The sequence below is a fragment of the Pseudanabaena sp. BC1403 genome, from assembly GCF_002914585.1.
In the GTDB taxonomy this organism is placed as follows: domain Bacteria; phylum Cyanobacteriota; class Cyanobacteriia; order Pseudanabaenales; family Pseudanabaenaceae; genus Pseudanabaena.
In genome coordinates, this window is the sequence record NZ_PDDM01000004.1 from 173,015 (window position 1) to 230,685 (window position 57,671).

Genomic DNA, 57,671 nt, shown 5'->3' on the forward strand with positions numbered 1-57,671 from the left:
ACTTGAGCAGGCTTGGCATCTTTACCCAGTTCAGCTCTTGCTTCGAGGAGGGTCTCATCGACAATTTCTTGATATTGAGGCATTTGGGCAGCCGCCGTAATCAAAGATGGGTTTGTGGTTGCATCTTGAGGCTTCACCATCTCAATGGCATGGATATCACCTGTATCGGCGACCACAACTGTCATTTCGCGTAACTGATCGAGAAAACTTTTGGGCAAATCACTAGGCATAACATCCTCCATAGCACCAGTCATTACTGGCTACCTTTGCAAGCCTATCTTAGCCTTAACTGCTTTGAGACTTTTGTAACCTTTAGAGTAATTACAAGATCAATAAAGTAAATGGGTTGCTTGGCAACCTTTTTACTCTTAAACCAAAGCACATAAGATTATTTGGAAGCTCCAATAATCTTATGTGCTTTGATTTACCTCAAGCCTCATGACCATAGCTGTAAACAAAATTTGAATATTTGATAAAGTTTTGTTAAGAAAATTGCAAGGACTATTTACCTTGCAAAACAAAACTGCATATCTCAATTTATTGCAGCGCAAAGGATTGAGCAAAATAGAGACATTCTAAACAATTGTTACAAAGACTCTAGAGCGACACAAACGTAAATCTATAATTACGTCATCGTGGCTTAGGTTCTCTTGTTAAAGCAGTACTTATCTCATTCATAGATTCAGCACTATGAGAGAACTAGCCTAATCGTTTAATCTACTTTGTCTTAACAGTCTGAGAGAGGAAAATTTACATGACAATGACTCCTCAAAAGCCAGACACAGAGGTAAAGGTATCGGTTGATCGTGACGTAGTACCTACTTCTTTCGAGAAGTGGGGACAGCCTGGTCACTTTGATCGCACCTTAAAGAAGGGACCAAAGACAACCACATGGATTTGGGATCTTCATGCCAATGTGCATGACTTTGACAGTTTCACAACCGAAGAAGATACTGCCCGTAAGATCTTCTCCGCTCACTTTGGGCACTTAGGTATCATCTTTATCTGGCTCAGTGGTATGTATTACCACGGAGCAAAATTCTCTAACTACACTGGTTGGTTGGCTGATCCAGTCAACATCAAGCCCAGCGCCCAAGTGGTCTGGAATGTTGTCGGTCAAGACATCTTGAACGGCGATGTTGGTGGCGGTTTCCAAGGTATTCAAATTACTTCTGGTTTGTTCCACCTTTGGAGAGCATCTGGTATCACCACGGAGTATCAACTCCTCTGCACCGCAATTGGCGGTTTGGTGATGGCTGGTTTAATGTTCTTCGCTGGTTGGTTTCACTACCACAAGGCAGCTCCTAAACTTGAGTGGTTTAAGAATGCTGAATCGATGATGAACCACCACTTGGCTGGTTTGCTCGGTTTGGGTTCGCTCTCTTGGGCTGGACATCAGATCCATGTATCGATTCCTATCAACTACTACCTTGATAAGGGCGTACCTGCGGATCAGATTCCTTTGCCTCATGAGTTTATATTTCATCCTGAGTTGATGGCAAAAATCTTCCCTAGCTTTGCTCAGGGTTTAACACCTTTCTTCACTTTGAACTGGGGTGCTTATTCAGATTTCTTGACCTTCAAGGGTGGCTTGAATCCTCAAACTGGATCTCTTTGGTTAACTGACCAAGCTCACCATCACCTTGCGATCGCAACACTTTTCATCATTGCTGGACATATGTACCGCACCAACTTTGGTATCGGTCACAGCATGAAGCAAATTCTTGAAGCTCACAAGGGTCCTCTAACTGGTGAAGGTCACAAGGGTCTATATGAAATTTTGACCTCTTCTTGGCACGCACAACTAGCTGTTAACTTGGCTATGTTGGGTTCACTAAGCATCATCGTCGCTCAGCATATGTACGCGATGCCTGCTTATCCTTATATTGCTACCAGCTACGCTACTCAAGTTTCGCTATTTACACATCACATGTGGATCGGCGGCTTCTGTATCTGTGGTGCTGCGGCTCACGCTGGCATTTTCATGGTTCGTGACTACGATCCTGCTAAGAATGTAAACAACTTGCTTGATCGCATGTTGCGCCACCGCGATGCAATCATTTCTCACCTCAACTGGGTATGTATCTTCCTTGGCTTCCACAGCTTTGGTCTTTACATCCACAACGACACTATGCGTGCATTGGGTCGTCCTCAAGATATGTTCTCTGACACCGCAATTCAGTTGAAGCCTGTCTTCGCTAACTGGATTCAAGGTATTCATGCTGCTGCTGCTGGTACAACTGCTCCTTACGCAACTTCTAGCGTTAGCCCCATCTTCGGTGGCGAAACTCTTGTTGTCGGTGGCAAAGTTGCTGTAGCTCACATGGCTCTTGGTACGGCTGACTTCTTGGTACACCACATCCATGCGTTTACCATTCACGTTACTGTCTTAATCTTGCTGAAAGGCGTGCTTTATGCCCGTAGTTCTCGCTTGGTTCCAGACAAAGCTGAACTTGGTTTCCGCTTCCCTTGCGACGGTCCTGGTCGTGGTGGCACATGTCAAGTTTCGGCATGGGATCACGTTTTCTTGGGTCTTTTCTGGATGTACAACTGTATCTCGGTTGTAATCTTCCACTTCTCTTGGAAAATGCAGTCTGATATTTTCGGTACTGTTGATGCAAGCGGCACAATCACTAACATGGCTGGCGGTAACTTTGCACAGAGTGCATTGACCATCAACGGTTGGTTGCGTGACTTCTTGTGGGCACAAGCTTCCAACGTTATTCAATCCTACGGTTCGGCTTTGTCGGCTTATGGCTTGATCTTCTTAGGCGCTCACTTCATCTGGGCTTTCAGCCTTATGTTCCTGTTCAGTGGCCGTGGTTACTGGCAAGAACTCATTGAGTCAATCGTTTGGGCACACAACAAGCTCAACGTTGCTCCAGCTATTTCTCCTCGCGCTTTGAGCATCACTCAAGGTCGTGCAGTGGGTCTAGCTCACTACCTATTAGGTGGAATTGCCACAACTTGGGCATTCTTCCTAGCCCGTTACGGTGCACTTGGCTAATATTAACGGAGAAATTGAAGTAATTATGGCAACGAAATTTCCTAAGTTTAGCCAGGCTCTCGCACAGGATCCAACAACCCGTCGGATCTGGTATGCGATCGCCACAGCGAACGATTTTGAAAGTCACGATGGTGTTACTGAAGAAAGTCTTTACCAAAAGATTTTTGCTTCTCACTTCGGACATTTGGCAATCATCTTCCTGTGGACATCTGGCAACCTGTTTCACGTAGCGTGGCAGGGTAACTTCGAGCAATGGATTCAAAATCCTCTCACCACACGTCCGATCGCCCATGCGATTTGGGACCCTCACTTCGGTAAGGCGGCTGTTGAAGCATTCACTCAAACTGATGCTGCTGGCCCCGTAAACATCGCTTATTCGGGTGTTTACCACTGGTGGTACACCATCGGTATGCGTACCAACTCCGAACTATTTACTGGCGCTATCTGGATGCTAGTATTTGCCGCCGTACTGCTTTTTGCAGGTTGGTTGCACTTACAGCCTAGCTTCCGTCCTAGCCTTTCTTGGTTCAAGAATGCTGAATCTCGTCTAAACCACCACTTGGCTGGTTTGTTCGGAGCTAGCTCTTTGGCTTGGACTGGTCACATGGTTCACGTTGCGATTCCTGAATCTCGCGGTATTCATGTCGGTTGGGACAACTTCTTGAGCGTTCCTCCTCATCCAGCAGGGCTTGCACCTTTCTTCACAGGCAACTGGGGCGTATATGCTCAGAATCCTGATACCGCAGGTCATGTGTTTGGTACATCTCAAGGCGCTGGTACAGCAATCCTGACTTTCCTTGGTGGTTTCCATCCTCAAACTGAGTCTCTTTGGTTGACCGATATTGCTCATCACCACTTGGCGATCGCAGTATTGTTCATCATCGCTGGTCATATGTACCGTACCAACTTTGGTATCGGTCACAGCATCAAAGACATTTTGAATGCACATAACCCACCTAAAGGCACTCCATTTGGTGGTGCATTGGGTGCTGGTCACAAGGGTTTGTATGATACCGTCAACAATTCCTTGCACTTCCAACTCGGTTTGGCTCTTGCTTCTTTGGGGGTAATCACCTCGTTGGTTGCTCAGCACATGTACTCGATGCCTTCCTATGCGTTTATCGCTAAGGACTTCACCACTCAAGCTGCTCTATATACTCATCACCAATATATTGCTGGTTTCTTGATGGTCGGTGCATTTGCTCACGGTGCGATCTTCTTCGTTCGTGACTACGATCCTGAAGCTAACAAAGACAATGTGCTTGCACGTATGCTTGAGCACAAAGAAGCGATCATCTCTCACCTTAGCTGGGTATCTCTTTTCTTGGGATTCCATACCCTTGGTATCTACGTTCATAACGACGTAATGCAGGCGTTTGGTACTCCTGAAAAGCAAATCTTGATCGAGCCTGTATTCGCTCAGTGGATCCAAGCCGCTCATGGTAAAGCGCTTTATGGCTTTGATGTTCTGCTTTCTAATCCTGACAGCATTGCTTCAACCGCTTACCCCAACAGTGGTAACGTTTGGCTACCTGGTTGGTTGGCTGGAATTAATTCTGGAGACAACTCGTTGTTCCTTCAGATTGGGCCTGGCGACTTCTTGGTTCACCATGCGATCGCTCTAGGTCTACACACCACTACCTTGATCTTGGTTAAGGGTGCGTTGGATGCTCGTGGATCTAAGCTCATGCCAGACAAGAAAGACTTTGGCTACAGCTTCCCTTGCGACGGTCCTGGTCGTGGCGGTACTTGCGATATCTCTGCATGGGATTCCTTCTACCTAGCTATGTTCTGGATGTTGAACACCATTGGTTGGACAACCTTCTACTGGCACTGGAAACACCTCGGTGTATGGCAAGGTAACGTTGCTCAGTTCAACGAATCCTCTGTCACCATCATGGGCTGGCTCCGTGACTACCTATGGCTCAACTCTGCACAGTTGATCAATGGCTATAACCCCTATGGCATGAACAATATCTCTGTTTGGGCTTGGATGTTCCTATTCGGACACCTAGTTTGGGCAACTGGATTCATGTTCTTGATCTCTTGGCGTGGTTATTGGCAAGAATTGATCGAAACCCTTGTATGGGCGCACCAACGCACACCTCTTGCAAGTTTGGTTCAGTGGAAAGACAAGCCTGTGGCTCTCTCCATCGTTCAAGCTCGTTTGGTTGGCTTGGCTCACTTCACGATTGGATACATACTCACGTATGCTGCCTTCCTGATAGCCTCAACAGCAACGGCTTTCGGTTAATCTAGCTTGCTAGTTAATTAAAAAAATCCCTCACAGCAATGTGAGGGATTTTTTTGTAAAAGCTATAATATCTAATATTTATAAGAGTGGCGAATATGACAGCTATTCAAGACAAGTCAGATATTGTCCGTACAGAAAGAGGGCTTACTATTAATGGTACTCGGATTACTCTGTATGACTTAATGGATTATATTCATGCTGGTTATCCTGTAAAGCTAATTCGCAATTATTTTTTTTATATTACTGATCAACAATTTAATGCAGCGATCGCCTATATTGAAAATCATCGCGAACAGGTGGACTTAGAGTATCAACAGGTTTTGCAAGAAGCTGCTATCAATCGCTATTATTGGGAAGGAGTCAATAAAGAAAGATTTGCTCAAGCAACTAATCGCACTCCTAGACCTGAAAATAAAAAAGCATGGGAAAAACTGCAAAGTTGGAAAGCTAGACTAGCCACTGAGGCATGAAGTTTTTAATTGATTACAATCTCAAAGGTAAATCTTTAATCATTTGGGGTGTTGTAGCGGCTGAAGGTTGGCTGGAGCTAATAGAAATTAAATTTCTACAATTTGAGGAGGTGGGTTTGCCTCGTGATAGTAGTGATTTGTTAGTCTGGAATTTTGCTCAACAAAATCAAATGATTTTGATTACTGCTAATAGAAATATGAAGGGGAAAACTTCTTTAGAGCAGACAATTCGTGAAAGAAATACAGATATCAGTCTTCCAGTTGTGACCATTAGTAATGTGGATCGACTTGATGAGAAAGTGTATCGAGAGAAATGTGTGGCTAGTTTGATAGAAATTGGTCTTGATATAGATAACTATTTAGGGGCGGGTCGTATTTTTATTCCTTAGTTATTGTTTGTGAGGCTTAAAGCTGAATAAAGCCATACCTCAATCAATTTTTACTAAGCCTAAACCTGATGTCAAATCTGAAACACAAGCAATTAACTTAATCGAAAAGAAGAATATGACTAGCCTCCCTGAGTCCGTTGACAATTCTCAACCACAAGACGAAGTTCCGACAACGGATTCTGCAATTACGGTAACTACTGAGAAGCCACAGAAAGGTAATTGGTGGGATGGGGCATTTGGTGCAGTTTCAGGAGCCGCAGGGGCAGTTGGTAATGCAGCTAGTGCGGTTGGTGGCACAGTTGCAGGGGCAGCTGGCTCTGTTGGGAATGCTGTTGGTGGGGCGGCTGGTGTCGTTGGTGGCACGGTTGCGGGTGCTGCGGGAAATGTTGGCGGGGCGATCGTGAGTGCGGGAAGTGCAGTTGGTGGGGTAGCTGGATCTGTCGGTAGTGCAGTCGGTGGAGCGGCAGTGGCAACCGCAGGAGCAGTCGGTGGTGCTGTTGGTGCATTTACTCAAACAGTTGGGGGTGCTGTCGTTGGTGGAATTTCATCAGCAACTAGTAGCGCAGGATCTGTGATCGAAACTGTTGGTAATAGCCCTCTAATTCGGAAAGCGGCTAAGGTATTTAATGCTGATTGGTTTCTGAAAATAATAGATCAGGTAGATGCTGTCGCATCAGAAGCCGAGGTACAGCGCTTAAAACAGCAATATCCCAATGAGTCAGCCTATCAAATCGCGCAAAGAATCATTGGACAAAAAGCCGTGTTTGCGGGTGCGTCTGGATTTGCTACCACGATTGTCCCTGGTTCTGCCGCAGCATTGTTTGCAGTTGATCTGGCTGCGACAACTTCGCTCCAAGCTGAGATGGTTTATCAAATTGCTTGTGCCTATGGAATGGATCTTAAAGATCCAGCTAGAAAAGGAGAGGTTGTCGCAGTATTCGGGTTAGCTTTTGGTGGCAAAATGGCAATCAAAGCAGGATTAGGACTGTTACGAAATATTCCCGTTGCAGGAGCCGTGATTGCTGCAAGCTCTGATGCAGTGATGCTTTACACACTTGGTCAAGCGAGTTGTTCTTTTTATGAGGCAAAACTAAACCCTGTCAACTTTGAAGAAAAATTGGTGGATATTCAAGTAGATAGTGAAGAGCGCTTAAAAAGTGCGATTCCACAAGAACAGATTATTGATCAAATTCTCGTTCATGTGATCTTGGCAGGTAATCAAGGTAGAAGTAAGGAAAATGTTTTGGCTGATTTAAAAGCGGCAAATCTTAGACCAGAATCAATTGATGCGATCGCTGAGTATATGGATGCACCACTTCCACTTGAGATGTTACTAAAGGATATCAAGCCAGAGTATGCGTTATCTTTGTTTGCCCAATGCCAGAAATTTGCGATGTTAGATGGCATTATGACTCCTGAAGAAGCACGAGTAATTGAGATGATTCATCAGAAATTTGCTTAAAGCGTCAATTTAAGGTGGTAGGCTTTTTGATGAAATATGTTAGACTGCATAGCTACTTTGGATAATTAAGTCAACCTTAAACGCAATAACAATTGAAATTTATGAGAATGCGATCGCAAAGTCTTTTATCTTCTTTTGTGAATGTTGCGATCGCCGCAAATGTTTTTACTTTTATTTCGCTAAGTGGGAGTACTCAAAACCATATCTTTGAGGCAAGTGCTCAGGAAGTAAAGGCAAATTCTGCCAATAAATCAAATCCCAATCGCTTTTTATTCATAGATTTACAAAACCATTGGTCTCGTTTGTTTGTCGAAGGTTTATTGTCACAGCCAGCTTTGAATGCTGTTTTAGTTAATCCTGATTCAATTAGCCAATTTCAGCCTGATCGCCCCATTACCCGCGCTGAACTTGCTAACTTGCTAGAGATCGCTTTTGCTAACCGCAATGCACCAAGAATTACCACAAGACTCAATGATCTTGCCACCAAAGCTGAAGTATTAGTGGCAATCTCCAGTCAGCTTAGTCTGAATAGCAAAGCCCATAAAACTCCTCAAACATATTTGCTTTCAATGTATCGCGATGCCCTGAAAGTCCCTGACTATGCTATTCCTGCGATCGCGACACTTACACAGCAAGGATTAGTCACTAATTATCCAGATCCTCGTGTTCTCGCACCTACTACGGCGATTACTAAAAGTGAACTTGTAGTACTTCTTTATCAAGCTCTGGCTTATCAAAAGAAATTGCCAGCTCTTGGCTCACTCTATACAATTAATCCCAATCGGCAACTGTGGGATCGTGAACTGATGCAAATAACTCGTCTCGAAGTTAGCATCAGCAAGCGAAAGGTTACAGCCTTTCATGGTGAAATTCCTTTAAAAACCTATCCTGTAGCTGTAGGAAAGGAAGGCTGGAGCACCCCAATCGGCAATCATCGTGTTTTAGAGACTATTGAGTATCCTGCTTGGCAAAATCCTTTTACGGGTGACGTAATTCCTAGCAAAGATCCTGAAAATCCTTTAGGCGATCGCTGGATTGGCTTTTGGACAAATGGGAAGGATTGGTCTGGCTTTCATGGCACACCTAACCGCGCTTCTGTCGGTACAGCTGCGTCTCATGGATGTATCCGTATGTACAACGAAGATGTTCGCGAATTATTTAGCCAAGTAACCGTGGGAACTATAGTGAGAGTATCACCATAAAAAAGGGGGCGCTTTGCGTCCCCTTTTTTATTTTTTAAGCTTTTAAAACCCGCACTACAGTGGTTTGAGGCAAGCTACCCGCATTCAGCTCTATAGTTGAGCCTTCAAGTTTACGCACACTATCGGGGGGCATGAGTGCAAGAAACTCATCTACGGATGCTAATTGGCAAGAATTGCTAGATTTATCGGTACGGTAATAGGTAGGGATGACAATTCGTGGATTAAGCTCTTGCACGATCGCTCTAGCTTCGGCAGGAGAATAAGCTTTTAGTTGCATCGGATCTGTACCTTGAGTATTACCGCCAATCGGCAAAATCAAAACATCGGGACGACCCATTAAAATTCTTTGAGAGGCAGTGATAGGAGCTGCTGCTCCGCCTAAATGCACGATAAAAATACCCGATTGCTTCCAGCGCCATGCCACATTGCGCCCAAATCTGCGACCACCAATGCGATCGTGATCCATTGTAATGCCTTGCAGATTAATCCCCTTCAGGTTATAAGAACCTGGCTCAGACAAAACTCGCGTATCTTTGGGGAGGTTCTCCAAATATCCTTCGTCAAGCAGCCGAGAACTAATCAAAATATAGTCAGATTTTGCTGTAGGAGAAGTCAATTTGGCAGTACAACCAGCAGGACGAAAAGGATGTGTTAAAAAACTGACATTATCTCCTGATATCAAAAATGACAGATGCCCCATCCACTGAAGTCTTAGGGTTGAATTCGTTTGTGAATTAGCTGCATCAGCGATGATTCCTGCGGTAAATGCTGATATTAGTCCACCTTGAGCGAGTCGAAGAATTTGTCTGCGGCGCATGTTGTTTAGTTAATTGATTGTTTTGGGTTATGTGGAGAATGTTTTACAACGGTACTTAAAGTATTAGACTATGACGCTTAATCCTTTTAGGAAGTTTCGCAGCAAGTCTTTGCCTGCCTCAGTTAAGATGCTTTCAGGATGGAATTGTACGCCTTGAACGTGAGGATATTGTTTGTGTCGGACTCCCATGATTATGTCATCTTCAGTCCATGCTGTAACTTCAAGTACATCTGGACAGTTGTGACGATCAATAACCAAACTGTGGTAACGAGTTGCAGTGAATGGATTGGCTAGACCTGCCAAAATACCGACTCCAGTATGATAAATTTGTGATGTCTTGCCATGCATTAAGTAAGGTGCGGAGACAACTTTTCCACCATACATCAAACCCATACTCTGATGGCCGAGACATACGCCCAATATCGGAGTATTTGCGTCCATTTCCCGAATAATATCTAAGGATACCCCTGCCTCTTCAGGGCGACCAGGTCCTGGTGAAATTACGACTCCTGCGGGTTGAAGCTGTTTAACTTCTTCGATGCTTATTTCGTCATTTCGTTTAACTATAATTTCGCCTAATGTAGGGAATTCGGGTAATAATTCCCCAAGGTACTGTACAAGGTTATAGGTAAAGCTGTCGTAATTGTCGATAACAAGAATCATGTTTACAGTGCTTGTATTTGTGAAGCTTATTTATGAAGCTTTGGGCTTAATAGCGATCGCTAATTTCTTACTCAAATTTAGCTTTCTCAATTTAACATTCTTTATCAAGAATTCAGACCAGAAAAGATTATGAAACCAGTTTTGGGAGTTTTTGCGTCGGTCTTAGTAGTTGGTGTGAGTTATGCAGATGTTGCGATCGCGCAGCTGCGTGAAAAACCACCTCAAAAAGTTCAGATTCAGCAGCAGATTGTTGTTCCACCTAATGAAACTGCTGATCAGCTTTTGGAACGTGGTAATGCCTATGTGCGTTTGGGGAACTTGGAAGGGGCTGAGGTTATATTTCGGGCAGCGATCAAGAAAAACCCTGAACTCACAGCTGCTCATTACAATCTTGGTCTGGCTTATGCGCAGGGAGGCAAGCTCAAAGAGGCTATTCATTCTTTTCAACGGGCTACCAGACTTGAGCCAAAGTTTGCGATCGCCTACAGTAATTTAGGTGCAGCCCAGTTGCAGTCGGGCGATCCTAACCAAGCAATACCAAATTTACAGAAAGCCGTTAGTCTTGACCCTAAACTTTCAGTTGCCTATTACAATCTTGGTTTAGCATTTAAAGAAAAAAAGGATATCAACAAGGCGATCGCCAATCTCAATCAAGCCCTAAAGCTAAATCCCCAAGCGCCTGAAACAATTTATAACTTAGGTCTATTAATTCAAACTCAGGGTGATATTCAAAAGGCGATCTCTCACTATGCCAAAGCTCTGCAACTGAATCCCGAATATGCAGAGGCTTATTACAATTTGGGGGCGGCTTTATTAATTCAAGGTCAAACAGAAAATGCGATCGGGCAATTGCGTAATGCTTTGCAATTCCGTAAAGACTATGCTGAAGCTTATTATACGCTTGGTGTCGCTCAGGTAAGGGCTGGGAAAAAGCAAGACGCAATTCAATCTTTTATTCAAGCACAAGCTTATTTTAATCAGCAAAAAAATACTCAATGGGCGCAACAGAGCGATCGCCAAATTCAACGATTACGCAGTAGCTAATCGAGAAAATTTTTTTGTGAAGCAAAAAAATTTTCTCGATTATGGAACACTCCATATATGAATATTGCAATCTTCGCCGCCACTGACTAGAGTCTGTCCATCTTGACTGAGGGCGATCGCATTGATCAGATTGATATGTCCATTGAGAACTTGAATTGGTTCGCCTGTTTCTAAGTTCCAAACTCGAATTTCTTTATAACTGGCACTAATCAAAGTTTTGCCATCTCGACTAATCGTCAGCGACTTCACCCAACCCCAATGTCCTTCTAAGGTACGAATCGCTCTACCCGTTTGCAAATCCCACACCTTAATGCGAGTATCGAGACCACCACTGACAAGGGTGCGTCCATCAGGACTAATTGCAAAGGAGAGAACTCGCGCTGAATGTCCGATAAATTCCCAGCGTTGTTTGCCAGAAATTAAGTCCCATACGCGAATAGTTGTGTCCCAACTGCAACTCGCGATCGCCTTACCATCAGGACTTAGAGCAACGGAATCGACTAGGCTTGTATGACCTCGCAGAGTGCGAATTTCTGTACCTGTTTTAATATCCCAAAGCTTAATCGTGGTGTCTTGACTACCTGTCACTAAAGTTCTGCCGTTGGGCGTAATTGCTACAGAGTTGACATAGCCGATATGCCCCGTAAGCGTTAGTAGTTCTTTACCTGATCGCGCATCCCAGAGTTTAATAGTTTTATCGCGACTGCCACTGACTAATATCCTGCCATTAGCACTAAGGGCAATGGAAGTAACAATATGGTTGTGTCCGCGAATAGTGCCAATCTGCTTATGTTGAGTTCTGTCTTTCCCTAAGTCCCAAACCTTGATGGTGCAGTCTGCACCAGCACTATATAAAATCCTGCCATTGGCTGACAAAGCAAGAGAAGCGATCGCCTCGGCATGACCTTGCAAAGTATCGACGATATCAAATAGGTGATATTGACTATATTCGGCTAATACTTGACGGATATGAGATTCAGGTCTTCGCCAAAGTAATAAAAGAGCCGTGCGCTGTACTTTGAGCGATTCATCCTCTAAACCTCGTAAAACCAAGTTCAAACCTGTTTCGCCATAGTTGAGGGCTTCTTTAAGAGCGGCAATTCTGGGTGCGATCGCGGGACTGCTCAATCTTCTTTTTACACCGTCCAAACCGCCTAGCACCACAGCACCAAAAGGCGGTGGTACTTGACCTCCGAGAACTGCATCCTGTGCGGTTGGCTTTAGCTTGGCAATCATCTGTTCTTGATTCTCGGATAGGCGGCGCAAAGCCGCCTATCTTGATTTTGGCACTAGCCAACCTTGGCTAAAGCTTCTTCTAGTGAATGCTCTATGCCAGAAAGTTGATATTCGCCGTAAACTTCACAGGAGTTATTCGGGCTTTCAATCAACTTAATACTGTGCAACTTTGCGCCGATGTCGCGAATTGGCTGAGTCAAAACTTTTTGAACATAGACTGCAATATTTTCCGCAGTTGGGACAACTTCTGCGAAGTAAGGAATATCTTTATTCAAGAAAGTATGATCCATTGGATCAAGGATATGTAGGTCTAAAGCTTTTTGAAAATCACTTAGATCCGCAATCATGCCTGTGCGTGGGTCAATTTCGCCTGCAATAGAGACTTCTAAATGGTAATTATGTCCATGCCCATGTACACGAGCGCATTTGCCATAGATTGCAGTGTTTTCTTCGAGAGAGAGATTATCCAGTGCGAGGCGATGAGCGGCGGAAAAGTGAGTGCTAATCGTTAAATATGCTTGCATGTCGTTACCTTTGTAATCAGCCCAGAGTTCAGGTTGTTCGTATAAGCGAATATTGACCAATGGCAGATACGATTCTAGTCGCTGCCAAATGACGCGGGCAATATTTTCGGTAGTTGGTAAAGTCTGCTGAAACTCTTCCCATGCTTGGTTTAGATAGGAAAAATTTAGTTGAGTCGTGACTTCACGGGCGATCGTTTGCTTGACATCTGAGAGGTTAAGTACCATGCCAGTGTTATCAATCTCTCCTTGCATCCCAACGTACAGAACATAGTTATGACCGTGTGGTGGGAAGTTGGTACATGCTCCGAATTTCGCCAGATTTTCTTCGTCTGGGATTTCGGGCAGCCAGTAACGATGACTAGCAGAAAACTCGGCACGGCGATTAATTACACATTTAGCCATCAGGAATTAGCCATTAAAAACAAGGCTTAGTGAATTGTAAATTTCTCTTAATACGTTAACATTTTCAGCGATCGCATCGAAACTAAGTATATTTGCTACTTTAAAATTGCTTGCGATCAAAATTGCCGATTTGTTGCGATCGCTATAATTAAAAAATATCTTTAAAAGTCCCCTGCTGTCAGTGCGATCGCATTGTTTGAGCTATGACACCAATTATTGCCCCCGATCTTGAGTCTGTTCCAAAAATTCAAGAAATACAAAAAGAAATATTTTATCCTTCTGAGGATGGTGAACCCTTGGCAGAGACTTCTGTTCATGCTGATGCGATTATTGCGACGGTGGCGGTGTTACGCAATTACTTAGCCGAAAAATTTGCAGAGCGATCGCCTGTTGTCCTTGCCGATCAGTTTTTGTATTACGCGCAGGGTTTTCCTAGATTGCGGGTTGCGCCTGATGTGATGGTAATTTTTGATGTTCCGCAACAACCCTATGACAATTACAAAATTTGGGAAACGGGACAAGTTCCCAGTGTCATTTTTGAAATGACTTCTGCGAGTACACAAGCTCATGACCAAACGAAAAAGCGGGAGCTTTATGAAAGCATTGGAGTTCTAGAATATTGGCTTTTCGATCCTAAAGGTGAATGGATTCCTGAAAAATTACGCGGTTATCGTCGTCAAGCGAATCTGCCAGAAAAGGAAGAAGATTCGCTGGTTTATGAGGCGATCGCTGATGGCTTGAGTCAAGTTTTAGGATTGCGTCTTGAAGTCGAAGGCTCTCTGATTAATTTCTATCGACAAGATAACGGTGAAAAGTTGTTAATCCCCAGTGAGTTATTTACTGCTTTGCAAGTACAAACTCAGAGAGCAGAAATTGCTGAGCAGGAGGTGCAAAAATTGCGCGATCGCTTAGCTACATTAGGTATCGAACCATAAATGATTTCATCACCATGTACCACCTGTAGGGGTTTAGCATTTGCGCCACTATTTTCAAACTCACCACGAAAATCTCGATCCGCAAATGCTAAATCCTCTTCGCTTACACCGATAAATTGTCCCTGCGCTGTGAGGTTTAGGGCATAGCATTCCCATAGATTTGGAATCTGAGAATTTATAAATCTCTGCGGCAATGCAATGCCCCTACAGCTATTTATCGTAAGATTAATCCAAATTTCTGGAAGTTAAGGCTATGACCTCTACGGCGAAAAACTTTGCTGGGCAAAACTTGCGGGGCAGGTCTTTTAGAGGGCAAGACCTCTCAGGCTCAGACTTTAGCGACACCGATCTGCGGGGCGCAAATTTTACAGGTGCGACTTTAATCGGCGCAAATTTCTCTAAGGCTGAGACTGGCGTACAAAAGCGATGGGTGGCATTTCAGTTAGTTATTTCCTTCTTTCTGTCGGAATTAGCAGGAATTTTTGTTGCTTATACTGGTGCATGGGTAACCATTTTTTTCGCCCCTCGCTATATTCTAAGCTCTAGGATCGCCACTGGCATAGCAATGATCATCACTCTTATGATCATCATCTTTGCAATTGTTCAACAGGGATTTACGGTGAAGGCTTTCGGTACAATGACATGGGCATTTGCCTTAGTAGCATTTGCCTTAGCATTGTCAGGTGCAGATCCCTTGGTAGTATTATTTGCAGGGGCAGTAGTAGCATTTGCAGTAGTGGTATTTTCAGTGGCTTTGGCATTGTCCGATGCAGGATCATTTGTAGCGTGGTTAGGGTCATTTTTAGGAATATTGCAAGGAGCATTGGTCGGCGCAGTGGCAGTGTCATGGTCAGGGGCTGGGTCATTTGATTTTGCATTGGTAGGGGCTGGGGTAGGGGCAGTGGTGATGGTGTTACTCAGTGTTTATACTTCTGGGAGAGCTTTAAAAGGCGATCCTAAGTTCGACGAATTACTGAAGTTTATTGTTGGCTTTGCTAGCATCGGCGGTACAAGTTTTCGTGGTGCAGATTTAACTAAAGCTAACTTTACGAAGGCGTATCTCAAAAGTAGCGATTTTCGCAATTCTCGCAAGCAGAGGACAAACTTGACTCGCACCATTTGGAAGCAAGCAAAAGAGCTAGACCGATCGCGTTTAGGAACATCAATTCTTGCTAACCCCGAAGTACGTGAACTATTAGTCACAGGCAAACCCAACCAAACCCAATCCTACGAAGGCTTAAACCTACGTGGCGCAAACCTTGATGGAGCTTATTTAAAAGAAGTCAACTTTAAACGTGCCATTCTCAGCGAAGCCAGTGTTCGTAATGCAAATCTCGAATCGGTAAACTTCACCGAAGCCCAAGTGATTGGCACAGATTTTACTGGCGCACAAATGACAGGGGTTTGTCTAGAAGGTTGGAGCTACGACCACACCACCAAACTCGATGATGTCGATTCTCTAGAGCTTCTCAACACCAAAGGCGAGCGCTGTCGCCGCGATCCAGACAACAATTTTGAGCATAGTGATTTTACTTAAAGACACATTGTCGAAACCATTAGCAAGTTTTTTGGTGTTTAGTCAAATCTAAAGATCCACGACTTTTTCTATATCAGCACAGATAGCTGTTTCTCTTCACAAAAAAGCTGGGGATCTGGACATTCACAGATTTCTTTCTTTTGCCTTTACTTAACCTACATCTCATAGCTATCGCGCTATTATTAACGTGAGTTAAAGCAACGATGAAAAAAAATGATTGACTTATTTTTTAGCTTTGCGATCGGTGCGGGCGTATTCTTTGGCATCGGTAGTTCCTCATTTAAAATAGTTAACCAAGGCGAAGAAGCATTAGTTGCCTCCTTTGGTAAATACAAACGTAAACTGCCTGCTGGCCCCCACTTTATCTTGCCCTTTATTGATACCGTCAGCTACAAAGGGTCGATTAAAGAGCAGGTTTTAGATATTCCACCACAACAATGTATTACTCGCGATAACGTGTCGATTACCGCCGATGCAGTAGTCTACTGGCGTGTAGTTGACATGGAAAAAGCCTTTTATCGTGTAGAAAATTTGCGTCAAGCGATGGCAAATATCGTCTTGACTCAGATTCGTGCCGAACTAGGTAGTTTAGAGCTTGATGAAACTTTTACTGCCAGAAACAAAATCAATGAAGTTCTGTTACGGGATTTAGATGATGCCACCGATCCTTGGGGCGTGAAGGTAACAAGGGTCGAGTTGCGGGACATCTTACCTGCAAAAGCTGTGCAGGAAGCTATGGAAATGCAAATGACAGCGGAGCGCAGAAAAAGGGCAGCAATTCTTAATTCTGAAGGTGAGCGCGAAGCTGCTGTTAACCAAGCGAAGGGCTTGGCAGAGTCGCAGTTACTTAATGCTGAGGCTTCACAAAAATCCGCCATTTTAGAAGCAGAGGGGCAGAAACAATCCCGCATTTTACGTGCTGAAGCAGAACGCCAAGAGCAGGTGTTAAAAGCTCAAGGTACATCTCAGGCTATGCAAGTGTTATTGCAGTCTATGAAAGGTAATCCTCAAGCAAACGAGGCTCTACAATTTTTGTTAGCTCAGAACTATATTTCGATGGGTACGACGATTGGCTCCAGTGGCAGTAGCAAAGTGATGTTTATGGATCCGCGATCGCTGCCTTCAACTCTAGAAGGGCTTAAATCAATTGTTGATAGTCCAGAGACTGGAGATTGGACTAAATAAAAAAAGGCTCGCTTTGCGAGCCTTTTTTTTTATACCGATGGACTAATGGGAATGCGCTTGAGCATGTGATATTTACAGCCTGCGGCAAGAATATGTACTCGCAAGTTATGGATTGTTAAAGGTGCAGCACCACTAACCCATAGTTGATTGCTGTAGGAAACCTCACCAGGATCGACTACGGTGACAGTCCCACGTCCCAAAACGCGCATAGTATTATTTGGCTCAAAGATTGCCACCGTATCTTCATCGATACCGATGCCAATTTTGTCTGGATGTGCCGCGATCGCAGTCATTAGACGAGCCATGCGATTACGGTTATGAAAATGCTGATCAACAATAATTTCAGGCAGTATGTTTAAGCCAGTACTCATGTTTACGAGTTCTTTGTGAGGTGACTCGCCACTACTGCCTCCTGAAATCATGTGATAGCCCATAGCCGCAGCACCAGCACTTGTACCAGCTAAAACCATCCGATGCTGATCAATGCGCTTAGCGATCGTGATTGCAAAGGGAGTATCAGCAATCAAGCCACATAAACGCAACTGGTCACCGCCAGTCATGAAAATGCCTGTAAACCGATCTACTAGAGCCTCGGCTTCGGGATAGTCATCATGAGGACGTTCACGAATATCTAATACTTCAACTACACTTGCACCGAGTTCAGTAAAAATATCATGATAAATTCTCCCGATAATATCAGGTTCTCTTGAGGCGCACGGAATTATAGCAATGCGAGCTTGGGAGCCACCAGAACTTTCTACAAAGGCTTTGAGAATTTTGCGGTCTTGGACTTTATCCTCTCCACCACCAATTACCATTACCGCCGACTTAATAATTTGAGTCATGCCCCTATCTATTGCCACATCTTCATCTAAATTCAGCATATTAGCAGATTGGTCAACAAATTTTTTGAGGCGGTTGATTAGGCTAATGCCTTGACTCAGTTTTTGCGCTTGCTGACTCGCCAATGGTTTGAATTACCTCCATTGATGCTTACATGGTTAGCAATCAGGCTAAACCTTGTCAGATTGTATAACTTTTGTGCAGCTAAAGACCAGTATTTCATCAAGTCACTACAAAATAAGTGGAGGCTTAGTCCCTTATTTTGTAATTACTTAATCACTTTGCCAACATTCATGACTAACTAAATCGCAAATACGATCGCGCAATAGGTATTGATTGTTTTCTAGTTCTCGTTCGATTTGACACCATTCGCGATCGCGAAAGAAACGACAAAGAGTGTGAATGGGTTGACTTCGCGTGAGTCGTCCGCTTTCGAGTAAATGTCTTGCTTCGTCTTGAATAGCGCTGATGGAATAATAAAGTGAGTGCAACATAACCAAATCCTCTGTATAGGCTTTTGCTTAATAATTTGCTTGAAGCTTTGAAATTATCTAAAAACAATCTATGTCTGTGACGTAGAATACAGACTCTAATTATCTTCTCACGGAGTTTTAGTTAATACATAAAAGTAAATGAAACTCAAAAGAAAAAAACATTTCTTGTTAAGCTCAAAAAGCGGTGCTTAGAGCCGTTTTTTTCTCTAGACTTTTTCTCTAGACTTTCTGGACGAAGATTTTGCCGAGAAGTCCTTGGGGGCGGACAAGTAGGACGATAAATAGTAAAGCAAAGGCTACGGCATCTTTGTATGCTGACTGTTCGGACGGCACAAAGGACTCTGCTAGTCCTAAGATAATCCCTCCAACGACGGCTCCAGGAATATTGCCTAGTCCGCCCAAGACGATTACAGCTAGACCTTTTAAGCCAAATCCGATGCCAAAATAGGGACCAGCAATACTGACGCTGGAGCCAACTAGAGTTCCTGCTAGTCCAGCCAAGAATCCTGACACGAAAAAGGTGAGCAGAATGAAAAAATCGGTATTAATGCCCAAAAGGCTAGCGGTGGTAGAATCTTCAGCTACGGCTTTCATCGCTTTGCCTAGCTTGGTGAAGTTAATCCCATAGGTGAGAATTGCTAAAATAATCCCTGATACACCAAAAATAACAATTTGGACGGTGCGAATGTTGATTGGTTTGTCGATTGTGCCGAAATTTATCGCTGGTGGTAGGCTGCCGTAAATATTGGCGGGGAAGTTATAACTCTCAGCTCCCACAAAATATTGGATCGTGTTGACGATGACTACAGCTACGCCCAAACTGGAAACTAAGGTGAGTAAAGGGTCGGCTTGGCGATCGCGTAAAGGTCGAAAAGCGATCCGCTCAATTAGTATGCTTACGAATCCTGCAAGAATACTGCTGATGAAAATGGCAACAAAAAAGGGTAAATGTAGTTCTTTAGGTAAGGATAGGTTAGCAAGTATGCCATTGAATCCAAATGCGCCGCCACAGAGTACATAGGTAAAATATGCTCCAAGCGTAAACACAGCACCGTGAGCAAAGTTAATAATTCCTAAAATCGAGAATACTAATGTGTATCCAAGAGCAAAGATGGCGTAGACACTGCCAATCGATAAGCCATTCAAAAATTGCTGTAAAAATACCGAAAAGTCCATGCGAGGTTTTATGGGTTTTTTAAAAAATTCTACACTTGCGATCGCGATAGTTGCGATCGCTGTAACAGTCACGCCAGCAATATCAGCGATTACCACGCTCAATCGTCCTCATGGAGTATCAAAAAAATCTCAGGATAAATCTCAGGATTTAGTTGCTACTAATGACTCATCTGAACCAATTCAGCTGCCCGATACAGGCGCACAGAACGATAGTTGGAGCTGTGGACCAAATTCGGCGGCGCGGATATTACGTTATTACGGTCATGATGTTAACTATGCAACAGTTCGAGCCGCGACTGACAAAAAACTATTTTTGCCACAAAAATTCCGTAATCCTTTGAATAATCAATGGGTTGAGGTGCGAACTGGTACGCCGCCGCAGACCTTGCAACAGGTTATGCAACGATGGGAAGGCAATCGCGTCAGGAGATCTCCACAAACTAACTTTAATAAGTTAATTAAGCTAGTGCAATCAGGTAAACCTGCGATCGCTTTAGTTAGGGTCGGCGGTTTAACTATTCCCTATGTTGGAGCGATTCCTTACTTGCATTGGATCGCAGTGACAGGATCTAATTCACAAAGTCAACAAATTTATTACACAGATACTAATAGCCAAACTTATTCTTTGTCCTACCAAGATTTTCAGACAATGTGGAATTTGGGCTTGGATCGAGATGTAAGCGGTGCGATCGCAAGTGTTCTTAAAAGTAATGGTGTAGAGGCAAGAACAATCGTTTGGGTAGATAAATAAATCCCGAACCGATAAATTTTTTAAAGTGTTGCGAAGCAACACTTTAAAAAATTTATCGGTTCGGTTTTGAGATTTACGCCGTTCGACTCATCATCTTAAGATGACATTGCAAATACGATAAATAATTGAAATCTACAATTTGATAGGTTTCCTTGCTAAAGTCATTGATGTGGTGTGATGGATCAAGACTTAGCTCTTCTATTTTGTTCTTCTAATTTATAAATCTACTGCTCATTCTCATTTCTGCGTTACAAACTCATAACTTTATGATCGCGGAAACAAGCTAAAAGCAATATTAACTATGATCAAAACCGCAATGACGAAGATCGCACTAGTAGGGTTTCTTCCGCTAATATGCAGTCTCGCTCCTGCTCTTGCCCCGATCGCCTTAGCTCAGACATCATCGACTGCTACAAGTGAGATTACTCAAAAAATTTCTCAGAGTGATCCACTTGCCAATACACCACTCAAGCTGGTTGAACGTGCCAACTCTCTAAGAGAGCAAAATCAGCTTGATCGCGCCCTTGCTTTGTATCGCCAAGCGATAGCCGCGAGTCCAGAGTTAGTTCCTGCTTACTATGGTTTGGGGGTGGCTTTGCGCCAAAAGGGGGATATCCAAGGTGCAATCGAAGCTCACCGCCAAGCGATTTTAATCGATAAAAGCTATACGCCTGCCTATTATGGTTTGGGGATTGCCCTTTATCAAAAGGGTGATGCCAATGGGGCAATCGATGCTTACAACCAGTTTGTGCAGCTCAGCAAAGCGGATACTAACCTTGCGCCTGTTTATTACAATTTGGGGTTGGCTCATGAACGCAAAAATAATATTCAGGGAGCGATCGATTCTTTTCGCAAGGCGATCGAGTTTGATCCTAAATATGCTCTTGCCCATAACGGTCTAGGCACTGTCCTGCGTCGCCAAGGCAATCGTCAAGAGGCGATCGCATCTTATCGCAAGGCGATCGAGCTTGCTCCGCAGTATGCAGTAGCCCATTTTGCGCTGGGAATTTCGCTGTATGAAGAGCGTGACTATGCAGGATCAATCGATGCTTATAAACGAGTAACTACAATTGATCCTAATTTTCCGAATGTTTATTACAATCTTGGCTTGGCATACAACCAACTCGATGATCGGCAAAAGGCGATCGCGACTTTCCGCAAAGCATCCGAACAAGATCCCCGTAATGCCGATATCTATGCGGCACTTGGTAGTGCTCTATTGCGAGAGGGAAATATTCCTGAAGCGGCGGAAGCCTTTAAACGAAGTACAGAAATCAATCCGAGGGTTGCGAGCACTTTCAATGGTTTAGGGCTTGCTCTGCGTCGGCAAGGCGATCTCGAAGGGGCGATCGCAGCCTATGAAAAATCGATCACGATTAATCCTAGATATGCAGCGGCTTATAACAATCTTGGGCGGGTTTTGTCTGATCAAAACCGTAACGCTGATGCAATTACCGCGTTTCGACAGGCGATCGCGATTGATACCAAGAATGCAGTTGCCTATAGTAATCTTGGCAATTTATTACGCGCTCAGGGCAATAGTGATGAGGCGATTGATGCTTTCCAAAAAACTATTGCGATCGGTAAAGAAGATTTATGGGTGGACTATACCAGTTTGGGGCTTGCCTATGCCGATCGTGGCAGACTTGGTGAAGCTCAAACTGCCTATTTTAAGGCACTATCTTTAAATCCCACTTTTGCCAAGGCACATTTTGGACTGGGGGCTTTGTATACGCTGAAGGGGGAAGTCAGCAATGCGATTCGCTCTTACCAAGAAGCCTTGAAGTTATACGAAGAAAATCGTGATGCCGAATGGATTAAGCGCACTCAACAAGCAATCCAAGCCTTGCAGGGAATTACATAAAAACAGGCTGTGCATAGCACAGCCTGTTTTTATGTGTTAAGTGACGCTCAAATCGTTAAACTGTGATTCTGGTCGCGTTTTGCAAGACCAGAATTATGAAACAGATTATGGAGTTTTGAATATAAGCATGGGATTTTTAGAAGGTCAGGTGGCGATTGTTACAGGTGCGTCTAGGGGCATTGGACGGGCGATCGCAGTTGCACTTGCGACTGAAGGTGCAAAGGTTGTCGTGAACTATGCTAGTTCTGCTAGTGCGGCGGAAGAAGTTGTAGCCGAGATTAAAAGCAAAGGTGGCGAGGCAATCATCTTCCATGCCGATGTTTCCCATGAAGCTCAGGTGGAAAGCTTACTCAAATCAGCGATCGACACATGGGGCCGTGTGGATATCTTGGTTAACAATGCGGGCATTACTCGCGATACGTTGTTGCTACGCATGAAGCTAGAAGATTGGCAAGCTGTAATCGACCTCAACCTGACAGGCGTATTTCTCACCACCCGTGCCGTATCAAAAGTCATGCTCAAACAGAAATCGGGACGAATTATTAATATTGCCTCTGTTGCAGGACAAATGGGTAACCCTGGACAAGGCAATTACAGCGCGGCAAAAGCTGGAGTAATTGGCTTTACCAAAACTGTTGCGAAGGAAATGGCAAGCCGTGGCATTACTGTGAATGCAGTTGCGCCTGGATTTATTGCGACAGATATGACCGCAGATCTCAAGAATACCGATGAGATTCTCAAATTTATTCCCCTTGGTCGCTATGGTCAACCTGAAGACATTGCAGGAATGGTTAGATTTTTGGCGGCTGATCCTGCGGCGGCGTACATTACTGGACAAGTATTTAATGTCGATGGCGGCATGGTCATGGCTTAATTTTTGTGGCGCGGCGAAGCTGCGCCACAAAAATTAAATTGCCGCGTCCTACAATTCTGTTGTTTTTTGAGAGAGCTATATGCGCCGCACCTTTAAAATTTTCAGACAAGTTTTGAGCATTTGGATATTTGCGATTTGCATTTTGGTGATTTGTCCAAATTTGGCGATCGCAGCTCCAGACAAATTAGCAGCAGTCGATTTTACGAAACAAACTGCGATCGAAGTTAAGGTTAGTCTGAGCAACAATGCCAATGAACTAAAATTCTTCCCCGATCGCTTCACTTTTGAATCTGGTAAACGTTATAAGTTATTACTCAGTAACGCCAGTGGGATGAAGCATTATTTCACCAGCAAAGATTTTGCTGATGCGATCTGGACGCAAAATGTGGTGGCAGGCAATGTGGAAGTTAAAGGCAATATTCGCGAATTAGAATTACGTCCGAATACAACTGCTACATGGACTTTTATCCCGATTAAGTCTGGTACTTACGAATTGCATTGCGCGATCGCTGGTCATACCGAAGCAGGAATGCGAGGTCTCATCACAATTCAACCTAGTGTAGTAGATTGAAAGTCCTTCATATTATTCCTTCGGTAGCATCAGTACGCGGAGGGACAAGCCAAGCTGTGATTGAAATAGTAGTTGCTTTGCGATCGCAAGGTGTGGATGCAGAAATTGCCACCACTAATGATAATGGCAAAGACTTGCTAGATGTGCCTCTGTACAAGCTAACTGATCAGCTAGCAGAATATGGAAATATACCGATTCGCTTCTTTCCCAGATTTTCACCAAATATCAATGCTATACGTGAGTTTGCCTTCTCGCGATCGCTGACAACTTGGCTATGGAAACATATCGCTGAATATGATCTAGTGCATGTACATGCACTTTTTTCCTATGCTTCAACGATCGCGATGGTGATCGCCCGTATTCGGAAAGTTCCTTACATAAATATGCCCCATGGAATGCTATGCAAATGGTCGTTGCAACAAAGTAAGTTCCGCAAACAAACATATCTGAATGTGATTGAACGTTCCAATTTATTGCATAGTCAATCGCTCTACTTCACGACTCAGCAAGAACAAGAAGAATTCAATCTATTAGATCTAAATATTCCTAATTTTATTTTGCCGCACGGAGTGCAGATCCCGACTTTAATTCCTTATGCTCAAGCTCAACTAAGAGAACTTCTGCAAATTCCCACTCACTTTCCTATCCTTCTATTTATGTCACGTATTCATCCTAAAAAAGGATTGGAATATCTAATCGAGTCTCTGGGTAAATTAAAAGAATATAATTTTGCTTTAGTAATCGCAGGTAGTGGTGAACCTGATTATGTAAACCAAATTCAAGATTTATTGGTTACTCAGGGCATCAGCGATCGCACTCATCTAGTGGGCTTTGTAGAAGGCGAAATCAAAAATCTCTATCTCCAAGGTGCGGATCTTTTTACGCTCACTTCTCATTCCGAGAATTTTGGTATCGCTGTGATGGAGTCACTTGCGGCTGGCACGCCTGTGCTAATTACTGATGGAGTTGCGATCGCACCTATGGTAAAAGAACAAGCGATCGGCTATGTCACTAAATTAGAGATTAATGTGATCGTGACAGCATTAGAAAATTTCTTTCAAAATTTTGACAACGATCTATTCAGTAGACTAAAAACTCAACAAATTATTGCTGAAAACTATAGTTGGCAATCTATCAGTGCTCAACTTGTTACAATTTATCAATCAATCGTCAATGAGTTTATTGCTTTAGCCTAAAAATATTCTAAAACAACTAAATATTATGATCGCAACACCTGTTAAAACTCCAACTTTAGATGCATTTCTGCAATTGCCAGAGACTGAACCTGCTAGCGAATATATCAACAATAGGATTACTCAAAAAATTATGCCAAAAGGTAAACATAGTTTTTTACAATACGAAATCTGCAATGTTGTCAATCAAATAACAAAAGCTAAAAAAATTGCCTATGCTTTCCCAGAGCTAAGATGTACCTTTGATGGTCGTTCAATTGTTCCAGATATTGCAGTGTTTGAATGGCAAAATATTCCATTTCTCGCGGACGGAGAAATTCCAGATAACTTTAATATTGCGCCCGACTGGATTATTGAGATTCTCTCGCCAGATCAAAATGCAAATAAAGTTATTGGCAAGATTTTGCATAGTCTTCAGCATGGCTGCAAATTAGGTTGGTTTCTCGATCCTAGCGATCGCAGTATTTTGACATTTCAGCCCAATCAACAACCTATATTAATGGTCAATAGCGATCGCTTACCCAGTTTAGAGATAATTCCTTTAGCGCTAACAGTTGAAGCTCTATTTAGCTGGCTAAAAATGGAAAGTTAGATTTTAGATGCTAGAACAAATTACCCCATTAATTCTCACTTATAACGAAGTTCCAAATATTGGACGTACATTAGAGCGGTTAACTTGGGCAAAAAGAATTGTTGTAATTGATAGTTTTAGTGATGATGAAACTCTAGAGATTTTGGCTGGCTATCCACAAGTAGAAGTATGGCAACGTAAGTTTGATACGCATACAGAGCAATGGAACTATGGCTTAAAACATGTCAATTCTGAATGGGTACTTGCGCTTGATGCTGATTATGTATTGTCGGAAGAATTAATCGAAGAAATTCAGTCAACGATTGAGAATAAAAAAGTTGAATTGCTGGATGGATATTTTGTTCGATTTCGATATTGTGTATTTGGGAAGCCATTGAGAGCGACCTTGTTGCCACCCCGTCAAGTACTATTCCGCAAAGATAAATCTATATATATTGATGATGGGCATACACAATTGCTGCAAGTGAACGGTAAGTCTGGAGGTCTTCAGGCTTATATTGATCACGATGATCGCAAGTCATTAAGTCGTTGGCTTTGGGCGCAAGATCGTTACTTATTAATTGAAGCTCAGAAATTATTGGCTACACCAAACAGTGAATTAAGTTTTGGCGATCGCCTTCGCAAGCAAAAAGTGATTGCGCCAATTGTGATTTTGCTTTACTGCCTGATTCTTAAAGGTGGAATTTTGGATGGATGGGCTGGTTGGTATTATGCGTGGCAAAGAACATTAGCTGAAATTTTATTGGCAATTCGGTTGATTGAGTTAGAACGCAATAAATAAAAGGCGGCGTGAAGCGCCGCCTTTTATTTATTTACCGATTGTTATACTTTTGAGCAGTAGTGGTGGTGGGCATTACGCCATCAGTATCAGTATTGGGTGAGGCGACCTCAGACGGATCGAGCAGTTTAATCGTCACTTGATTATTTTTGATCCAACCCTGCTTTCTTAATAGCATTTCTTGAGATTTCCCCGAGTTTAAAGTTTGGGGCAATTTTTCGCGCAACCCGTTCACCCGTTGCTCGACTGAGTTTACCTCTGTTGTAATCTCATCGAGACGATCTTTTTGTGAGGATTGGTAGGGAAGTAATTTGGTGACCGCTGCGATCGCGGCAATGGACAAAGCAACATTAACTGCAATTACGATGATTGCTTCAGTTGCTTTCGCTCGGCAATACTGCTCTCGTTTACGTTGGACATTCTGAGCAACTGCTTCACTGTAGTTGTCAGAACCATTTAAAGCAGATGTAAGACCTTCAGCAGAGGTAGAATGGCTGCTTCGTGAATGCATACTCACGACATCACTTCTCCCGTACTGACTCTGCGATCGCGGGGTCTGTTTTTGTACTTGTGGAGAAAAACGTGGAGATAAGTCTCGTTTGGCAACCATTCGCAACCTCTAGGCTGTAAAAATAGATATGATGACTAGGAATTGGAAAGAGCAGAACCTAATAGGGCTGCCATTACTGCTGGAAAAAGTGAGACTATCAAAGCGGTAAAAACTTGACCATCTGAAAGATTCATACAATATCTCCTTATATAGTGCTTATTTCGATCTTAACAATACACTGTCAGATCAAAAATTGACTAGTAATTAGCAAAAAAAGTAGCAATTCTAATCATAAAAATCGTTTTTGAAATTCCGCCTACTGCGGGATTTCAAAAACGATTTTGGTGTTTTCATTGGCAAAGGCTCTGGAAACACCAAAATCGTTTTCATAATGAGAATTGCTGTCTCTATAAACATCAAACATAAATTAAGTAAATTTTGCTTAATTTATGTTTGATGTTGCAAGATAAATTCTTGGATGCGATCGCAAGTTTCAGGACGGATTTCATGGGACATCTCATATTCTTCATATTCCACGGTTACACCTAAACGCTCAAAGACCTCCCTAGTATTACGCGCTACACCGATTGGAACAACAGTATCCTCTGTCCCATGAGCGATCAAAATTGGCGGGAATGAGTGGTCTGAAAGTTCTTGCAATTCTTCTTCCGTGATATGCAAGTAGCCGCTCAGGGCTATTAATCCTGCTAATGGGAATGCCAAACCTACGTCCAAGGTCATTGCCCCACCCTGTGAAAACCCTAACAAAAAAGTTTTCTCTAAAGGGATGCCCGTCATTGCTGGTAAATCTTCAAGAAACTGGCTGAGTAGTTCACAGCTTTTGGCTAAACCCTCAATATCCAGACTTTGCAGGTCATACCACATCTTGCCATTGGGCATTGGATGGTTAAATGGAGCTTCAGGACAAATCCATTGATAATTGGCGAGTCCAACCATAGGCGCAAGCGAGATCAAATCATCACAGTTTGCGCCCCAACCATGTAGGGCAACGATTACGCCTTTGGCATCAGGATTGGGTAATTTTGAAGGAAGCGATCGGTAATTTAAGGTCATGAGCAAAATTATATATTTGTATAGCGATCGCAGTAGTCCTGCCCTCAAGTACGGACTAAAAGCTCACACCCTTTGTAAAGGGTTGCTTAGAAGTTTTTTAGCCTGCTTCAGCAGACTTGCCTCAAAACCGATTGTAGAGTTTGCCGCGCCTACTGCGTGGCAAACTCTACAATCGGTTTCATAATTAGAATTGCAGCTTTACAATAAACCATAATTCTTGGCGGAATCTAGTGAAATATCTGGCAAGTTATGCAGCATATCATTCCATGTAGTTTGAGATTGCAGTGCATCTATGACTATCTGCATTGGTTCGGCAAAAATTACTTGAAAATCTGCTTCTTCGGGTAACTGAGTTTTATACGCCAATTGCTCATGAGGTGGTTTGAACTGAGCGTTAACGCCCGCTTTGTTGCCTCTGGCATCAACCCGATACCAACCAATTTCGGGCAAGTAGATGGCATTGAAACCATGCAAACTGTATGGTGCACCTCGATCATCAATGCTTAATCGCTGATAACAAAATCCTGCTGGAATCTGGTTTGCACGTAGTAGGGCGGCGAGCAAATGACTCTTCGCGAAGCAGTAACCAGTTTTATGTTGTAGAACATCTGACGCTCGACAGGTCACAGGATTCATGTGAAAGTCAAAACTGTGGCAGATATTGTCTCTTACCCATTCAAAGCAAGCTTTGGCGATCGCGTCTGGAGTCTTGTGTCCCGATGCGATTTGTTGGGAGCATTTAATAATTTCGGGATGCTGCCAATCGATAACTTCAGTAACTTGTAAATACTCTTCCATATCAAAAAGCTTTAACTCTTATAGCCATCAATGTTTAGGATAAAACCAAAACTCAAGAGAGAGTTGCGGCGCTTAGCGCCGCAACTCTCTCTTGATTTTTATCTAAGTGACAAATGGTAAGGCTTAGCAACATCGCTTACAATGAAAACGCATAGGATATGCACCTTTAAAAATCAAATCATACAAACTTTTCAAAAATTGCTGGAGAATTGCCTGAATGCAACTCGTCGCGCTTCAGAACTTACTGGACAACTCATCATTTGCCGTCCTCTTTGCGACCATGCTCGTTTTCTGGGTACATGTCGCATTCCCTAACTTGCCATATTTGCGATCGCTTGGTAACGCAGGCATGGCGATCGCAAATCTCTGTATTGCTACATTACTGGGAGCGCGCTGGATTGATGCAGGCTATTTCCCATTAAGCAATCTTTACGAGTCGTTATTTTTCTTAGCATGGGGTATTACCACCATGCATATCGTGGTTAATCGCATCGGCAATAAAAGCGCCAATGACACCGCCAAGCGTCTAGTTGGGGCTTTCACTTCACCCCTCGCAATGGGAATCACCGCTTTTGCTGCCCTAGCCCTGCCATCGGGGATGCAAGTTTCTGAGCCACTTGTCCCTGCACTGAAGTCTAACTGGTTGATGATGCATGTTAGCGTTATGCTGCTTAGTTATGCAGCTTTAATGACAGGTAGCATTTTAGCGATCGCCTTTTTGATTGTTACCCGTGGTCAAGATGTGGTCTTACAGGGTAGTTCCTTCGGCACAAATCTCCGCAGTGTTGCTGATGGAAATAGCACTAATAATTCTAGCTCTGAGACATTTGCGGCTTTTGCGGTTGAGAGTATGGGCGGTATTTTGAATTCGGGAAATTTACAATCAGCGAATAGTATGACGCTGACCGCAGATGCGATCGCTACCCAAGCTAAGCCTCTATCTTTACGTCGTCTTACTATTGGCGAGACCTTAGATAATCTCAGTTATCGCGCGATCGGCTTAGGTTTTCCGCTGCTGACGATTGGGATCATTGCAGGCGGAGTATGGGCAAACGAAGCATGGGGTTCTTACTGGAGTTGGGATCCTAAGGAAACATGGTCTTTGATTACATGGTTAGTATTTGCGGCTTATTTGCATACGCGCATTACTAAGGGCTGGCAAGGACGCAAACCTGCGATTTTGGCTAGCGTTGGGCTATTAGTAGTCTGGACTTGCTATCTCGGCGTAAATCTTCTCGGTAAAGGTCTGCACAGTTACGGTTGGTTTCTTTAATAAAAAATATACCCACTCGTAGGGGCAGGTTTTGGAATAAATCTATGGGTAAACCATTGAATTGTGGCTAAACCTGCCCCTACAAGGATTTTTCACTGGCAATCCCCTTGCAGAGAAAATATACCCATGCGTAGGGGCAGGTTTTTGAATGAATCTATGGTTTAACTATAGGACTGTGACTAAACCTGCCCTTACAAAGATTTTTTACTTTTTTGAGATTTTAGCGGTTGCTTAGCTCTTGCTCAAGTTTTGGGAGACTCTCCAACTCAAACACAGTAATTTGTCCAGAATTAGCGCTACCCTTGCCATTTTGTAATAACTCCACCCAGTAGCCGTACTTCTTGCCTTGACGTAATTCTCCTTGCAATGCACTGAGAATTGGCGAAGCATTCTTAGCTTGCGATCGCTGCACCATTGCTGCTGTCGGATAGGCGTAAACCCGTTTAGCCATCGCATAGTCACGCATAATATCTGGCCCATAAATAGAGCGGAGCGACTCTTCTAGACGAGAGCGTGTCACCCCATTAATAATGTCAAAAAATCTAATCTGCTCACTCCTAATGAGATTTGCATCGCTTTTCTGTATGGCGGCAATCCCTGGTAACACTACACTGGCTTGGAATTGAAATCGTCTTGATGGCGTGTCACTTTTTCGCACGAGCAGACGCTCGCCATTCTCTGGTCGCAATGCTGGGTTAGTTCTAATCCAATCAATGACTTGATCGGGTGTTTGACCTGGCAAGGCGATCGCGGATGGCATGACTGATTGCCAAGTTGTTGGTATGGCAATACTGACGATCTGCGTCAAAAGCGTTGTGGCGATCGCAATTTTGATGTTTGCGCTTTTAAAGCAATTCATGGGAGTCCTCTACACCAATTAAATCCTATTGGACAAATTTAGCTGGCAAATAATGGGTGACAGGATATCACGGACGGGCATAATTGCAATGACTTTTTCAGTCTTTTTATGGCATTTTGGGAAGTTAGTATAGTGAATCGCCTGTCATATCAGACAAAATCAAAACCCAGTCACAGAGTTACAGCGCTTTGCGCTGCAACTCTGTGACTGGGTTTAATGCCTGAAAAAACTTGATTTTGGGTTTTTGTTAAAAAAATTTCAAAAAAATATGCGTAGAGTATTGACAAACGTCTTGTAAATCTACATAATGAGGAGCGCTTAAATAAAGAAACGCAAAAAACGAGCTGCAAACCAGCTAGTCAAAAGCAATCTTTAAAGTTGATTTAAGCAAAAATTTGGGTTCGTAGTTCAATTGGTTAGAGCACCGCCCTGTCACGGCGGAAGTTGCGGGTTCGAGCCCCGTCGAACCCGTTCTAATAACAAAAAAAAGAAAGTCGTTGTTTGTCAATGGCTTTCTTTTTTTGCTATTAGTTAGAATAGATTTTGCTAATAAGTGCCTTAAAAACGTCTATTCTCATTGCGAAAATTAGTTATAAGTAGCTAGGCATAATTAATTACACACCCAAACCCATAGAGTTACCCCGCTGCGGGGCGCAACTTTACGGGTTTGGATAATTTATTTTGCACAAGTAATTAGCTTACGAAAATAAACCAAGAAATCAATTTCTTGACTCAAGTCTCAAGTCTGCTGGGAGATAAACCTGCTTGAAAAAAGAATACTTCTAAGCAAATCGGTTCAGATGGTTTGAGCTTTTAGAACGCACTTGAGTACAGTAGTTTTGATTGGCGACTATATTACCCTTTCATCAAAACCAATTTTGAGATTTTCAGCGCCTGCGGCGCTGAAAATCTCAAAATTGGTTTCATAATTACAATTTCTAGTGTGACAGATATAGCGATCGCTATATCTGTCACACTAAAAGAGCGAGCGCTATCCAATGATTTAAACTTTGTTGACTAAATTAGATATCTTTTGAATAAGTAAAATACGATGATTGTTGCGAGTCTCCTAATCCGCGAAAAATTACTGTCAGCTATCGCAGTTCACCCACTGATAGTTACTGCGGATGCACTAGTCATGACTGCGATCACTGCTATGGGGGAAACAGGAGCTAGTTGTGGACTGGTGGTGAGCAATGCAGATCCTAAAGAGAATAGCTTAATCGGCATTCTTACTGAGAGTGATATTGTTCGTTTAGTTGCTCAGAGCATTCCCTTAGACCAACCGATCCATTCGGTAATGCAGTACCGTGTGGTTACTATTCAAGAATCAGCGCTGAGAGATATTCAATCAGTTTTAAATATATTCCAACAGCATCGAGTTCATCATTTGCCTGTACTAGATGGAGATCGCCTTGTCGGACTATTAACTCAAGATGTATTAACTGAGCTATTGTCAGAGATCGTTTTAAACGTTGATACTAGTACAAATATTGTCGATCAAACCGCATCTCTGCGTTACCGAGCTTTGATGGATGGGGCTAGTGATGCGATTTTGGTGGCAAATTCTCAAGGTAACTTGATCGAGGTCAATCAAAGAGCAGAAGCTCTCTTAGGCTATAGCCGAGAAGAACTGACTAGTCTACATATGTCTCAAATCCATCCACCCGAATCGCTGGAGGCGGCGCGAAACCATTTCCGAAATGTCGCTCAAAAGAATATTGGACCAAATCTTGACAGCATAGTCCTGCGAAAAGATGGAGATTTGATTCCAGTCGAAATTACTGGTAGTCGTATTGAATTAAATGGTGAGTATTTTGCTCTGGGGATTTTTAGAGATATTAGCGATCTCAAACAAACAGAACTACTGCTACAAAATCTATCCACTCGATTAGAACTGGCGCTTCAATCTGCCCAAATTGGAACTTGGGAATGGGACGTTGTCACCAATGGACTGATTTGGGATGAGCGCATGTATGAACTCTATGGCGTGAATCCTGATGATTTCTCTGGAGCTTATGAAGCATGGATAAATGCTATGCATCCTGAAGATCTCCCAAACGCCTTAGAGGTTTCTCGGCAAGCCTTAGCAGGCGAAAAAGAATATAACACTGAGTTTCGAGTTGTCCTAAAAGATGGAGGCATTCGCGCCATCAAAGCCCATGCGATCATTCAGTGGAATGAGCAAGGGGAACCTATGCGGATGATAGGAATTAATTACGATATTAGTGATCGCAAACAAGCCGAGTTGGATTTGCAACAGGAGGTACTAAGGCGAGCCACTATATTCAATGCATCCTCAGATGGCATTCACATTTTAGACATAGAAGGCAATCTACTTGAATTCAATGATAAGTTTGCTCAAATGCTCGGTTATACATCTGCTGAAATTGCTGATTTTAATGTAGCTGACTGGGATGCTCAATGGACTCCTGAAGAGCTTCATGAAGTTATTAGGCAAAATATACTTAATGATAATATTTTTGAAACGCTACACCGCCGCAAGGACGGGTTGATATTTCCTGTTGAGATCTCTCGACGATTAATGGAGTGGCAAGGAGAATTTGCCCTTGTTTGTATTTCGCGTGATATCAGCGATCGCAAACAAGCAGAAATAGCCCTTCAAGAAAGCCAACATTTTATTCAACAAATTGCTGAAGCATCCCCCAATATTCTTTATCTTTATGACATTCAAGAGCAGCGCAATGTCTATACCAATCGAGAAATATTTACAATCTTGGGCTATTCGTCCGAAGAAATTCAAGCAATGGGAGAAAATTTTGTCCTAGATTTGATGCATCCTGACGATCAGAAATCTGCTCTTCTTAAATACTATGAAAAGGTTAAGGTGGCTCAGGATCGTGAAATTGTTGAAACAGAATATAGAATGCGACATGCGAATGGCGAATGGCGATGGCTTTATAGCCGCGATGTCGTATTTAGTCGCGATGTTAATGGACAGGTTAAGCAAACTATTGGTACGGCTCAGGATATTACGGAACGCAAACGATTGCAACAATCTCAAAACCGTTTGACTGCTATTTTAGAGGCTTCGACCGATTATATTAGTATGTCAGATGTCAAGGGTGTTATATTTTGGCAAAATGCCGAGTTGAAACGTTTGTGTGGCATCAATCTTAACGAAAATGCAATGCAATTTGGACTTGTCGATTGCCATCCCCAATGGGCGATTGATTTGTTAGAGCAGGAGGCAATTCCATTTGCGATCTCCAATGGAAGCTGGCTTGGCGAAACTGCATTATTAGATGCAGAAGGTAAAGAAATTCTTGTATCTCAATTAGTCCTTGTCCATAGATCATCGCAGGGAGAGATCGAGTTTTTCTCAAACATCATGCGTGATATGCGAGTTTACAAAGAATATGAACGGCAGCTAGAAAGAACAAACACCGATCTGATTCGTGCCACCAGCCTCAAGGATGAATTTCTAGCCAATATGAGCCATGAACTTCGCACTCCTCTCAATGCCATTTTAGGTATGACCGAAGGATTACAGGAGGGTGTTTTTGGAGCTGTGAATGAAAGGCAACTCAAAGCATTAAAGACCGTTGAGAGCAGCGGCTCTCATTTGTTAGAGTTAATTAACGATATTCTGGATGTTTCCAAAATTGAATCGGGTCAGATCTCACTAGACTATGCCTCTACTGATGCTATTGCGCTGTGTCAAGCTAGTCTCATCTTTATCAAGCAACAAGCGCTAAAAAAACACATCCAGATCGAGGCAAAACTGCCACAAAATCTCCCCAATTTATGGGTTGATGAAAGGCGTATCCGTCAAGTCTTGATTAATCTACTCAATAATGCCGTCAAATTCACTTTAGAAGGAGGACTCATTACCCTAGAAGTTACCCAACTTCCCCCTGAACTAAGCACGACTGAATGTACATCACAAAGCTTTCTGAGAATTGCGGTGACTGATACTGGCATAGGTATTGCCCCTGAAAATATCCATAAACTATTTCAGCCATTTATCCAAATCGATAGTGCTTTAAATCGCAAGTATACTGGTACTGGCTTGGGATTATCTCTCGTGAAGCGAATCGTCGAATTACATGGCGGTAGAGTTGGACTAACGAGTGAGATAGGTGTTGGTAGTTGCTTTACGATCGAGCTACCATATACTCCTCTCTCGGCTGATCAATCCCGATCGCAAAATCTCATTACTAATTCTGAAGTAAACTTCCCAGTTGCCGACGCAACAGATGATATAAAATCGCCTCTAATATTATTAGCAGAAGATAATGAAGCGAATATCACGACGCTTTCTAGTTACTTAATTGCTAAGGGGTATCATGTTGTCATAGCAAAAAATGGACTAGAGGCGATCGCCTTGGCTAAAGATCATCTTCCTCAGTTGATTTTGATGGATGTGCAAATGCCAGAAATGGATGGTCTGGAGGCTATCAAGCAAATTCGCCTTGATCCAGACATGGTAAAGATTCCGATTATTGCGTTGACAGCTCTAGCTATGGCAGGCGATCGCGAGAAATGTTTAGAAGTAGGCGCTAATGATTATTTGACGAAACCAGTTAAACTTAAGCAGTTGGTTGAAATTATTCAGCAGCTTTTAGTATAAGCTTTTATCCACAATGTTTTTAAGCAACAAAATAGTTTATGGATATGCGATCGCTCTATGTATTACCTCATTAGGTACTGCATCTGGTCTGCTGCTGGGAAATTATTATCATCAAGAAGCATTACAAAAAAGCCAAACTATATCGCAAGAGCATCAATCACTAAATGCTCTTCAATTAGATGTTTTATATAATCGCCCTGCCAAACAATTATCTTCCTATGTAAAAGAAGATCCACAGGATTTTCGGCGTGAGAGCGCCAAATTTTTGGAATCCATTCAAACGACCTTAACCATTTTGGAAAATCATACTGCTTCAGGGAAGTTATCCAAGATCGAAGGTATTGAACCATTGATAAATGAACATAAGGTCTTTTTAAGAGAATTTAAACAAGAATCTCAAGACCTGATCGCGCGATTAGATCGATTAATTGCATCACCAAAAGCTCTCACAGAAGCAGAATCTCAGCTAGTTAAGTTTTTTAAGAGTAAAAAATTTCTGCGGTTTATTGAGTTTCCTAATCGCCTATCTTCCTTTGCCCAAACTATCTACAAATATGAAAAAGAAGCTGGCGATGAACTTAGTCAAGCTAAAGAACTTCGTCTTCAAATAAGTATCACTAGTTTTCTCATATCCGTCGCGATCGCGGCTTGGTTTATTAGGTTTATTAGCCGCGCGATCGCCATTGAGCAAGCTAACGACAAGCAAAAATTGCAAGATCAATTAATTGAACGTCAGCAAACAGAAGCTAAATTACTCAAGAGTGAATCTCATCAACGCGCCATCCTTAGTGCACTTCCCGATATGATCATTCGCATAAATCGGGAAGGCTTTTACTCAGAATTTATTGCTAGTCCTAGCTTTCCTATGTTGGGGATTGCGGCTGATCTCGTGGGAACCAATTTGTCTGAGACACTCCCTCCTGATGTAGTCCAACAACGGATGGAATATATCCAACTGACGTTGCAAACTAATTCTATCCAGATTTATGAACAAACTCTTTTTGTTAATGGAAGGGAGCAAGTCGAGGAGGTGCGAATTGTTCCTTATAGTGAAGATGAAGTCTTGCTGCTAGTGCGAGATATTAGCGAACAGTATTTTGCCCAGCGCGATCGCCAACAGGCTGAAATAGCACTAGCCGCCAGTGAAGCCAAAAGCCGCGCAATCCTATCGATGATTCCTGAATTAATGTTTCGGGTGGGGAGAGACTTGGTTTATCGGGAATTTATCTCCCAGCCCAAGGATTTTGAGATGGCGTTACAAAATGTCAATATCACTGGTAGATCGATGCTGGAAATGTTACCCGCAGATATTGCGGAAAGACATATTAGCTATCTGCAAAGAGCCTTGCAAACTGGCGAATTGCAATTCTATGAGCAAAAAATTCAAGATGGCGATCGCTTCTATTACGAAGAGGTTAGAGTGATTAAGATTAATGAAGACGAAGTCCTGTTTATGATTCGGGACATTAGCGATCGCAAACAGGCTGAATTAGCATTAGCTAAAAGCGAAGCCCATAGCAAAGCAATGCTCTCAGCAATTCCCGATCTGATGCTTCGAGTTGGAGCTGATGGAGTTTATCGAGAATTCGTCACGCAAAATCGTGGTTTTGCGATCGATACTCCCAAGATTGATCGCGCTGGTCAGTCGATGCTGGATGTGTTACCTGAAGCTATTGTCGAACGTCAGTTTTACTATTTACAGAAAGCTATAGAAACGGGAGGACTGCAAGTCTATGAGCAACAAGTTCAAGTAGCGGATCGCTTAATATATGAAGAAGTTAGAGTTGTGAAGAGTGGCGAAGATGAAGTTCTGTTTATGATCCGCGACATTAGCGATCGCAAACAAACAGAATTAGCTCTGGGAAAAGAACTTCGCCGCAGTGAAATGCTCTTTAACACTTCCTTAGATGGTCTATTGGTTTTAGATATTGAAGGTAAGATCATAGAAGCTAATCAGAGTTTTGCGGACATGTTAGGCTATAGCCTCGAAGAAGTTATGGCATTGCGTATCTACGACATTGATACCAGATGGACACCAGAAGAACTTAATAAGGGAGTTCATGAGTTTGGGCAAGATAAAAGGGTAAAGTTTGAGACCTTACATCGTCGTAAGGATGGTTCGCTATGCACTGTAGAAATTGCTGCTAGTAGCGTTAGTTGGGCAGATGAGATCGTCCAGTTTGCTATTTGTCGGGATATCAGTGCGCGTAAGCAAGCCGAGCTAGAACTACTCCAACTCAATCAGTCCTTAGAGAGTAAAGTCAGAGAACGTACAGCAGAACTCCAACAAACTAATGAAGAATTGATCTGTGCTACAAGACTCAAGGATGAATTTCTTGCTAATATGAGCCACGAACTTCGCACGCCTCTTAATGCGATTCTGGGTATGACTGAGGGGCTACAAGAGCAGGTTTATGGCGATCTGAACGAGCGACAGCTAAAAGCATTGGAAACTGTTGAACGCAGTGGCTCTCACCTGCTGGAGTTGATCAATGATATCCTCGATTTGGCGAAAATTGAAGCGGGACAAATCGAATTAGATTGCACCCCCACATCAATTAGTCATCTATGTCAATCTAGCCTGTCATTTATCAGACAACATGCTTTGCAAAAAGGCATTCAGCTTGAAGTAAAAACTCCGCTAAATCTTCCTAGTCTGGTTGTTGATGAACGACGTATTCGCCAAGTTTTGATTAATCTGCTGAACAATGCAGTCAAGTTCACACCAAAGGGAGGACGGGTTAATCTAGAAGTTGCGCAGTTGCCTCCTGATGTAGATACTAGCGATCGCTCTTCACTCCAATACTTACGCATTTCTGTGATTGATACTGGTATCGGTATCTCACCAGAAAATATCAAGAAATTATTTCAGCCCTTTATCCAAATTGATAGTGCTTTAAATCGCCAATATGAAGGAACGGGGCTAGGGCTTGCCCTCGTGAAGCGCATTATCGAACTTCATAATGGCAGAGTGGGACTAACTAGTGAGTTAGGTGTAGGAAGCTGTTTTACAGTCGATTTACCCCATGATTTTGCTTCTGATATAGTCGTCCGTAAACAACCAGAGACCACTTTATTATTGGATGCTCCAATCACAAACGAGAACGATGATCAATTCCCACTCATTTTGTTAGTAGAAGACAACGAAGCTAATATCATTACCATTGTGAGTTATCTAGAAGCTAAGCAATATCGCGTTTTGTTAGCAAAGAATGGTCAAGATGCGATCGCGATTGCCAAAGCTCATCAACCTGACATAATTTTGATGGATATTCAAATGCCTGTGATGGATGGCATAGAGGCGATTAGACAAATTCGCCTTGATCCTAACTTGATTAATATTCCAATTATTGCGATGACAGCATTAGCCATGTCAGGCGATCGCGATCGTTGTCTTGAGGCAGGAGCTAATGACTACTTGAGTAAGCCTCTAAAGCTAAAGCAATTAGTAACGATGATTCAAATACATGTGGATCGGCTGAAGCGCGAATAAAGTGAAGACACTAATAGTAATAGTAACAATAAAAAAAATTCTTTGTTTTTTTCAGTTGAATGATGATGAAGAGGTTAATATAAGAGGTAACTTCTGACTTTTGCGTGTATTTTTTGGGATTACACAATATTTATGTCTACTGATGTAAACGTCTTCACTACAAACGATCTGGGGGCAGTGATAGTCCGTAACCCACTAGTTGTCAAGGCTGAAACTACAGTCATCGAAGCGATCTCCCAGATGAGCGATCGCAATGAGAATGTTATGCTCGCAAAGGTTCAAGCAAGCTGTGTGTTGGTGGTTGAAGAAGAAAAAGTCCTTGGTATTTTCACAGAACATGATGTGGTGCGTCTTATTGCCCAGTCGCGATCGCTAGAAACGTTGACTATGCAAGAGGTAATGACCTCGCCTGTGCTCACAATTCAGGAAACTGAATGTGCGGATTTATCCTCATTGATGAAGATGATGCAACAGCAGCACATTCGCCATTTGCCGATCTTGAATGATGATAATCGGCTCTTGGGAATTGTCACCATCGAAAGCCTTTTGCAAGAGATGCATTCCTCATCTCAGCTTTTAAAAAAATCCTCCGAAGCAGAACTAAAACTGAGTGAACAAAGATTTAGGTCGGTGACAAAAGCTGCACCTGTGGGAATTTGTCGTACTGACAAGCTTGGTAACTGTATCTATATGAACGATCGATGGTGTCAGATTTCAGGATTAACGCCATCAGAGGCTGAGGGATTGGGTTGGATAAATGGCATTCATCCCTGCGATCGCGAACTTCTTTCGAGAGAATGGAATGATTCCATGCAAGAAAATCGCCCCTTCAAACTTGAGTATCGGTTTCAAAATTTATCAGGGAGAATTACTTGGGCATATGCAGAGGCTGTAGCTGAATATGATGAGTTGGGCGAAATTATTGGTTATGTTGGTACGATTACGGATATTAGCGATCGCAAAGCTACCGAACAAGCCCTGAAATTGCAGCGAGACTTGAATCAGCTAATTGCCGAAATCACCAGTCGATTCATTGATATTAGTCCAGAATATCTAGATGCGGAGATTAATCTCTCACTTCAACTGATTGGCGAAGCGACCAACTCTGATACTAGCTATCTGATCAAATTTCTGGTGAAAGATCAAGATGACTCTCCGCTCCCAGAAGGAACTGTGAGCATGACCCATGAATGGTGTAAGCCCAAATACCCTCGACAAATCGAACAAGTGCAGAATGTTCCTTTATCTGCATTCCCTTGGTCTAACACTAAACTCCTACAGCGAGAAGTTGTGAATATACCCAGAGTTATAGATGCACCTAGAGAGGCGATAATCGACCAAGCGAGTTGGCAAAGGTTTAACATCGTGTCCTCGTTATCGGTTCCCCTAATTCAAAAATCAGTTGTCACAGGAACGTTGGGATTTGCATCCTTCAGCGATGTCATCTATTGGGATGAGGAAATCATTAGGTTATTGCAAGTAATGGCACAAACCATAGCCAATGCCCAACAACGCGCTCAAGATGAACAGCAGCTATATGAGAGCGAAGAACGGTTGCGTCTAGCCCTTAGAGCCGCAAATCAAGGGCTTTACGATCTTAATTTGCAAACTGGGGAAGTGATCGTCAGTCTCGAATATGCCACAATGCTAGGCCATAATCCTGCTACTTTTCAAGAGACTAATGCTAAATGGATAGAACGTCTACATCCAGATGATCGTGAGCATGTTACTAAAGTGTATCAAGAATATGTGGCGGGGCTTTCTCCAGAATACAAAGTGGAATTTCGGCAACTTACGCAAACGGGTGAATGGAAATGGATTCTTTCTCTTGGTAGAATTGTAGCTTGGGATGAGTCGGGTAATCCCTTACGGATGTTGGGAACTCATACGGATATTAGCGATCGCAAAAAAGCCGAGGCAGAACGATTACTTGCCAAGCAGGTTCGCCAAGAATTAAAATTCCTAGAAAATATTCTTGATATAGTCCTTGCAGGCTATTGGGATTGGGATCTGCAAACTAATGAGGAATATCTCAGTAAAGGACTAAAGCAAATGTTTGGCTATGAAGATGATGAGTTGCCAAATTCTCCTGAGACATGGCAACATCTGATCTTTGATGAAGATTTACCAATGGTTTTTGAGTGCTTTGACCAGCATGTCCAGAGCCACGGTGAAGTTCCATTTTACAATGAAGTCAGGTATCGCCACAAAGATGGTTCTACAGTCTGGGTCAACTGTTCTGGCAAGGTGATCGAATGGGATCAAGAAGGTAAGCCACTGCGAATGATTGGTTGCCACATCGACATTACTAAACAAAAACAGGCTGAGAATAGCTTACGCAAAAGTGATATCCATTTAAAGACTGCTCAACGAATTGGTAGGCTAGGAAGTTGGGAATTTATCCTCGATCCTGAACAAGTCATTTGGTCAGATGAGTTGTTTCATATTTTTGGGCGTGATAGGACTATGGCTCCTCCCAATTTCGATGAACTCCAAGAATTATTACATCCTGACGATCGCGACCATCATCAGCAAACCGTACAGACAGCTATTGTCACTGGAAAACCCTTTGATATTGAATTCCGCTTCTTCCATCAAGATGGCAATATTAGATATATCCAAGCTAGGGGAGAACCAATTTTAGATGATTCTAATTGCGTCATTCAACTAATTGGCACTGCCCTAGATATTAGCGATCGCAAACAAGCCGAAGCAACCCTTATCCACACCACCACGCAGTTAGTTTCCTCTAACCGTGAACTAGAAGCCTTTGCTTACTCGGTTTCCCATGATTTGCGATCGCCTTTACGAGCAATTGACGGCTTTAGCCAAGCTCTAATCGAGGATTATGGCGACAAATTTGATAATGAGGGCAAGGATTACTTTGATCGAATTCGTCGGAATATCAAACGTATGGGGATGTTGATTGATGACCTACTGCGCCTCTCCCGTGTGTCTCGCTCTGAGATGCGATACAGCAAGATCAATCTCAGTATGCTAATTGCTGAACAGTTAAATGAACTGCAAACAGCAGAGCCAGAGAGACAAGTTAAGTTTGTGATAGCTCCAGATGTATTTGTCTCAGCTGATAGTACTCTAATGCAGATGGTGATCAGCAACTTGGTGCAAAATGCTTGGAAATTTACCAGTAATCATGCAACGGCGAGGATTGAATTTGGATTGATTCCATCTGAAAGCAACCAAAACACTCAATTTACCTATTTTGTTCGCGATGATGGAGCAGGATTTGATATGAACTATGCCGACATGTTGTTTGGGGTTTTTCAAAGACTTCACAACACCAATGAATTTGCAGGAACAGGTATCGGACTTGCCACTGTACAACGGGTAATTCATCGACATGGTGGACGTGTTTGGGCAGAGGGTGCGATCGAGCATGGTGCGACCATTTATTTCACCATACCTGATACCATGCCAAGTTCAGTGACTAATGTGCCAATCGGAAGAGGAGCTTAAAATCATGGCTTTACGCCCAATTATACTGATTGAAGATAACCCTGACGATGAAAGATTAACAATTCGTGCCTTGCGGCGGGGCAATGTCGCCAATGAAATTTTCGTTGCCCACAATGGTGAGGAAGCATTGTCAATGGTGTTAAATGCTAATCCGTTACCAAGTGTAGTCTTATTAGATCTAAAGCTACCCAAGGTAGATGGATTAGAAGTATTACGACAGATTCGAGCTAATGCTCGCACACATTTACTCCCAGTGGTTGTGCTTACATCTTCCAGCGAAGATCGTGATATCATCGATAGTTACAACTTGGGAGCGAATAGTTATGTACGAAAGCCAGTGGAAATCGAAAAATTCACGGAAGCAGTGCGTCAACTAGGGTTGTATTGGGCAGTCATTAATGAAACTAGTCCAGGAGGTTTGTAAACCATGACTTACAGCCTAAAGGTCTTAAGTATTGAAGATTCAGAGGATGATGCGCTTTTAGTGATACGCGAACTGCGGCGTGGAGGATTTAATGTTGTTTGGGAACGAGTGGAGACAGCCGAAGATCTACGCACGGCACTAACTAGTCAAACTTGGGATGTGATCATTTCTGATTACCATTTACCGAAGTTCGATGCATCTAGAGCGCTGCAAATCGTTAAACAAGAATTTCCTGATCTTCCTTTTATTGTAGTCTCTGGATTAATTGGTGAGACTTCAGCTGTAGAACTGATGAAAGCAGGCGCTCAGGATTACCTAATGAAAGGGAACCTAGCTCGTTTAGCCGAAGCTGTGCGACGAGAAATTCGGGAAGCTCAGATTCGACTTGAGCGTCAACGTTCAAAACAGCAGCTAGAAAGCGCCCAAGAACGTCTGCAACTCGCCATTGAAGGTTCAGGCATTGGTCTATGGGACTGGAATATTCAGACAGGGGCAGTAACGATCAATGAGCAATGGGCTAAAATTATCGGTTATTCTATTGAAGAGTTAGCACCAATCGGTTTTGAAACTTGGCAACAGCATACCCATCCAGATGATTTTCAGAAGGTCAATTTTGCTTTGGAGCAATACCTTCACCACAAGACACAGAGCTATGAATGCGAACTACGAATGCTCCATAAATCTGGTGCTTGGATCTGGTTATTGAGCAAAGGCAAAGTGGTCGAATGGGATGCCGCAAATAGACCATTACGGATGACAGCTACATATTTAGATATCTCTACGCGCAAACAAGCTGAATTGCGAGTAGAGATGCAAAACCTGATCTTGGAGCGAATTGCCAAAGGAGAACCTTTGCCAGATATGCTGGATATGCTGGTACGTGCAACGGAAGATCAAATTGAAGGAGGGATCTGTTCTATTTTACTTTGCGATCACGATGGCATATTGCATCTTGGCGCAGCGCCTAATTTGCCCGATGATTATAATCAAGCCATCGAAGGGCTAGTAATTAGCGAGGGTGTGGGTTCCTGTGGCACAGCCGCTTTTCGCAAAGAACCTGTGATTGTTACCGATATTACCACCGATCCACTTTGGCGGGATTTTAAGGAATTAGCCTTGACTCATAATTTGCGATCATGCTGGTCATTTCCTGCGATCGCTAGTGATGGTTCGGTGCTAGCCACCTTTGCGGTTTATCACCCTGATATTCATATTCCACAGCCACGAGAACTGGAGGTGATTAGTCTTGCCGCAAATATTGTCAAAATTGCGATCGAGCGGGAACAAGCCACTAAAAAACTAGAGCAGTTAAATCGGGAATTGGAAGATCGGGTGGAACAACGCACCGATGCTTTGAGGCAGAGTGAAGCCCGCTTGCGAGAAGCTCAACAAATTGCTCATCTTGGTAGTTGGGAACTGGACGTAATCACCCAAAAAGTTACTTGGTCTGAGGAAATATTCACCATTCTTTCCCTCGATCCCCATAGATCTACATTAACCCATGAACAATTTGTCCAATTTTTGGCTCCTCATGAACAAGAGCGCTTAAAACTACTGAATAAAAGAGCAATTAGATATCGAGAATCCTTTACCCTTGATGCAGAGATTGTCTGTGCTGATGGTTCCATTGGTTATATTTTTATCAAAACTGAGCCGATCTGGGATGCGCTGGGAAAGGTAACCCGATTGTTGGGAATTGTGATGGATATTAGCGATCGCTATGCCATGCAAGAAGCTCTACGACGCAGTGAAGAAAGAGCTAGAGCCACTCTCAAGGCTTTGCCCGATCTGGTGTTTCGAGTTGATCGCGAAGGAAAATATTTGGATTTTATGGTGTCACCTCAAGGTCGCTACCTTGTTGATCCGCAGCAACTAGTTGGAAAAAATATTCATGAGACTTTTCCCATACCGACTTCGACAATTTACGCAGAGCGCAAATATGCAGCTCTTCAGCAAGCACTTGTCACGCAGACTGTCCAAATTTATGAACAGCAGATTGAGATTGGCGATCAATGCCGTTATGAGGAGATTCGGGTTGCTCCCAGTGGAAGTGATGAAGTGGTCTTTTTTATTCGAGATATTAGCGATCGCAAGCGAGCAGAGGTACAACTGCACCAAACAAATCAAGAACTTGCCCGTGCCACGAGACTTAAGGATGAATTTCTGGCTAACATGAGTCACGAACTTCGCACCCCTCTCAACGCAATTTTGGGAATGACTGAAGGCTTACAAGAACAAGTATTCGGTAAAATTAGCGATCGTCAACTAAAAGCCCTGCAAACTATTGAGTCTAGTGGATCTCACCTATTGGAACTAATCAATGACATCCTTGATCTTTCTAAAATAGCCTCTGGACAAATCGAACTTGACTGTACCCTCACTTCGATCAATCGTCTCTGTCAATCTAGTCTGACGTTTATTAGGCAGCAAGCCCTGCAAAAATGTATCCAAGTTCATACTAAAATCCAGATGGATTTGCCAGATTTGCTCGTGGATGAACGTCGCATCCGTCAGGTATTGATTAATCTTCTTAGCAATGCTGTCAAATTTACTCCAGCAGGAGGAACTATAACTTTGGAAGTTAGTCGCCTTCAGTTGATCACTTCTTTCCAAGAAGAAGCTAATGAAGAAGTAAAAGAATACTTGCAAATAGTGGTAATTGATACTGGCATTGGTATTGCCGAAGAAAACATTCAGAAATTATTTAAGCCTTTTGTCCAAATCGACAGTGCGTTGAATCGTCAATATGAAGGCACGGGTTTGGGTCTGTCTCTAGTTAAGCAAATGGTGGAACTTCATGGTGGCAAGGTAGGATTAACCAGCGAGCTTGGTGTAGGTAGTCGCTTCACCGTAGAGCTACCCTATGCTCCCAATGTTGAGTTCTCCTCTAAAGTACTCGACATTGATATAGCAACTACGAGTTCACAACTGGAATCTCCAGCCACAAGCAAGTTACAAGTTCCTTTGATTTTGATTGCCGAAGACAATGAAGCCAATATCATGACGCTTTCTAGTTATCTATTGGCAAAAGGCTATCGCATTGTATTAGCTAAAAATGGGGAGGAGGCGATCGCGATCGCATTGTCGGCTAGACCTGATTTGATATTGATGGATGTGCAAATGCCATTAATGGATGGGTTAGAAGCAATTAGACGGATTCGGCAGATTACTAGTCTAGCCAATGTCCCGATTATTGCTCTGACTGCTTTAGCAATGGCAACTGATCAAGATCGTTGTCTTGCCGCAGGTGCTAATGAGTATCTTCCGAAACCCATAAAATTAAAGGAACTTGTTGCAATGATTAAAAAAATATTAGTTTAAGATTAAATAATGCTGATAGAGGGGGGTATAGCAAACCAAGGTTTGCTTATGACATAAAACCAGAAGATGAGTGGCGGCGCGAAGCGCCGCCACTCATCTTCTGGTTTTGGTTTGTACTAGCTAACTCTTTTTTTGCTATATATAGCAATCCAAAATATTTGATTTTATCCATGACTTACATTGCTATACCAATTCATATAGTTGCAGTCACTTGTCTTAGGACAAATCAATTCTTGGGTTTTATGCCTTAGTAAACTTGGCGATAGCTATAAAAGTGTGACGATACTTTTGTGAATTAAAAACTAAGCTCAGTAAGGGTTTTAAAAGGACAAAATGGCATAGCCATTTTGTCTTTTGTGATCATAAAGATTTATTGTGGTTCGTTTGGCTGAAAAACTGCGGTAATTCTCAAAGTTGTAGTCATACTTTCAGGAGTTGCTATAATTCATACATAGTTATGCTTTTTATATACTGCGCTTTGCAATGATATAAAGGTTAATGTTTGGGTTAATAAAGTTAATTTGGAACTTTTTTAACCAGAATAATGTCTTAAGTCTTTTGACAAACTATCGATAATATCGCATATATCTAAGGCTCTAAGAGGTCTGAATAGCTGTATGAGAGAGTTAATTCAAAGTAATTCAAACAGCCAAAATCAGGACTTGATTAACGCCGAAGCATCTCGACTTGATTGGGGAAATCTGATAGCGACAATTGCTCTGGGGATTCAGCAATCTTTCGCTCTGTCAACAATTTTGCAAACAACTGCGGACGAAGTGCAGCAACTACTGCACTGCGATCGCGTATTGTTTTATCAGTTTGCCCCAGATCTGAGCGATCAAGATGAATTTCTTTCGGGGTTTCAGGAACCCGCTAATCTGGTGATTCCAGTATTAAATGCATCTCAGCGTTGGGGAGTCCTCATTGCCCATGTCCATAATGACAAAACACCCCGTCGTTGGCAGCCAGAAGAAATTCATGGATTGCGGCAAATCGCCGTTCATGTTGGCATTGCCATCCATCAGGCATCTTTGCTAGCACAATTGAAAGAAGCAAAAGAAGCGGTATCGGTTCAAATGGGGGGATTTGCTGAGCTAAACCAGACTAATCATCAGTTTTTACAAAGCGAAGAAAAATATCGACATCTGATTAATAATCTTCATGCTGGTTTCGTGGTTCATGCCCCAGACACAAGCGTCATTTTCTGCAACTCTAATGCCTGTGAGCTATTGGGACTAACTCCAGATCAGATGTTAGGAAAAACAGCGACCGACCCAACTTGGCATTTTGTTTATGAAGATGGAACTGCTATGCCATTTAAAGAATATCCAGTCAATCAAGTTCTCAGGACTGGTCTACCTCTGAGGAACTATGTAGTAGGAATCTATCAAGGCGAACAAACCCAAGTTTGGGTTTTGGTTAACGCATTTCCAGAGTTTGACGCTAACAAGCAAATTCAACAAATTGTGATCACATTTATTGATATAAGCGATCGCAAAAAAGTCGAATTAGAAAATCGGGAAGCTCAGAATTTTCTCAATTCAATTATTGAAAATATCCCTAATATGCTCTTTGTTAAGGATGCTGAGAACCTAAGATTTGTGCGTTTCAACAAGGTTGGTGAAGAACTGCTTGGCTATTCCCGAGAATCATTAATCGGCAAAAGTGATTATGATTTTTTCCCGCCAGAGGAAGTAGATTTTTTCATCGCTAAAGATCGTGAGGTGTTGGCAAGTTGTAAGGTTCTCGATATTCCCGAAGAAGTTATTCAAACCAGAAATAAGGGTGCAAGAATTTTACATACTAAAAAAATTCCTATTTTTGATGAGTTTGGTCATCCTCAATACTTATTAGGCATTTCTGAAGATATTACTGAACGCAAACAAGCTGAACTAGCTCTGCAAGAAAGCGAATCTAGATTTCAGAAGATTGCCTTATCATCACCAGGAGCTATCTATATTCTCGTGCGCAGTCTAGATGGCACAAACTACTTTGAATATGTAAGTGCAGCCTTTGAAGATATTTGCGAAGTTAGTGTTAAACAGTTACTAGAAAACTTCAACAACTATAAGACATTGATTCATCCTGAGGATCTGGCAGGTTATCAAGAAGCTGTTAAATATAGTATGCAAAATCTGTCACCTTTTAAACATAGTTGGCGGATTATTACCCCTATCCAAAAGCTAAAATGGGTACAGGTTAGCTCCCGCAACGAATGTCGTGATAATGGAGATATCGCTTGGTATGGAGTGATGTTAGATATAACTGATCTTAAACAAACTGAAATAGCTTTAGCGAAAGCCAAGGAAGTCGCAGAAGCAGCGACTAAAGAGAAAAGTCAGTTTCTTGCTAACATGAGTCATGAAATTCGCACACCGATGAATGGTGTCTTAGGAATGGCTGAAATACTTGCAAATACTAAGCTTACTGAAGATCAGAAAGATATTCTGCAAACGATTCGAGATAGTGGTGATGCTCTTTTAGTAATAATCAACGATATTCTCGATTTCTCAAAAATAGAATCAGGAATGTTTCAATTAGAAGAGCATTCTTTTGTTCTAAAAGATTTAATTTTATCTGTTTGTAGTCTATTGAGTAAGCAAGCTCTAGCCAAAGATATTGTTGTTCAGTATGAAATTTCTCCTGATATTCCAACTAATGTTTTAGGAGATAGCAATCGCCTACGTCAAATCCTCTTAAATTTAATTGGTAATTCAATTAAATTTACTCAAAATGGTAGTATTAATATTTCTATTACCAAGAATAGAACGGATGAGAATGGACTATTAGAACTAACTTTTTCTATTAAAGATACGGGAATTGGTATCGACTGCGATCGCATTGATCGGCTATTTCAGCCCTTTACCCAAGCTGACTCTTCCATTTCACGAAAATATGGTGGTACTGGCTTAGGTTTAGCGATTAGCGAAAGTTTAGTGAGATTAATGGGCGGGGACATTTGGGTAGAAAGCTTGGGCAATATTGGGGGAATACCTCCTGAGAGTTGGACTATAGATCCAGACTTAACTCAAGGTTCAGTCTTTTATTTTACGATTAACTTAAAAGTAGTTGCCGAAGCGAAAGCTATATCCCAAAAAACTTTAAGTGAACCCCAACTAGATGTGAAGACGGATCAATCCAAGTATCAAATCCTCCTCGCTGAAGATAATCTTGTCAATCAAAAAGTAGCGGCAATGATGCTCAAAAAGCTGGGATATATTGCTGACATTGCTAATAATGGCTTAGAAGTATTACGAATGGTAGAAATGCGAGTTTATGATCTCATTCTCATGGATATGCAAATGCCAGAAATGGATGGAGTTACGGCAACAAAGATTATTCGCCAGTCTAACCAACCGCAACCTCGGATTATTGCCGTAACAGCTAATGCTTTAGAAGAAGATCGTCAAAAATGCTTTGATGCAGGAATGAATGATTTTGTAACTAAACCGCTTCTAATTCAAGAGCTGAATCGCATCATTTCAGAATATTCCCAAACAAGGCAGCTTAGCCAAAGGCAGATTGCCCATACCTAAAGATTTAAATTCTGTATTGTCTGTGGATGGTGCTTGGTAGTCTCCCATACCGAAAATAGTAATGGCGGCGCTACGCGCCGCCATTACTATTTTCAGTTTTATTTCCTAATACCAATTCACAAAAGTGCCGACACTTTTGTGAATTGGTATGAATTTTTATGGATTTAGAATCGCGATTGTAGTTTGCAGTAAAGCGATCGCTTTCTCTCCAGAGATATGAGCAACTGGCAAGCTATCAATTCCCATCGCTACACAAAGTAACCCTAGATAGAGAATCGAATATTTGAATACCGACCGAGCAACTGTGCGATCGCTTGGCTCTTTTAATAACTGCGTTGCTTTAAATATAAATGCACCACCTAATCCAACAGCCGACAATGCATAGACTAAACCCATGACATTGCAAGGATAAACTAGCAACAGCGACACAGGAACCAACAACAATGTGTAAAGCAAAATTTGATCAGCCGTCACCTCTGCGCCCTTGACGACAGGCAACATCGGTACGCCCACCTTGGCATATTCATCACGAATCATTAGTGCCAAAGCCCAGAAATGTGGTGGAGTCCATACAAAAATAATTGCAAATAAAACCCACGCTGCCCAACTTAGTTCACCAGTTACTGCTGCCCAACCAACTAAGGGAGGGATTGCACCTGCTGCGCCACCGATGACAATATTTTGAGTACTGGAACGCTTGAGCCAAATCGTGTAAACGCCCACATAGGTAGCGATCCCTGACATCGCTAGACAAGCGGCAAGGAGATTTGCATATACCGTTAGCAAGGTGAAGGAAATAATTGCTAAGACGATCGCAAAAATCAGCGCATTAAGAGGTTGAATTCTACCTGATGGAATTGGTCTCCAGCTAGTGCGCTCCATTTTGGCATCGATATCGCGATCGTATAAACAGTTAATCGCATTTGCTGAAGCTGCTGCGATCGCCCCTCCTAAAACTGTAATAAACATCAAAAATGCATCCACTTGTCCTTCAGAAGCAATCCACATCGCCCCTGCGGTGGTGATTAGCAAAAGGACGATAATGCGGGGTTTCGTTAGCTCCGTATAATCTTGAATAGCTTCTCGCCAGTTGCGACTTAAAGATTGACTGGCTTTATCAATGATATTTTCTGCGATCGCTGTTTCTGAGATATTCAATTCTTGAATTGCTGTTTCTTGCATTGCGCTTAACTCCTAAAATATTTCGCAGTTATTACAGTTAGCGAATCGCAGGTTGCGCTTGATTCTGTTCTTGGATGAAAGATTGGTCTTGTCTGGCAGCTCTAAATGCTAACACAGAAAAACAAACGAGGGTTCCGAGCAGTGCTGAGCCTGTGGCTTGGTGAGCAATGGTGAGCGGTTCGACCTGTAGGTGTAGTTTATAAGTTGCATAGCCGATCGCTACCTGCACAATTACTAAACAACCTGCGATCGTTGCCAAGCGGCGTAATTCAGGTGCGATATCCTTATTTAGCCATGCCGTCACCACCACCACGATACTTGCAAGGGTAGCTGGAATCACACCAATCAAGTGTGCATTCAAAACAATGCACATATCCTGTGTAGCAAAGCATTGGTGTAATGCCCATTGAGAGGCAACCAATGCACCGAGAATACTTTGCAAATAAACTAAAACTGCGGCTGTTAGACCAAGCCAAGGTAGTTTGGTTGACTTGCTTTGCAGATCAACCAAACTACCTTGATTGGTTAAAGCAGTAGCGATCGCTAACAAACTAGAGAAAAATAATAGCCCCGTTCCCAAATGAGCTGTGACAATATCAAACCTTAATAACTGCGTTACAGTCAGTCCGCCTAAAATCCCCTGAAAAACCACCAGAGATAATGATCCTGATGTCGCCCAAGGTAGCCATTTCGGCAAAGATTTGCGGAAGTACCAGCTTGCGCTAAACAAAACAATCGTGGCAAACCCAACCGAAGAGGCAACTAGACGATGAAACCATTCTAAAAATACTTGTAGATTCATTTGCTCTGCGGGCAGTACCGATCCATAGCACAGGGGCCAATCGGGACAAGCTAAGCCTGCATTCATTACGCGAGTCGCACTACCGATCGCCATCACCATCCAAGTTGCGATCGCAATGCCAAGTGCCATGCGATGGATCAATACAACTGGCTCTATAAATCGGTTTGTACTTTCAGAACTACTATGAGTAGAGGTTTCAGCAGCTTGCGCTGATTTATAAGAAGATAAAGAGTCAGTCATGCAAATTTATGATGTTCAGGCTTTCTTCGTGAATCTTGATAAAACTCAACAGAAGTATTTGTAATAGTTAGAAATTATATTAAGAGCAGTTCTAGGTTTGGTTTGGAGATTTAACAATTTCTTCGCGTTAGGTATTTACACTGATCTAAAAAAACACCGCAAAGCGGTGTTTTTTTAGATTTTATAGATTTGAGCGATCGCCTAGATTATCTAGACGTTTTTTTATACGATTTTCGATACGGTCTTTTATGCTCTCTTTGGGGCGATTTGACCGATCTTTTTGCATGATTTCATTGAGCTTCGAGCGCTGTTCTGGAGTCAAGATTTCGCGCATGGCTAACATTCTCTCGAAATGTTGCTTGCGTAATTCTTGTTGGAGGTTTAGCGCTTGATTATGCTTTGCCCGAATTACATCACTGCTTTCTGACCCTGCTAGTAAATCTCGTAACTCCGTATTCGCTTGACGGGATTGCTGCGCAAGCTCTCGAATACGAGTCAGATCGCGATCTCGAATTGCCTTAAGCTTTTGTAACTGCTCAGTTGATAAATTTAATTGCTTGAGCATCCTGCCTGAAGGCATATCGCCACTTTCAGCACGATCCTGACGATTTGGCATTTGGGCTAATATTTCCGAGTCTGATACTGGCTTGTTTTCAGGACTGGCTTGAGATTTAACTTGAGCTTTTTGAATTTGAGATTGCGCTGATTGCGCTGATTGCGATTGTAAGTTGGCATTACTAGCCCAAATAGCGCCACTAACTGCAACTACGGCGGAAGCGATCGCACAATATTGAAAAATTTTTGATTTAAACATAATATTTCTCCTCTGTTTACTCATAGTCAAGAGGTGATAAATCACTCAAAAGCTGTGTATCTGTTGAAGTAGTTGCGGTATTAACCGCTTGATAGGTCGTGTCATCGGTCATATTCCAACTGCTGATCAGCGACTGCTCGATCTCAGTTTTTTCTGATTCACTAATACTGGCAACTTGATACTGTGAGCGATTAGTTACCCAATTAAACGTAATCCCTGTAGCGATCGCGACGGGGAGCAATAACGCCCAAGGTAGCCAACGCCGTAAATTTGCGTTAGAAGATTTTGGCGATCGCTGTGGATATTTACTGATTTCAGCAAATAGCTGTTTCTCAAAATTTGGGGCTGGAAGAGGGGCGATCGGTTTATTTTGTTTGAGAAAAGACAATAAGGAGTCATCAGAATTTTCACTAGGGTCTTCGCCAAAGTGTTCTGGAAAATCTTGAGAATATTTGTTTTTCATAACTCGACGCCTTGCGCTTCTAAAAACTTTTTGATGGCACTACGGGCATGAAATAACCGTGATTTCACCGTGCCGACAGGAATAGATAAAATTTCGGCGATATCTTTTTGCGGTAACTCCTCTAGATCATGCAGAACCAATACGGCGCGATGATCTTCGCTTAGTTTTGCTAAACCGCGTTGCATTAGGTCTTGATAATGCATTTGGGTTAAGCTCGGTTGCAAATCACTCTCACGGGCGATCGCATCGTCAGCAAGATTTTCTAGTTGCTCATCTTCGACAGAGATATTTCGCGATCGCATTTTGGCTAGAGCTTTACGGCGATCGCTTGCCACATTAAATGCGATTCGATAGAGCCACGTCGAAAACTGGGCTGACTGCCGAAACTTAGATAGTCCTTTCCATGCCCGTAAAAACACATCCTGCACCAAATCATCTAGCCCATCGGAGCCACATAGCTGGTAGAGCGTTGAGCGCACCTTGTGATGATGACGTTGATACAGTTTTTTAAAACCATTGGGATCACCCTGCAAACAAGCTTGCACAATCGCGAGATCGGGATCGGTCTGGGGTGATTCTCTGATATCTGTTTTTACCGCTCTGAACATCTATGGCGAACATCCATATGAGCATCTATACTTATTTAGACAATATTGGCAGGTGTAACTTATTTCTAAGTTATTAGTTTTGACTGCCACAACCTTAAATAGGTTCAACCCACAATGTCTGCTGTTAGTTCTGTATTAATTCCTATTATTAAACTATGGTTGCGATCACAGGTCGAGCATATCGAAACCATCGAAATTGCGATCGCTGGCAAAAGTCGTCAAATTTTAAGCGGTGATATCCCCAAAGCCACAGTCATCGGGGTGGGGGCTAAATATAAAGGCTTAGCGATCACCAATATTGATTTATGCGCCGAAGCTATTCATCTAAATATTTCTCAAATTATCAAAGGTGAGGCATTACGATTACTTGATCCCATCCACGTCACAATGGATGTAGAGCTTTCGTCCGAGGATCTGCAAAGTTGCCTCAAGTCACCGATTTTCTTAGAAGCGATCGCTACTGAGACACCTCCCGTAGCCAACAGCGATCAGGAGATTCACGCATTACTAGAAGCCCTTGTGCATAAACTTGGTGATGAATTTACACTCCATGAACTAGCGATCGCTGATGGCGGGGCAAGGTGTCGTGGTGAATTTGCGATCGCCGCAACTTAAAGCCGAAAAAAGCCCGTGGCGGCGACAGCTATATGATTAATCTAAGCCCTCTGTACTCCCCATAAATGTCCCTTGTCAATTTTGTAAATAAATTTCAGCAGTTTGTCTTGATTGTGGTCATCAACTTCGCATATATAGCGATCGCGATCCAGCCTACTTGGGCGGCAGAATTTGCAGTGAGAGTTTTTGACGGAGATAACATCACTCTTGTTGATCGCGGCATCAAAACTAAGGTTCACCTTGCCTGTATTGATGCGCCTGAATTAATGCAATCCGAGGGACAACATGCTCGCAAAGTGTTACAAAACATTCTTGACGATGAAGAGGTTTATATAAAAGTATTCAAAAAAGATAAATTTGGGCGTTATACTGCCGAAGTTTTAGCGGGTGGACAAAATGCTAACAAAGTTATGGTGTCTCTGGGGCTAGCCCATTATGATCCCCTTCAAGAAAAGGATTGCCAAGGCTATGAGGCGATCGAAGCACAAGCGCAGAGCGATCGCTTAGGCGTTTGGGTAAATGGTACTAATGTGATGCTGCCAAGCCAATTTCGGCGCGAAAATAAATTATTAGGTGTTGGCTATTAACCACAAAAAAAGGAGCGCATAACGCTCCTTTTTTTATTAACTATCGCGACGGCGAAAACGACCTCTACGCTTAGCATTTTCAGCCTTACGCTTACGTTTCTCGCCTGCGGTCTCATGGTACTGACAGCGACGAATATCTGCTAGTAAGCCAGCTTTCTGGATTTTTTTCTTAAATCGACGCAGAGCCGATTCAATCCCTTCATTTTCACCAACGATTATTTGAGTCATGCTTATTTGGGTAGCAAAGTATTGTTCTTAATTATGCTGTAGTTTGGCGCATTTTAATTTAGGCGACGGGTATCTAGTTTAGCAAATCTAAGCCCAGATTGTAAAGTCTTATTTTTTTAGTCTCAAATCTAAGTTGGCTTTACGGCACAAAAATAGCTTTTAACATTCCTTCCTGCCGATCTGGATGTAACTGAAATCCTAAATTGCGACAGATACTTTGCATTTTGTCATTGTTATTCAAGATATAACCAATGATCGCACTGAGTTTTTCTTCCTTACCAATCTCAATTAGTCTTCTTAACAACTCTGTGCCTAAGCCTTGATGCTGATAGCGATCGCTAACGATTAGTGCAAATTCGGCTTCGTTTGTACCATGTAACTTACTCAACCTTGCCACCGCCAAAATCTCATGCTCGGAAGTTTGCAGATTTTTAGAATCAGCGACTAAGAGCATTTCGCGATCGTAATCAATGAAGCAAATTCGAGTTAAGCGTTCATGAGCAATCCGCTGCTTGAGCTTAACCATGTGTGCATAACGCAAATAGACACTCTCTTCTGAAAGACTTTGGTGGAAATGCACCATAAGTGGCTCATCTTCAGGACGAATAGGGCGAATCGTGAGGCGATCGCCTTTTAGGGATTCCCACGGCTGCACATACTTAGAAGGATAGGGACGAATGGCAGGCGCAGGGCGTTTGGTAATATCTGCTGTGTGCATTACTACTCGCGCATCTAGAGCAATCATGCCATCAGGCGAAACCATGAGAGGATTGATATCAATTTCGCGAATCTGGGGCTGTTCAACGATTAATTGGCTGAAGTTAACCAATAATTGCTCAAGCTTTGCCAAATTAATCGCCTTTCTACCCCTAACTCCTTGCAAAGCTTGATAGATGCGAGTCTGTTCCATCATGCGCCTCGCAAGAGTTGTATTTAACGGTGGCAAGGCTAATGCGCGATCTTGAAAGATTTCTACAAGCTGACCACCCATGCCAAAGAGCATCACTGCGCCAAACTGAGGATCAAGACTGCTACCTAAGATCAATTCATAGCCATCTGTCTTGACCATCGGTTGCACAGTTACACCCAAAAAGGCTTGAGGATTTATAGCCCGAACTTTGGATGCGATCGCCATAAAAGCGCGAGTAACGGCTGCTGCATCTTCGAGATTAAGACGCACCCCACCCACATCTGTCTTGTGAGTGATAATCTCGGAATGGAGTTTAAGAACAACAGGATAACCTAAACGATCAGCGATTTCTACAGCTTCCAGATCGCTCGTAGCGATTTCGGTTTGTACAGTGGGAATTCCATAGGCTGCGAGTAGTTTCTTGGATTCATACTCAGTTAACAGACTGCGATCGCTACTGATTGCTGGCGCTAAAATCTGCTCGGCAAGAAGGCGATCGGGTGCGTACTGATCGGAATCCACAGGTAAAGAGGGAGTCTCATAAATACTACGCAGATTATAGGTATACCGCCACATATAGTTAAACAGTCTGACGGCAGTATCTGGATAGGGATAGGTGGGAATATTGGCTTGATTGAGGATTTGCGTACCTGTGGCAATTTCGGCTCCGCCCATCCAACTTGTTAAAACTGGTTTGCCTAATTGACTATAAGCCTTGAGCTTTTTCGCAGTCTGTGTAGGGTTTGTCATTGCTTGCGGAGTCAAGATTACGAGTAATCCATCGCTGTTGGGATCATTTGCCACAACCTCTAGGGTTTTAGCATAGCGATCGCTACTTGCATCGCCCAAAATATCGATGGGATTGTGATGGCTCCATTGGGGAGGCAAAAATTGATCTAGCTGCTGCAATGTTTCTGGAGCTAGTTCAGACAATTCACCACCGCCACTGATCAGAGCATCCGTTGCGATCGCGCCAGGCCCCCCAGCATTGGTGACAATTGACAGACGATTTCCCTTAGGTCTTGGTTGTTTGGCGAGAATTTCTGCCATATCAAACAGATCAGAGATTGTATGTACACGTAATACCCCACAACGACGAAATGCTGCATTTAGTACTTCATCGCTACCTGTCAAAGCACCAGTGTGTGAGGCGGCAGCTTTCGCCGCCGCTTCAGTATGCCCAACTTTCAATACAATAATCGGTTTATCCATCGCAACTTCACGGGCTGCCGATAGAAAGGCGTGAGCATCGCCAATTGATTCCATATATAAAACTATACTGTGGGTATGAGGATCGTCACCGAGGTATTCAATCAAATCACCCCATCCTACATCCAGCATTGAGCCAATGGAAACGAAGGCACTAAATCCCACATTTTCGCCTAGGCTCCAGTCCAAAATCGAAGTACAGAGCGCTCCACTTTGACTAATGAAAGCAACGTTACCCGCACGAGCGATCGTGCCCGCAAAGGTGGCATTTAGTCCTGCCAATGGATTCATGACTCCAAGACAATTCGGCCCAATAATTCGCATCCCCCCACTTCTTGCTTCAGTGAGAAC

At 42.8% G+C, this 57,671-nt stretch carries 46 protein-coding genes and 1 tRNA gene (2 of these 47 running past the window's edge); 27 read left to right on the top strand and 20 right to left on the bottom strand.

What is annotated here, in order from left to right; genetic code table 11:
* On the bottom strand, positions 1 to 254 hold the start of the coding sequence (locus CQ839_RS05770; RefSeq protein ID WP_258040638.1) for a transaldolase. Its footprint begins 787 nt before the window's first position; the window shows 254 of its 1,041 coding nt (coding positions 1-254); the start codon lies at positions 252 to 254; its stop codon lies off the left edge, out of view.
* Between the two features lie 500 nt (positions 255 to 754).
* Here CQ839_RS05770 and psaA point away from each other — a divergent pair, with 500 nt between their 5' ends.
* The 6 genes from psaA to CQ839_RS25450 all read left to right on the top strand — a co-directional run bounded on the left by psaA (position 755) and on the right by CQ839_RS25450 (position 8,784).
* Positions 755 to 3,007 (top strand): photosystem I core protein PsaA, encoded by a 2,253-nt coding sequence (gene psaA / locus CQ839_RS05775; protein ID WP_103667320.1) that lies wholly within the window; start codon positions 755 to 757, stop codon positions 3,005 to 3,007.
* A 25-nt stretch (positions 3,008 to 3,032) separates the two neighbouring features.
* Complete coding sequence (psaB, locus tag CQ839_RS05780; protein WP_103667404.1) at positions 3,033 to 5,261, top strand: photosystem I core protein PsaB; 2,229 nt, start codon at positions 3,033 to 3,035, stop codon at positions 5,259 to 5,261.
* A 95-nt stretch (positions 5,262 to 5,356) separates the two neighbouring features.
* Positions 5,357 to 5,731, top strand: coding sequence for a DUF433 domain-containing protein (locus CQ839_RS05785; RefSeq protein WP_103667321.1), 375 nt, complete (start codon positions 5,357 to 5,359; stop codon positions 5,729 to 5,731).
* Entirely contained in the window at positions 5,728 to 6,120 is a 393-nt protein-coding gene (locus CQ839_RS05790; protein ID WP_103667322.1) for a DUF5615 family PIN-like protein, read from the top strand. The genes CQ839_RS05785 and CQ839_RS05790 overlap by 4 nt, the downstream gene beginning before the upstream one ends.
* 115 nt (positions 6,121 to 6,235) lie before the next feature.
* Positions 6,236 to 7,582 (top strand): EcsC family protein, encoded by a 1,347-nt coding sequence (locus tag CQ839_RS05795; RefSeq protein WP_103667323.1) that lies wholly within the window; start codon positions 6,236 to 6,238, stop codon positions 7,580 to 7,582.
* Between the two features lie 107 nt (positions 7,583 to 7,689).
* On the top strand, positions 7,690 to 8,784 hold the full coding sequence (locus CQ839_RS25450) for a L,D-transpeptidase (protein ID WP_219817728.1): 1,095 nt from the start codon (positions 7,690 to 7,692) through the stop codon (positions 8,782 to 8,784).
* A gap of 34 nt (positions 8,785 to 8,818) precedes the next feature.
* Here CQ839_RS25450 and CQ839_RS05805 read toward each other — a convergent pair whose 3' ends face one another.
* Both CQ839_RS05805 and CQ839_RS05810 read right to left on the bottom strand, forming a co-directional pair.
* Complete coding sequence (locus tag CQ839_RS05805) at positions 8,819 to 9,601, bottom strand: MBL fold metallo-hydrolase (RefSeq protein ID WP_103667324.1); 783 nt, start codon at positions 9,599 to 9,601, stop codon at positions 8,819 to 8,821.
* A 63-nt stretch (positions 9,602 to 9,664) separates the two neighbouring features.
* Positions 9,665 to 10,264 carry an aminodeoxychorismate/anthranilate synthase component II gene (locus CQ839_RS05810; protein ID WP_103667325.1) on the bottom strand — a complete coding sequence of 200 codons (600 nt, stop codon included), beginning with the start codon at positions 10,262 to 10,264 and terminating at the stop codon, positions 9,665 to 9,667.
* A 129-nt stretch (positions 10,265 to 10,393) separates the two neighbouring features.
* Here CQ839_RS05810 and CQ839_RS05815 point away from each other — a divergent pair, with 129 nt between their 5' ends.
* The gene (locus CQ839_RS05815; RefSeq protein WP_103667326.1) at positions 10,394 to 11,308 is read left to right on the top strand and encodes a lipopolysaccharide assembly protein LapB; all 915 of its coding nucleotides are present in this window, start codon (positions 10,394 to 10,396) and stop codon (positions 11,306 to 11,308) included.
* 39 nt (positions 11,309 to 11,347) lie between these two features.
* On the opposite strand, the gene CQ839_RS05820 is transcribed toward CQ839_RS05815, so the two are convergent.
* Both CQ839_RS05820 and CQ839_RS05825 read right to left on the bottom strand, forming a co-directional pair.
* The gene (locus CQ839_RS05820; protein ID WP_103667327.1) at positions 11,348 to 12,544 is read right to left on the bottom strand and encodes a WD40 repeat domain-containing protein; all 1,197 of its coding nucleotides are present in this window, start codon (positions 12,542 to 12,544) and stop codon (positions 11,348 to 11,350) included.
* Positions 12,545 to 12,597: 53 nt separating this feature from the next.
* Positions 12,598 to 13,470 (bottom strand): 6-carboxytetrahydropterin synthase, encoded by an 873-nt coding sequence (locus CQ839_RS05825; protein ID WP_103667328.1) that lies wholly within the window; start codon positions 13,468 to 13,470, stop codon positions 12,598 to 12,600.
* 203 nt (positions 13,471 to 13,673) lie between these two features.
* Here CQ839_RS05825 and CQ839_RS05830 point away from each other — a divergent pair, with 203 nt between their 5' ends.
* The 3 genes from CQ839_RS05830 to CQ839_RS05840 all read left to right on the top strand — a co-directional run bounded on the left by CQ839_RS05830 (position 13,674) and on the right by CQ839_RS05840 (position 17,127).
* On the top strand, positions 13,674 to 14,405 hold the full coding sequence (locus CQ839_RS05830) for a Uma2 family endonuclease (protein WP_103667329.1): 732 nt from the start codon (positions 13,674 to 13,676) through the stop codon (positions 14,403 to 14,405).
* Positions 14,406 to 14,658: 253 nt separating this feature from the next.
* Positions 14,659 to 15,942, top strand: coding sequence for a pentapeptide repeat-containing protein (locus CQ839_RS05835; RefSeq protein ID WP_103667330.1), 1,284 nt, complete (start codon positions 14,659 to 14,661; stop codon positions 15,940 to 15,942).
* Between the two features lie 213 nt (positions 15,943 to 16,155).
* Positions 16,156 to 17,127, top strand: coding sequence for an SPFH domain-containing protein (locus CQ839_RS05840; protein WP_181016118.1), 972 nt, complete (start codon positions 16,156 to 16,158; stop codon positions 17,125 to 17,127).
* Between the two features lie 29 nt (positions 17,128 to 17,156).
* On the opposite strand, the gene CQ839_RS05845 is transcribed toward CQ839_RS05840, so the two are convergent.
* The 3 genes from CQ839_RS05845 to CQ839_RS05855 all read right to left on the bottom strand — a co-directional run bounded on the left by CQ839_RS05845 (position 17,157) and on the right by CQ839_RS05855 (position 19,640).
* Positions 17,157 to 18,095, bottom strand: a complete 939-nt coding sequence (locus tag CQ839_RS05845; RefSeq protein ID WP_181016119.1) for a cyanophycinase — start codon at positions 18,093 to 18,095, stop codon at positions 17,157 to 17,159.
* Between the two features lie 147 nt (positions 18,096 to 18,242).
* Positions 18,243 to 18,464 carry a DUF4327 family protein gene (locus tag CQ839_RS05850; protein ID WP_103667331.1) on the bottom strand — a complete coding sequence of 74 codons (222 nt, stop codon included), beginning with the start codon at positions 18,462 to 18,464 and terminating at the stop codon, positions 18,243 to 18,245.
* A gap of 219 nt (positions 18,465 to 18,683) precedes the next feature.
* Positions 18,684 to 19,640: a branched-chain amino acid ABC transporter permease gene (locus tag CQ839_RS05855; protein WP_103667332.1), complete on the bottom strand. Its 957-nt coding sequence runs from the start codon at positions 19,638 to 19,640 to the stop codon at positions 18,684 to 18,686.
* Positions 19,641 to 19,650: 10 nt separating this feature from the next.
* On the opposite strand from CQ839_RS05855, the gene CQ839_RS05860 reads away from it, so the two are divergent.
* The 7 genes from CQ839_RS05860 (at position 19,651) to CQ839_RS05890 (ending at position 26,266) form a co-directional block, all read left to right on the top strand.
* Complete coding sequence (locus CQ839_RS05860) at positions 19,651 to 20,391, top strand: C39 family peptidase (RefSeq protein ID WP_181016120.1); 741 nt, start codon at positions 19,651 to 19,653, stop codon at positions 20,389 to 20,391.
* Positions 20,392 to 20,692: 301 nt separating this feature from the next.
* Positions 20,693 to 22,255, top strand: coding sequence for a tetratricopeptide repeat protein (locus CQ839_RS05865; protein ID WP_103667334.1), 1,563 nt, complete (start codon positions 20,693 to 20,695; stop codon positions 22,253 to 22,255).
* Between the two features lie 127 nt (positions 22,256 to 22,382).
* A complete protein-coding gene (gene fabG, locus CQ839_RS05870) occupies positions 22,383 to 23,129 on the top strand; it encodes a 3-oxoacyl-[acyl-carrier-protein] reductase (protein WP_103667408.1) in 747 nt (248 codons plus the stop codon).
* A 79-nt stretch (positions 23,130 to 23,208) separates the two neighbouring features.
* A complete protein-coding gene (locus CQ839_RS05875; protein WP_103667335.1) occupies positions 23,209 to 23,700 on the top strand; it encodes a plastocyanin/azurin family copper-binding protein in 492 nt (163 codons plus the stop codon).
* The gene (locus tag CQ839_RS05880; protein WP_103667336.1) at positions 23,697 to 24,896 is read left to right on the top strand and encodes a glycosyltransferase; all 1,200 of its coding nucleotides are present in this window, start codon (positions 23,697 to 23,699) and stop codon (positions 24,894 to 24,896) included. Before CQ839_RS05875 ends, CQ839_RS05880 begins: the two co-directional genes overlap by 4 nt.
* 25 nt (positions 24,897 to 24,921) lie before the next feature.
* Entirely contained in the window at positions 24,922 to 25,485 is a 564-nt protein-coding gene (locus tag CQ839_RS05885; RefSeq protein ID WP_103667337.1) for a Uma2 family endonuclease, read from the top strand.
* A gap of 7 nt (positions 25,486 to 25,492) precedes the next feature.
* A complete protein-coding gene (locus tag CQ839_RS05890; RefSeq protein ID WP_103667338.1) occupies positions 25,493 to 26,266 on the top strand; it encodes a glycosyltransferase family 2 protein in 774 nt (257 codons plus the stop codon).
* Between the two features lie 31 nt (positions 26,267 to 26,297).
* On the opposite strand, the gene CQ839_RS05895 is transcribed toward CQ839_RS05890, so the two are convergent.
* The 4 genes from CQ839_RS05895 to CQ839_RS05910 form a co-directional block, all read right to left on the bottom strand.
* On the bottom strand, positions 26,298 to 26,873 hold the full coding sequence (locus tag CQ839_RS05895; RefSeq protein ID WP_146048703.1) for a hypothetical protein: 576 nt from the start codon (positions 26,871 to 26,873) through the stop codon (positions 26,298 to 26,300).
* Between the two features lie 35 nt (positions 26,874 to 26,908).
* Positions 26,909 to 27,007, bottom strand: coding sequence for a photosystem I reaction center subunit XII (gene psaM / locus CQ839_RS05900; RefSeq protein ID WP_103667340.1), 99 nt, complete (start codon positions 27,005 to 27,007; stop codon positions 26,909 to 26,911).
* Between the two features lie 253 nt (positions 27,008 to 27,260).
* Positions 27,261 to 27,887: an alpha/beta hydrolase gene (locus tag CQ839_RS05905; protein WP_103667341.1), complete on the bottom strand. Its 627-nt coding sequence runs from the start codon at positions 27,885 to 27,887 to the stop codon at positions 27,261 to 27,263.
* 198 nt (positions 27,888 to 28,085) lie between these two features.
* Positions 28,086 to 28,685 (bottom strand): transglutaminase family protein, encoded by a 600-nt coding sequence (locus tag CQ839_RS05910; RefSeq protein WP_103667342.1) that lies wholly within the window; start codon positions 28,683 to 28,685, stop codon positions 28,086 to 28,088.
* A 217-nt stretch (positions 28,686 to 28,902) separates the two neighbouring features.
* Here CQ839_RS05910 and ccsB point away from each other — a divergent pair, with 217 nt between their 5' ends.
* Complete coding sequence (gene ccsB / locus CQ839_RS05915) at positions 28,903 to 29,958, top strand: c-type cytochrome biogenesis protein CcsB (protein ID WP_103667343.1); 1,056 nt, start codon at positions 28,903 to 28,905, stop codon at positions 29,956 to 29,958.
* A gap of 220 nt (positions 29,959 to 30,178) precedes the next feature.
* On the opposite strand, the gene CQ839_RS05920 is transcribed toward ccsB, so the two are convergent.
* Complete coding sequence (locus CQ839_RS05920) at positions 30,179 to 30,817, bottom strand: hypothetical protein (RefSeq protein ID WP_103667344.1); 639 nt, start codon at positions 30,815 to 30,817, stop codon at positions 30,179 to 30,181.
* 397 nt (positions 30,818 to 31,214) lie between these two features.
* Between CQ839_RS05920 and CQ839_RS05925 the strand changes: the two genes are divergently transcribed.
* From CQ839_RS05925 to CQ839_RS05955, 7 genes are all read left to right on the top strand, one after another.
* Positions 31,215 to 31,288 (top strand) — tRNA-Asp (locus tag CQ839_RS05925).
* 580 nt (positions 31,289 to 31,868) lie between these two features.
* Positions 31,869 to 35,411 carry a PAS domain S-box protein gene (locus tag CQ839_RS05930; protein WP_103667345.1) on the top strand — a complete coding sequence of 1,181 codons (3,543 nt, stop codon included), beginning with the start codon at positions 31,869 to 31,871 and terminating at the stop codon, positions 35,409 to 35,411.
* A 13-nt stretch (positions 35,412 to 35,424) separates the two neighbouring features.
* Positions 35,425 to 38,904 (top strand): PAS domain S-box protein, encoded by a 3,480-nt coding sequence (locus tag CQ839_RS05935; RefSeq protein ID WP_103667346.1) that lies wholly within the window; start codon positions 35,425 to 35,427, stop codon positions 38,902 to 38,904.
* Between the two features lie 132 nt (positions 38,905 to 39,036).
* Entirely contained in the window at positions 39,037 to 42,381 is a 3,345-nt protein-coding gene (locus tag CQ839_RS05940) for a PAS domain-containing protein (RefSeq protein ID WP_103667347.1), read from the top strand.
* 1 nt (position 42,382) lies between these two features.
* Positions 42,383 to 42,805 (top strand): response regulator, encoded by a 423-nt coding sequence (locus tag CQ839_RS05945; RefSeq protein ID WP_103667409.1) that lies wholly within the window; start codon positions 42,383 to 42,385, stop codon positions 42,803 to 42,805.
* 3 nt (positions 42,806 to 42,808) lie between these two features.
* Entirely contained in the window at positions 42,809 to 46,126 is a 3,318-nt protein-coding gene (locus tag CQ839_RS05950; protein WP_103667348.1) for a response regulator, read from the top strand.
* Positions 46,127 to 46,743: 617 nt separating this feature from the next.
* Positions 46,744 to 49,662, top strand: coding sequence for a PAS domain S-box protein (locus CQ839_RS05955; protein ID WP_103667349.1), 2,919 nt, complete (start codon positions 46,744 to 46,746; stop codon positions 49,660 to 49,662).
* Between the two features lie 156 nt (positions 49,663 to 49,818).
* Here CQ839_RS05955 and CQ839_RS05960 read toward each other — a convergent pair whose 3' ends face one another.
* The 5 genes from CQ839_RS05960 to CQ839_RS05980 all read right to left on the bottom strand — a co-directional run bounded on the left by CQ839_RS05960 (position 49,819) and on the right by CQ839_RS05980 (position 53,771).
* Entirely contained in the window at positions 49,819 to 50,844 is a 1,026-nt protein-coding gene (locus CQ839_RS05960; protein WP_103667350.1) for a heme o synthase, read from the bottom strand.
* A gap of 37 nt (positions 50,845 to 50,881) precedes the next feature.
* The gene (locus tag CQ839_RS05965) at positions 50,882 to 51,886 is read right to left on the bottom strand and encodes a heme A synthase (protein ID WP_103667351.1); all 1,005 of its coding nucleotides are present in this window, start codon (positions 51,884 to 51,886) and stop codon (positions 50,882 to 50,884) included.
* Between the two features lie 181 nt (positions 51,887 to 52,067).
* Entirely contained in the window at positions 52,068 to 52,700 is a 633-nt protein-coding gene (locus CQ839_RS05970) for a Spy/CpxP family protein refolding chaperone (protein ID WP_181016121.1), read from the bottom strand.
* A gap of 16 nt (positions 52,701 to 52,716) precedes the next feature.
* The gene (locus CQ839_RS05975) at positions 52,717 to 53,163 is read right to left on the bottom strand and encodes a hypothetical protein (protein ID WP_103667353.1); all 447 of its coding nucleotides are present in this window, start codon (positions 53,161 to 53,163) and stop codon (positions 52,717 to 52,719) included.
* Positions 53,160 to 53,771 carry a sigma-70 family RNA polymerase sigma factor gene (locus CQ839_RS05980; protein ID WP_103667354.1) on the bottom strand — a complete coding sequence of 204 codons (612 nt, stop codon included), beginning with the start codon at positions 53,769 to 53,771 and terminating at the stop codon, positions 53,160 to 53,162. Before CQ839_RS05980 ends, CQ839_RS05975 begins: the two co-directional genes overlap by 4 nt.
* Positions 53,772 to 53,885: 114 nt before the next feature.
* Between CQ839_RS05980 and CQ839_RS05985 the strand changes: the two genes are divergently transcribed.
* Both CQ839_RS05985 and CQ839_RS05990 read left to right on the top strand, forming a co-directional pair.
* The gene (locus CQ839_RS05985) at positions 53,886 to 54,386 is read left to right on the top strand and encodes a DUF2993 domain-containing protein (RefSeq protein WP_103667355.1); all 501 of its coding nucleotides are present in this window, start codon (positions 53,886 to 53,888) and stop codon (positions 54,384 to 54,386) included.
* 65 nt (positions 54,387 to 54,451) lie between these two features.
* Entirely contained in the window at positions 54,452 to 54,973 is a 522-nt protein-coding gene (locus CQ839_RS05990) for a thermonuclease family protein (protein WP_103667356.1), read from the top strand.
* A 36-nt stretch (positions 54,974 to 55,009) separates the two neighbouring features.
* Here the strand turns inward: CQ839_RS05990 and rpsU are convergent, their stop codons facing one another.
* Positions 55,010 to 55,201, bottom strand: coding sequence for a 30S ribosomal protein S21 (rpsU, locus tag CQ839_RS05995; protein ID WP_094532977.1), 192 nt, complete (start codon positions 55,199 to 55,201; stop codon positions 55,010 to 55,012).
* A 139-nt stretch (positions 55,202 to 55,340) separates the two neighbouring features.
* On the bottom strand, positions 55,341 to 57,671 hold the 3' portion of the coding sequence (locus CQ839_RS06000; protein WP_258040639.1) for a bifunctional acetate--CoA ligase family protein/GNAT family N-acetyltransferase. Its footprint extends 423 nt past the window's final position; 2,331 of the gene's 2,754 nt are visible here — the last part of the coding sequence; the start codon falls outside the window, past its right edge — the gene reads right to left on this strand; the stop codon is at positions 55,341 to 55,343.

Bases quoted from the DNA above. Each gene is read 5' to 3' on its own strand.
- psaA (WP_103667320.1), top strand. From the start codon at position 755: ATGACAATGACTCCTCAAAAGCCAGACACAGAGGTAAAGGTATCGGTT.
- psaB (WP_103667404.1), top strand. From the start codon at position 3,033: ATGGCAACGAAATTTCCTAAGTTTAGCCAGGCTCTCGCACAGGATCCA.
- CQ839_RS05785 (WP_103667321.1), top strand. From the start codon at position 5,357: ATGACAGCTATTCAAGACAAGTCAGATATTGTCCGTACAGAAAGAGGG.
- CQ839_RS05790 (WP_103667322.1), top strand. From the start codon at position 5,728: ATGAAGTTTTTAATTGATTACAATCTCAAAGGTAAATCTTTAATCATT.
- CQ839_RS05795 (WP_103667323.1), top strand. From the start codon at position 6,236: ATGACTAGCCTCCCTGAGTCCGTTGACAATTCTCAACCACAAGACGAA.
- CQ839_RS25450 (WP_219817728.1), top strand. From the start codon at position 7,690: ATGCGATCGCAAAGTCTTTTATCTTCTTTTGTGAATGTTGCGATCGCC.
- CQ839_RS05805 (WP_103667324.1), bottom strand. From the start codon at position 9,601: ATGCGCCGCAGACAAATTCTTCGACTCGCTCAAGGTGGACTAATATCA.
- CQ839_RS05810 (WP_103667325.1), bottom strand. From the start codon at position 10,264: ATGATTCTTGTTATCGACAATTACGACAGCTTTACCTATAACCTTGTA.
- CQ839_RS05815 (WP_103667326.1), top strand. From the start codon at position 10,394: ATGAAACCAGTTTTGGGAGTTTTTGCGTCGGTCTTAGTAGTTGGTGTG.
- CQ839_RS05820 (WP_103667327.1), bottom strand. From the start codon at position 12,544: ATGATTGCCAAGCTAAAGCCAACCGCACAGGATGCAGTTCTCGGAGGT.
- CQ839_RS05825 (WP_103667328.1), bottom strand. From the start codon at position 13,470: ATGGCTAAATGTGTAATTAATCGCCGTGCCGAGTTTTCTGCTAGTCAT.
- CQ839_RS05830 (WP_103667329.1), top strand. From the start codon at position 13,674: ATGACACCAATTATTGCCCCCGATCTTGAGTCTGTTCCAAAAATTCAA.
- CQ839_RS05835 (WP_103667330.1), top strand. From the start codon at position 14,659: ATGACCTCTACGGCGAAAAACTTTGCTGGGCAAAACTTGCGGGGCAGG.
- CQ839_RS05840 (WP_181016118.1), top strand. From the start codon at position 16,156: ATGATTGACTTATTTTTTAGCTTTGCGATCGGTGCGGGCGTATTCTTT.
- CQ839_RS05850 (WP_103667331.1), bottom strand. From the start codon at position 18,464: ATGTTGCACTCACTTTATTATTCCATCAGCGCTATTCAAGACGAAGCA.
- CQ839_RS05855 (WP_103667332.1), bottom strand. From the start codon at position 19,640: ATGGACTTTTCGGTATTTTTACAGCAATTTTTGAATGGCTTATCGATT.
- CQ839_RS05860 (WP_181016120.1), top strand. From the start codon at position 19,651: ATGGGTTTTTTAAAAAATTCTACACTTGCGATCGCGATAGTTGCGATC.
- CQ839_RS05865 (WP_103667334.1), top strand. From the start codon at position 20,693: ATGATCAAAACCGCAATGACGAAGATCGCACTAGTAGGGTTTCTTCCG.
- fabG (WP_103667408.1), top strand. From the start codon at position 22,383: ATGGGATTTTTAGAAGGTCAGGTGGCGATTGTTACAGGTGCGTCTAGG.
- CQ839_RS05875 (WP_103667335.1), top strand. From the start codon at position 23,209: ATGCGCCGCACCTTTAAAATTTTCAGACAAGTTTTGAGCATTTGGATA.
- CQ839_RS05885 (WP_103667337.1), top strand. From the start codon at position 24,922: ATGATCGCAACACCTGTTAAAACTCCAACTTTAGATGCATTTCTGCAA.
- CQ839_RS05890 (WP_103667338.1), top strand. From the start codon at position 25,493: ATGCTAGAACAAATTACCCCATTAATTCTCACTTATAACGAAGTTCCA.
- CQ839_RS05895 (WP_146048703.1), bottom strand. From the start codon at position 26,873: ATGGTTGCCAAACGAGACTTATCTCCACGTTTTTCTCCACAAGTACAA.
- psaM (WP_103667340.1), bottom strand. From the start codon at position 27,007: ATGAATCTTTCAGATGGTCAAGTTTTTACCGCTTTGATAGTCTCACTT.
- CQ839_RS05905 (WP_103667341.1), bottom strand. From the start codon at position 27,887: ATGACCTTAAATTACCGATCGCTTCCTTCAAAATTACCCAATCCTGAT.
- CQ839_RS05910 (WP_103667342.1), bottom strand. From the start codon at position 28,685: ATGGAAGAGTATTTACAAGTTACTGAAGTTATCGATTGGCAGCATCCC.
- ccsB (WP_103667343.1), top strand. From the start codon at position 28,903: ATGCAACTCGTCGCGCTTCAGAACTTACTGGACAACTCATCATTTGCC.
- CQ839_RS05920 (WP_103667344.1), bottom strand. From the start codon at position 30,817: ATGAATTGCTTTAAAAGCGCAAACATCAAAATTGCGATCGCCACAACG.
- CQ839_RS05930 (WP_103667345.1), top strand. From the start codon at position 31,869: ATGATTGTTGCGAGTCTCCTAATCCGCGAAAAATTACTGTCAGCTATC.
- CQ839_RS05935 (WP_103667346.1), top strand. From the start codon at position 35,425: ATGTTTTTAAGCAACAAAATAGTTTATGGATATGCGATCGCTCTATGT.
- CQ839_RS05940 (WP_103667347.1), top strand. From the start codon at position 39,037: ATGTCTACTGATGTAAACGTCTTCACTACAAACGATCTGGGGGCAGTG.
- CQ839_RS05950 (WP_103667348.1), top strand. From the start codon at position 42,809: ATGACTTACAGCCTAAAGGTCTTAAGTATTGAAGATTCAGAGGATGAT.
- CQ839_RS05955 (WP_103667349.1), top strand. From the start codon at position 46,744: ATGAGAGAGTTAATTCAAAGTAATTCAAACAGCCAAAATCAGGACTTG.
- CQ839_RS05960 (WP_103667350.1), bottom strand. From the start codon at position 50,844: ATGCAAGAAACAGCAATTCAAGAATTGAATATCTCAGAAACAGCGATC.
- CQ839_RS05965 (WP_103667351.1), bottom strand. From the start codon at position 51,886: ATGACTGACTCTTTATCTTCTTATAAATCAGCGCAAGCTGCTGAAACC.
- CQ839_RS05970 (WP_181016121.1), bottom strand. From the start codon at position 52,700: ATGTTTAAATCAAAAATTTTTCAATATTGTGCGATCGCTTCCGCCGTA.
- CQ839_RS05975 (WP_103667353.1), bottom strand. From the start codon at position 53,163: ATGAAAAACAAATATTCTCAAGATTTTCCAGAACACTTTGGCGAAGAC.
- CQ839_RS05980 (WP_103667354.1), bottom strand. From the start codon at position 53,771: ATGTTCAGAGCGGTAAAAACAGATATCAGAGAATCACCCCAGACCGAT.
- CQ839_RS05985 (WP_103667355.1), top strand. From the start codon at position 53,886: ATGTCTGCTGTTAGTTCTGTATTAATTCCTATTATTAAACTATGGTTG.
- CQ839_RS05990 (WP_103667356.1), top strand. From the start codon at position 54,452: ATGTCCCTTGTCAATTTTGTAAATAAATTTCAGCAGTTTGTCTTGATT.
- rpsU (WP_094532977.1), bottom strand. From the start codon at position 55,201: ATGACTCAAATAATCGTTGGTGAAAATGAAGGGATTGAATCGGCTCTG.